Source organism: Streptomyces sp. NPDC041122 (assembly GCF_055592445.1).
Genome location: NZ_JBVIYQ010000013.1, coordinates 1 through 54,796 on the forward strand (window position 1 = coordinate 1; position 54,796 = coordinate 54,796).

Consider the following 54,796-nt stretch of genomic DNA (forward strand, 5'->3'; position numbering starts at 1 on the left):
GGGGGACCCTGTGGGAGAGTAGGACGCCGCCGAACTCCTTTTAGTCGGGAAACCCCCGCACCTTATGGTGCGGGGGTTTTCTGCGTTCCAGGGACGTTTTCCGTCCCCGCCCGTCACGTCGGGCTCACCAATTTCGTGTCGTACGCCAGGATCACCGCCTGCACCCGGTCCCTCGCCCCCGTCTTGGCGAGGATGCGGCCCACGTGCGTCTTCACCGTGGATTCCGCGAGGTGGAGCCGGTCGGCGATCTCCGCGTTCGTCCAGCCCTGACCGATGACCGTCAGGATCTCCCGTTCGCGATGGGTGAGCGATGACAGGCGCGGGTGGTCCGCCGGCTCCGTCCGGGCGGAGCCGGGTGCCGGCAGCTGGTCCGCGTACGCGTCGAGGAGACGGCGGGTCAGGCTCGGAGCGACCACCGCGTCCCCGGACGCGACCGCGCGGATCCCGGACAGCAGGTCCTCGGGCAGCGCATCCTTGATGAGAAAGCCGGACGCCCCGGCCCGCAGTCCCGCGTAGGCGTACTCGTCGAGGTCGAACGTGGTCAGGATCAGCACGCGGGTACGGGAGCCCGACGCGACGATGCGGCGGGTCGCCTCGATGCCGTCGACGCCGGGCATGCGGATGTCCATCAGGACGACGTCCGGGTGGAGTTCGGCGGTCATGCGGACCGCCTCGCTGCCGTTGCCGGCCTCGCCCGCCACCGTCATGTCGTCCTGGCTCTCCAGGAGCATGCGGAAACCGAAGCGCTGCATGGGCTGGTCGTCGACGATGAGCACGGTCGTCACGGTGATTCGCTGTCCTTGGGGAGGTGGAGGCGGACCCGCCAGCCGCCCGGCGGGTCGGGGCGCGGCCCCGCGTCAAGTGTGCCGCCGTACAAGGCCGTTCGCTCGCGCATTCCGGTGAGGCCGCGTCCCGGAGGCCCCGCGGGGACTGTAGGTCTCGCACGTCCCGTACGGGAGTCGGGGGCGCCGCCCGTGCCCGTGTCCGTCACTTCGACCGTGACGCCGCCGTCCGCGTAGAAGACGTCGACGGCGGCCGTGGCGCCGGGGCCGCCGTGCTTCAGGGTGTTCGTCAGGGCTTCCTGCACCACGCGGTAGACGGTGAGTTGGCGGCCCGCTGCTACCGGGTCGGGGTGGCCGTGCACCGTGCTGCGGACCGGCAGGCCCGCCGCCCGTACGCCGTCGACGAGTTGGGCCAGGTCGGTCAGGGCCGGCTGGGGGGTCAGGTCGGCCGGCGCGGGGGCGTCGTCGCGCAGGACGTCCAGGAGGCGGCGGAGTTCGGCGAGGGCCTGGCGGCTCGTGGTGCCGATGGCGTCCAGGGCCTGCGCGGCGCGCTCGGGGGACTTGACGGCCGCGTACGCACCACCGTCCGCCAATCCCGTGATGACGGAGAGGTTGTGGCCGATGATGTCGTGCATCTCCCGGGCTATGCGCGTGCGTTCGGCGGCGGCGGCGAGGCGGGCCTGCTGGTCGCGTTCGACCTCGAGGCGGTGGGCGCGCTCCACGAGGGCCCGGGTGTGGTCCTGGCGCGAGCGCACTGCGATCCCCGCGAGCGTGACGACGAGGAAGGACCAGATCTGCGGGACGATCAGCTGGTCCCAGCTGTCGCGCGGATAGGCGAAGGCGCAGACCGCCATGGGCGGCACGGTCATCGCGGCCGCCGCGCCGAGGGTCCGCAGCGGCAGCCGCAGCGCGATGGTGAAGACCACGATGAACTGGATCAGCGCGGCCTGCAGCCAGGCGCCCGTCCAGTTGCTGGCCATGGTCGTCGCCGACATCACGGCGAGCGCGTACAGCGGATGGCGGCGACGCCACAGCAGCGGCACGGACAGGCCCAGGCTCATCACGACGATCGGCCCCCGCGCCACATCGGGGTCGGCCGCGGTGCTGCGCCAGCCGCCGGCGCCGTCGGTGAGGGCGGCGATGACGAAGAAGGACGTGACCAGGGCGTCCCAGACCAGTGGGTGACGGCGGTCGAAGGCGCGTACCCGCTGGGTGGAGCGCTGGAGGTGCCGGGTGAGGGGGTGGGGGCGGGGCGTCGTCACGGCCTCATCTTCGGGCATGGGCTCGTCGCGGGGGCCGGGCATGTGGCGTCGCCGGAGCCGGGCATGGTGGTGTCGCCGGGTTTGTGCGTGATGTCGTCGTGGGGCGGGGAGTGGTCATACGTCCCGCCGCCTGAGCAAGACGGCCGCCGCGGCGAGGATCGCGGCGGCCCAGAGGGTGAGGGCGATCAGGGCCGTGCCCGGCGCGACGGTGTTTTCCACCCGGGCGACGGAGCCCAGCGAACTCGCCGCCTGGGCCGGGAAATGCCGGATCACGCTGTCCACGGCGCCGAACGGCAGCATCGAAAGGACCTCGGGCAGGATCAGGACCGCGCCGACGAACGCGCCGATGGCGCCGGGCACGGAGCGCAGCAGCGCGCCGAGGCCGAGGGCGATGAGGCTGAGCAGGGTGATGGCCGCGGCGCTGGAGGTGAGGGCGCCGAGCACGCCGGAGTCCGTGAGTGACAGCGCCTTGTCGGTGTCCGCGAGCCAGATCTGGGCGGTGAGGAAGGTGACGACGTTCGTCACGAGGCACAGCGTGAAGGCGACCGCCGTGAAGACGCCGGCCTTCGCCCACAGCACGGGGAGCCGGGTCGGCACGGCTGAGAGGGACGCCCGGATCATGCCCGTCGAGTACTCGCCCGCGGTGACGAGGATGCCGAGGACGGCGAGGCAGATCTGGGAGAGCTGGGTGCCGAAGAGGGTGAAGACGACCGTGTCGATCTCGGCGTCGTCGCCGTCGTAGGTGGAACCCATGATGATGCCGACGGAGAGGACGAGGGCGGCTGCGGTGATCAGGGTGATCCAGGTGGAGCGGAGCGTCCACAGCTTGTGCCACTCGGAGCGGAGGACGCCCTTGGGGCTCAGCCGGTAGGCGGTGGGGGCGAGGTCGGGGGAGGTCGTCATGCGGTGGCTCCTTCCGACTCGTGACGGGCGGTGTGGGCGCCGGCACTGGTGGAGGCCGCGTAGTCGACCGAGTCCCGGGTGAGGTCCATGAAGGCCTGCTCCAACGAGGCGGTCTGCGGGGTGAGTTCGTACAGCGGGATCCCGTGGGCGGCGGCGGTGCGGCCGATGTGTCCGGCGTCCGTGCCGCGCACGTCGAGGACACCGGGGGCGTCGGCGCGGACGGTGACCCCGGGGCCCGCGAGCAGCTCGGTGAGCCGGGTCGCCTCCGGGGTGACGACCTTGACGGATCCGGTGCCCGACTCCCGTACGAACCGTTCGACGGTGGTGTCCTTGAGGAGCCGGCCGCGGCCGATGATGATCAGGTGGTCGGCGGTCAGCGCCATCTCGCTCATCAGGTGGGAGGAGACGAGGACGGTACGGCCCTCCGCCGCGAGGGACTTGAGGAGGTTGCGGATCCACAGGACGCCCTCGGGGTCGAGGCCGTTGACGGGCTCGTCGAGGATGATCGTGGCCGGGTCGCCGAGCAGGGCGGCCGCGATGCCCAGGCGCTGGCCCATGCCCAGCGAGAAGCCCTTGACCCGGCGGCGGGCGACCTCGTGGATGCCGGCGAGCTCCAGGACCGCGTCCACCCGGCTCCTCGGGATGGAGTGGGTGTGGGCGAGCGCCATCAGGTGGTGGTACGCGGAGCGGCCCGGGTGCAGGGAGCGGGCCTCCAGGAGGGCGCCCACCTCGTGCAGGGGCGCGGGGTGGGCCGCGTAGACGCGGCCGGCGACGGTGCCGCGGCCCCGGGTGGGCGCGTCGAGGCCGAGGAGCATCCGCATGGTGGTGGATTTGCCCGCGCCGTTGGGGCCGAGGAAGCCGGTGACGGCGCCGGGCAGTACCTCGAAACCGAGGTCGTCGACGACCGTTCTGGCGCCGTAGCGTTTGGTGAGTCCGTATGCGCTGATCATGTCGTCGATGGTGTCGCTCACGGGGGCGCGGATCGTCGGACCGGGGGCGGGACGTGCGGGCCGGGGGTAGTACCCGGGTACGACGCCGACCCTGAGACGAGCGGCCCCCTAGGTGAGCGGGCCCTGAGACGAGCGGAGCCCTGAGACGAGCGTTACGTTGCGTCGGCGCGGGCCGTCGCTGAGGATCTGGCCATGGATCATGAGTACGTCGTACGGGCCGTGCGCGCCGAGGAGTGGCCGCGGGTGCGGGAGCTGCGGCTGGCCGCGCTGCGGGATCCGGCGGCGCCGGTCGCCTTTCTGGAGACGTACGAGGAGGCCGCGGCGAAGCCGGACGCCTTCTGGCGGGAGCGGGCGGCGGGCGCGTCACAGGGGGAGGCCGTACGGCAGTTCGTGGCGGAGGAGCCGGGCGGCGTGTGGGTCGGCTCGGTGACCGTGTTGGTCGAGGAGGCCGGGGCGGACGACGTGTTCGGCGGGGTGATCGAGGGGCGGCAGGCACACCTCGTGGGGGTCTATGTGCGCCCGGAACACCGGGGCGCCGGCGCGACGGACGCGTTGTTCCGGACGGCGGTCGCGTGGGCGTGGTCCCTGGAGGGCCTGGAACGGGTGCGGTTGCACGTCCACGAGGGCAATTCGCGGGCCCAGGCGTTCTACCGGCGGTTCGGGTTCGAGCCCAGTGGAGTGGTCGTACCGGTGCCGGGCGATCCCTCGGCGCGGGAGTACGAGTGGGTGCTCGCGCGGGGGTGAGGAGGCGGGCCGGGGCGTCGGGGGAGCGGGTCGCGGCGTCGTGCGGCGGCCCCTCAGGGGAGGGGCAGCTCCGCGTTCGGCCAGCGGGCCCTGCCCTGTTCCCGTGACCGGAGCAGGGCCAGGGTCGGCAGGCCCCGGTCCGCGCCGGTGGCGAGCAGTTCGGGCAGCTGCGGCAGCGGGGCCACCGCGGCGGCGTCGTCCAGGACGAACGTCATTGGTGGGTCGAGCCGACCGGAGGATGACCGTTCGGCCATGCGCCGGCCGCGCTCGACCACGCTGGAGGCGAGTGCCGTCAGCAGAGGCATGGCACCCGGGCCCTGATGGGATCGGGGATCCTCGATCGCCTCACCCACCACAAAAAGCGTGCCCCCTTCATCGATGAAGGAATCCAGGGTGAGCGCATCAGTTCGGTTCGGCGTGCAGGATTCTCGTACGTGGACGGTGAAGAGCGCGGAGAGGGCGCGGGCGGTCAACTCCTGGGCGATGTCGCGCCGTTCCGGGTACGCGGTGAGGGCCGCCTCCAGCTCGCCCGCGGCGCCGGACGACGCCTTGGGGTGGGTACGGAGGATGCGTACGGCCTCTTGCACCTGGGTGCCCTGCGACCAGCGGTGCACCGACTTCACGGGCTTGTCGCCGACCGCGGCGGCGTGCAGGAAGCTGCGCAGCAGGAGCTGGGCCGTGTCGGCCACGGCCGAGTCCAGCTTCGCGGTGGGTCTTATCGGCGCGAGGAGGGCGGCGGCGCGCTGCTCGGCGGTCGCCGTGTCCTGGCAGCCGGTGGTGGGCGACCAGTGGAGGCGGGCCGGGGTGTCGCACAGGTGGGCGGGGTCGTAGAGGAGGACGGGGCCGAGCTTGGCGCGGGCGTCCTTCGTCTCGGCCCACAGGGTGGGGTCGGAGGTCAGGACGAGGGCGGCCCCCTCGGCGTCCTGGAGAGCCTCGACGGCACGGGGGCGGCGCGCCGCGGGGTTTCCCAGGACCAGGGGGCCTCCGTACGGGTGGGGCGGCTCCGGGGTGCTGTTCTCCGCGCCTCCGGCGCGGGGGCCTCCGGCCAGGTGGAGCGGCTCCGTGGTGCTGTTTTCCGCGCCTCCGGCGCGGGGCTCCCACCCGCCCGCCCTTTCGGCCTGGGTCTCCGTGCCTCCGGCACGCGTCGGCGGGACGGCGCCCTCGTACATCTCCGTGCCTCCGGCACGGGGTGGGTGGGCGGCGCCCTCGTACATCTCCGTGCCTCCGGCACGCGGCGGATGGACCCGGGCGTCACGTCCTCCCGTGCCCTCGGCCCCCTGGGCCCCCCGGGCCCTCCGTACCGCCCGCCACCGCGCCACCGTTCCCATCACGAAGATCGTCAGCACGGTCAGGATCAGGAGCTGGCCGATGAACAGGCCCCAGAACAGGCCGTATCCGGAGAGCTGGTCCGGTGGGGTGTCGGGCCAGGCGCCCGCTACGTCGTGCGGGCTGCCGGCCAAGTGGCGTACCGCCGGGGGCGTATGGCCGAAGGAGACCTTCTCCGGCCAGGCCCCCCGCGCGAGACGCCCCGCGAGGTTCGTGGCGGACCAGACGAGGACCGTCGCGCCGAGCAGGAACGCCAGGAAGCCGACCAACAGGCCGTCGGGGACGCCGCGTTGGGGCCGGGCGCCCCGGTCGCCGTAGCGGCCGGCGGGATCCGCCGGACCCCGCCCGTGCGGGGACCGTCCCCGCTCCCAGTCATCCCGCATGCTGCTCCATGTACGCCGCCCGCTTCTCGGCCTCCAGCTCGGCGGCCCGCATCGCGTCGTCGACCGGTACGTCCTCGCCGTGGTGGTCGGCGGACGACTCGGTCATGGCGCGGTCGGTGAAGACCAGGGGGCGTTCCGTCTCCGTGATGAGGTGTTTGACCACCTGGACGTTGCCGTTGACGTCCCAGACCGCGATGCCGGGGGTGAGGGTCGGGATGATCTCCACGGCCCAGCGGGGCAGGCCGAGCACCCGGCCCGTGGCCCGCGCCTCGTCCGCCTTCTGGGCGTAGATCGTCCTCGTGGACGCCATCTTCAGGATCGCCGCCGCCTCCTTGGCCGCCGCGCCGTCCACGACGTCGCTCAGGTGGTGGACCACCGCCACGAAGGACAGGCCGAGCCGGCGGCCGAACTTCAGCAGCCGCTGGAACAGCTGGGCGACGAAGGGGGAGTTGATGATGTGCCACGCCTCCTCCACCAGGAAGATGCGCTTCTTGCGGTCCGGGCGGATCCACGTGTGTTCGAGCCAGACGCCGACGATCGCCATCAGGATCGGCATCGCGATGGAGTTGCGGTCGATGTGCGAGAGGTCGAAGACGATGAGGGGCGCGTCGAGGTCGATGCCGACGGTGGTCGGGCCGTCGAACATGCCGCGCAGGTCACCGTCGACGAGCCGGTCGAGGACGAGGGCCACGTCCAGGCCCCAGGCCCGTACGTCGTCTATGGCGACGTTCATCGCCTCGGCCGACTCCGGCTCGGGGTGGCGCAGTTGCTCGACGATGTCGGTGAGGACCGGCTGGCGCTCCACGATCGTCTCGTTCACGTACGCGTGCGCGACCTTCAGCGCGAAGCCGGAGCGCTCGTCCAGGCCGTGCCCCATCGCGACCTCGATGATCGTGCGGAGCAGCGCGAGCTGGCCCGTCGTGGTGATCGCGGGGTCGAGCGGGTTGAGCCGGATGCCCATGTCCAGGGCGGCCGTCGGGTCGAGCCGGATGGGGGTTATCCCCAGCTCCTGGGCGATGAGGTTCCATTCGCCCACCCCGTCCTCGCCCTGTGCGTCGAGCACGACGACCTGCCGGTCCTTGAACCTCAACTGCCGCAGGACGTACGTCTTCTCCAGCGCCGACTTGCCGTTGCCGGACTCGCCGAGCACCAGCCAGTGCGGGGCCGGCAACTGCTGCCCGTACAGCTGGAACGGGTCGTAGATGTACCCCTTGCCGGAGTACACCTCACGCCCGATGATCACGCCCGAGTCGCCGAGGCCCGGCGCGGCCGTCGGGAGGTAGACCGCCTGGGCCTGCCCCGTCGACGTACGCACCGGAAGCCGGGTCGTCTCGACCTTCCCGAAGAGGAAGGCGGTGAAGGCGTCCGTGAGGATGGTCAGCGGATCCCGCATCTGGCAGCCTGCCTCTACGTCTAGCGTCGGATGCCGGTCGCGAACGGCAGCGTGTTGACGAAGGCCCTGTGGTGCTCGCGGTCGCACCACTCCAGCTTGAGATACGACTTGCCGGCGGAGGCGCGGATGGTGCGCTTGTCGCGCGCGAGCGCCTCCGGGGAACGGGACGAGACCGTGATGTAGCCGACCAGGTTGACGCCCGCCGCGCCGCTCGCCAGGTCCTCGCCGCGCTGGTCGAGGCGGGAGTGCGAGGCGATGTCGCGGGGGTCGACCGTGCGGTTCATCTTGGCCTGGCGGCTGGCCTCCGCCTCGTCGTTGGTCTTCTCGGTCAGCATCCGCTCGATGGCGACCTCGGTGGGTTCGAGGTCCATCGTCACGGCGACCGTCCTGATGACGTCCGGGGTGTGGACGAGCAGGGGGGCGAGGAAGTTGACGCCGACGGGCGTCATCGGCCACTCCTTCACCCACGCCGTGGCGTGGCACCACGGGGCGCGGGTGGAGGACTCGCGGGTCTTCGCCTGGAGGTAGGTGGGCTCCACGGCGTCGAGCTCGGCGGGCCAGGCGTTGCGCTTCGTCATCGCCTGGATGTGGTCGATGGGGTGGTCCGGGTCGTACATGGAGTGCACGAGCGAGGCGAGCCGGCCCTGGCCGAGCGGCTGGCGCACCCGGATGTCGGCCTCCTGCAGCCGCGAGCAGATGTCGGTCAGCTCGCGCGCCATGACGACGGCGAGACCGGCGTCCTTGTCGAGCTTCCTGCCGCCCGCCGGGCGGGCGGCGCGGGCCATCGCCTGCGCCTCGGCGGCCAGGTCGCGGGAGTAGTGCATGCAGGCGACGAGGTAGGCGCGGTGCTGCTCGCTGCTGGTCGACACCATCGACTGCAGCTGGTCGTAGGACTGCTGGAGCCAGGGCAGCGCCCGGTCGTCGCCGCGCTGGCTGACGTCCTTGGCGTGCGCGTCGGGGTCGGCGGGCAGCGTACGGGCGAGCATCTGCAGGCGGGTCACGAAGCCGTCGCCGTTCGCGACGTGCTTGAGCAGCGTCCCGAACCGGTCGACGAGCGCCTCCTGGTCCTCGCTGTCGCGCAGTCCGACGCCCGGTCCCTCGATCTCGATGGCGGCGGTGACGGTCCGCCGGTCGGCGTGCAGCAGCACGGCGATCTCGTCGGGACCGAACGGGGCGGCGAGCCAGCTGATGCGGCCGATGCCGGGCGGCGGCCCGACCTCGACCTCCCGCCCGTCGAGCCGGACGCCCGCCTCGGGGACGGCGGAGCGGTAGGCGGTGCCGCGCTTGAGGGAGCGCTTGTAGCTGCGGTTGATCTCGAACCACTTGTAGAACGTCCGGCCCTTGTACGGGACGTACACGGCCGCGATGGCGAGCATCGGCAGGCCCGACAGCAGGACGATGCGCAGCGAGAGGACGGGGACGAGCAGCCCGCACATCATGCCGAGGAACGCCCCCACGATGATCAGGGCGATCTCACCGGTCTCGCGGTTCTTGCCGACGATCGCGTTCGGCCGCGCGCGGCCGATCAGATATGTGCGGCGGGGCGCGACCGGCTGGGACACGTGGGACTGGGTCGTCAACGCCCTTCACCTCCCGTGCGGTTGGTACTGCTGTTGCGGGCACCGCCGCGGTTGCCCGCGTGCGGCGTGTCCGTCGCGCTGCTGCGCGGCGGGGGTGCGGCGGAGGGGACAGATCCGCCGCCGTTCGTCGAGCCGCGGCCCCCGGTGGGGCGGCTGCTGTGTGCGGCGACACCGGCGCCTGCGGTGTTGGCGGGACGCGCCTGGCCGGTGTTGCCGCCCTGGTTGCCGCCCGAGCTGCCGTTGCCCCGGGCGCTGTGGGTCTTGATGCCCTGGGAGACGAGGGAGGCGGGGGAGCTGATGACGGCGGCGGCCTTGTTCTCGGCGCCGCGCATGATGCGGTTGTTGCGGGAGCCCGCGATCTCGTCGCCGAAGCCGGGGACGAAGCGGTAGATCATGGCGCTCGCGAAGATGGCGAGCAGGATGATCGAGAGCCCGGAGACGACCGCGGAGAAGGCGTCGGGCCCGTCGTCGGCGGAGAGCGCGCCGGCGAGCCCGAGCACGATGACGATGATGGGTTTGACGAGGATGACCGCGATCATGATCCCCGCCCAGCGGCGGACGTGGGACCAGAGGTTCTTGTCGACGAGGCCGGCGTAGACGACGGTGCCGAGGAGCGCTCCTACGTAGAGGAGCGCGGCCCTGATGACCAGCTCCAGCCAGAGGATGCCGGCGGCGAGGATCGACACGAGCGAGACGACGATCAGCATGATCGGGCCGCCGCCGATGTCGTCACCCTTCTTGAGCGCACCCGAGAACGTCCCGAAGAACGTGTCCGTCTGACCGCCCGTCGCCTTCGCGATGACGTCGGTGACGCCGTCGGCCGCGGAGACGACGGTGTAGAGGATGAGGGGCGTGAAGGCGGAGGCGAGGACAGTGAGCCAGAGGAACCCGATGGCCTCGGACAGCGCGGTGGTGAGCGGCACGCCGCGGACCGCCCGCTTGGCGACCGCGAGCAGCCACAGGAGCAGCGTCAGGATGGTCGACGCGGCGAAGACGACGGCGTACTGCTGGAGGAACTTGGGGTTCGTGAAGTCGACGTTGGCGGTGTCCTTGACGGCGTCGGAGAGCTTGTCGACGGTCCAGGACGCGGCGTCGGCGCAGCCCTTTGCGAGGGAGCTGAGGGGGTCGAGGGAGTCGGGGAGGGGGTTGTCGGTGGGGTACTTGCCGTCCCCGCTGCTGCTGCCGCCGTTCTCGCCTTTTTCGCAGTACTTTTTGGCGGGGCCGTGGATGAGGTCACAGGAGTCGCTCCCGGGGTCCGGCGCCGCGAAGGCTCGCGTCGCGAGGAGGACTGCCGCGGTCTGCACGGCTGCGACGGTCGCGCTGAGGCGGATCACACGTCGGCTACCTGGCATAGGTGAACCCTCCGTATCCTCCGACCGCCTTCGCGATCTCGTCGGAGTTGGACGCGCGGTCATCGCCCGGGACTGGGGCGGGACCGTCCTTCTGGGAGTGAGTGACCGCCTTCCAGTCACCGTTGATCCACTCCAGCTTCATGGTGATGGTGAACCAACTGTTGGTGACCGGTTTGGTCGACTTCTCCCCGGCCAGCCCGAGCAGGCCGCTGCACCAGACCTCGACGGACGCCTTGCCGTCCGAGAACTCGGTGACCTTCGTGCCGATCGGGGTCGTACGAGAGACGAACTGGTAGCCCTTGGGGGTCGTACCGTCTTCGTTCAGCCCCACGTTCTTGAAGAACGGCGCGGTGTACGCCCGGTCGAGCTCCGCCTGGAACTTGGCGACGCTGGACGGGGCCATCACACTGTTGAGGATCGCGTTGCGCTTGGCCTTGTCGAACATCTCGGCGGAGCCGAGCGGCACGGCGAAGTTCGCCGCCGCGCTCTGGGCGCCCTGCTCGGTCTTGGCGAACCCCGCCGGGATCCCCCCGTTCTTCCCCCCCACCGGCTTCTCCCCGGAGGGCGCCGTCGAGGCCGCCTCCGGCTTCTTGCCGTCACCGTCCTCCGCAGAGGAATCGTCCCCGCCCCGGTTGGCGAACGCGATCGCCGCGATCAGGAGGACCACGACGCCCACGACCGTGACCAGGCTCCGCGAGGAGGTCCGCCCGCCGGAGCGGGAGGATCTGCGTACGCCGCCGTAGACGTCGTCGCCCGCCCCCTCCCCCTCGGGAAGCCGCGTCCGGGTCTCCCCGGAGCCACCGAAGAAGAGGCCGTCGTTCCGCTCGTCGTCGGGACTCATGCCGCGTACGCCCCCTCAACCTCTCGCTGAACCGTCACGCAGGACACGTATGACGGTAGCCGTGCTGGTTCCCGCGCGGGCGCGGTGTGGTGACTCGACATCAGGGAGTTGCAACCTCAGCCGGTGGGCACGACGGATGGGTGGGGGAGTGGGGACAGGGGAGTGGGGGACAAGGTGTGGGGACGTGGGAAGGGGACGTGGAAGGACGGGGCGCGGGGCGCGAACGGGGGACCGGTGCCCGCGCCCGGCCGTACTAGACCGCCATGCCGTAGACGATCGTGAAGAGCGTGCCGAGCGAGCCGATGATGAAGACGCCGGTCAGCCCGGCGATGATCAAGCCCTTGCCCTGCTCCGCGCTGAAGGTGTCGCGCAGCGCCGTCGCGCCGATGCGCTGCTTCGCGGCGCCCCAGATCGCGATGCCCAGACAGAGAAGGATCGCGATGGCCATCACGACCTCGATCATCACGCGTGCCTCGTTGCCCAGGCTCCCGAAGGGACCCCAGTCGGGGGCGATCCCGCCGATGATGGTGGTGATGTCGCCCTTTTCGGCTGCCATAAGCATGTGTAACTCACCGCCCCTAGTGGGTTGTTCTGCCACCTCTGCCTACCTCGGTACAGAGGACAGCTCATTCTCACCGACAATAGGGCCCGCGCATGTCGCCTTGGCGCCATTCGTTGGCTGACTTCGTGCGGTTCCGCGCACGCGGCCTCTGGTTACTCTGTGTATCACGCGGTACGACGCCGGGCAATGACGGCCCGGCGTGCCTCTGACCAGGTGTTAAGGCGGTGGCCGGCGCCGAGCCCCGCACCGCGGGACTCGGTGGCGCATCCGCGGTGGCACATATGTGGCATGACGGGCAGTCATGCCGTGGGTGAGGGTGTCCCGAAACGGACTGAACCCCTGTGGCCAGTGGTAGCTCTGGTCACAGGGGTCCGGGGCGGGGTCAGCTTCTGGACTCCGTCAGCCCGCGGGGGAGTCGCTCACCTTGGCGACCGGGCCGATGGACAGCTTGCCGCCGCTCGAACCGTCGCTCACCGGCATGGTGCCGGCGGGCCACGGGACGGTGACGGTCTTGGTCTCGTTCGGCGGGGTCACGAGGATCTTGGTGATGCGGATGCCGGAGCCGCCGCTGGTGTTCGCCGGGAACGTGATGTTGAAGGCCGCGGACCCCCCGTCCTTGAGGATGTCGGGGTGGGTCTGCTCGCCGCTGCGGTCCACGGACACGGTGTCGCCGGTGGCGGTCTTCAGGTCCACGCCGGCGTATCCGCTGATGGAGCAGTCGCGGCCGCCGCCGTTCTTGAACTGGACGGTGACGACGCCCTCGGCCTTGTCGGTGGAGTTGTCGACGGCGGACACCTCCAGCTCGTCGCTGCGGCAGATGTCGACCTTGCCGCCCTTGTTCGCACCGGTGCCGGCGACGGTGCCCTGTCCGCTGTCGTTGCCGCCGCTTCCGGTGCCGCCGTTGCCGCCCTTCTGGCCGGACGTGCCGCCGGCGGAGTCCTGGCCGGAGGAGCCGCCCGTGCCGCCGCTGCTGTTCGCCGGGACGCCGGCGGAGCCCCCGGAGGCCGCGTCCGAGCTGCCGTTGTCGTCACCGTTGCAGGCGGTCAGGCCGAGCGTGCCGATGAGGGCGAGGCCGGCGAGCAGGGTCTTGGTGGCGTGGGCGTGCAGCTTCATGACGATCCCCGTGAGTGAGTGAGTGAGTGAGTGTGAGTAGGTGGGTGGGTGGCCGCCGTGTTGTCCGGCCTGGTCAACAGCGAAGCCGGTGCGGTCCGGGTGGGGCAAGGATCGCCGGGGATCAGGAACGCTGGAACGGCCAAAGGGGCTCTGAGCTGGGGAAATGGGCTCTGCCTGGGATGGCCTCGTGGGACGCGGTGTCGGTCAGCGACCGGTTTCCGGTGTCCCGTACCAGCGCCACTCCGTGCGGCGGGGGTGGCCCGGCAGGTCGCTGCGGCCCGTTGCCCAGAGCAGGGTCGGCCACGGGTCCGTGTCCGTCGGGGCGTCCGGGAAGAGGCGGGTCAGGACGCGGGCGCAGAGGTCGGCGGGCGGGGTCCAGGCGTCGGGGGTGCCGAGGCCGGTCACGATGTCGTACGTGTGGACCAGGATCTCCACGACGGCCATCGCGGCGAAGCCCGCGGGGTCGGAGGCGCCCCAGCCGTGCGGGGCGCGGGTCGTGGGGGGCGTGGCCGTGACCGTGTCGGCGAGCAGGGTGGCGCCGGACTCGACGGCGTGGAACAGGGCGTCGACGTCGGCGGTCGGGGCGCGGTGGCTCGGGGGCGTGGCGTTCGGGTCCAGCTGTGCGGCGTATCCGTGGAGGTCGTCCGCGAGGTGGGCGAGGGTTTCCTGGCAGTCCCAGTCGAGGGGGCCGGCTGGGGCGTGCCAGGCCGCGTCCGCGGTGGCGGCTGTGCGGAGTACGGGGAGGGCGAGGCGGACGGAGCGGCCGATGTCCGCGGCGGTGATGCCGCCGCCGTCCACGAAGTGGTCGAACTCGCCTGCCTGTACGCCCAGTACGAAGGCGTCCCACTTCTTGCGGGTCGTCGTGACGACGTTGTCCGGGTCGCTGGTCTCGCGGAGGTAGACGGCGTCGGGGTCGCCGTCATCCGTGCCGAAGGCGATCTCGATCCAGGGGCCGGGGCCCTGCTCGTCCTCGGGGGCGGCGCGGGTCCAGTCGAGGTCGGCGGGGATGCGGGGGCGGGGCGACTCGGTCATGGTCGGGGTTCTCCGGAGGCGGGTGCGGGGGCGTGGGCGGCTGCGCGGGTGCGGGGGCGTGCGTCTGCGCCTGGGGTTCGTTTGTGGGTGCGGGGCCGCGGGGGTATGTGCGTACTCGCCATCCCTGCGGCGCTGCCTCGCGGACAATGTTGCTAGAGCGGGCTCGGTGCTCCGTGCGCACATACCCCCGCGTCCCCTCCCGTCTCGTACGCGCCTGCGGGCCGCTTGGCGGTGCGGAGCAGGGCCGCGAAGGCTTGGGGGGTGGTGGTGAGTATCGCGCCGGTGGGGTCGGCGCTCTCGGTGAGTCTGACCGTGCCGGTCGCCGTCGTCGCGATGTGCACGCAGGAGTTTCCCTGTGCGCAGTAGGACGACTTCTGCCACGTGGGCTCGGGCATCGCGGTGCTCCTCTACAGGTCCTGGATGATGGCGTGGACGAACGCGCGGGACTTGTCGGGCGGGAGGGCTGTCGCTTCCATGCGGTCCAGCAGGACCCGGTACTTGGCGAGTTGCGCCTCGGCGTCGAGGAACACCGGGCCGTGTGACTGGTCCAGGTTGACCGTGTCCAGCTGTGGGACGGGCCCCGTGGCGTAGTAGATCGACTGCCCCGCGCCGGGGAACGTGCCTGCGGTGAAGGGGATGACGTGGAGGCTGATGTGCTCGCGCTCGCTCATGTCGAGGACATGCTCGAGTTGGGCCCGTGTCACGGCGGCTCCGCCGAACCGCATGCGCAGGGCGGCTTCGTGGATCACGGCCTGGTGCGGTGTCGGCGTTTCGCGGAAGAGGACGGCCTGCCGCTTGACGCGGTACGAGATCCGGTGCTCGATGTCCGGTGGTGACAGGGCGGGGACGTCCTGGCGGAAAATCTCGCGGGCGTAGTCCGTGGTCTGGAAGAGGCCCGGAATGTGTACGGTCACGGCGGTGCGCAGCAGCGTGGCGTGGTGCTCGACCTCCGCCAGGTCCAGCAGCGCGGCCGGAAGCATGTCGCGATAGTCCTCCCACCAGCCGCGCGTGCGCTCACCTGTCATGTCGGCCAGTGCGTCGATGAGGTCCGTGTCGGAGCAGTCGTAGTGGCAGGCCAGCGTGCGTACACGGGTAGCACTCACACCGAGTCGGCCCGACTCCATGTTGCTGATCTGGTTCTGTTTGACGCCCAGGAGTTTCCCGGCGTCCGTGGACGTCAGGCCCGCACGTTCACGGAGCTTGCGCAGCTCGCTGCCCAGCCGGAGTTGACGTCCCGTCGGGTTGCTTCTCACGGACGTGCTCGCCTTCCCTGCGTTCCATCACTCACATGAGTGGTTGTGCAGCCCTTAATCGATTTTCGATTAAGGGCTTAACCCGGCTCCGTTACCTTACGAGTGGGGCCTCCACCCAGAAGAACCCCGCTCGACGGAGCGGCAACGTCACTGGGGCATACCCGGCAACTCCCCCTCCACGACCGAGACTTCCATGAACGCAACCGTATCGCCGCCCTGGACCTACACCCTCCGACTTCCCCACGATCCCCGCGCCCCACGAATCGCCCGTGCCACCCTCCGGGCCGTCCTGGAGGCGTACGGGCTGGGGGAGCTCACGCCCGCCGCCGAACTCCTCGCCGGGGAACTGCTCAACAACGCGCACTGCCACACCGACGGGCCCTACGCCCTGCGGCTCCGTTCCTCCTCCCGTTCCTCCTCCCCGGAAGGGGTCCGCGTCGCCGTGTGGGACTCGGACCCACAAGTTCCGCCCGGGTTCGAGTCCCGGCGCGGGGGCGGCCCTCCGCCGTCGGGGTCGGCGGAGGGCGGGCGGGGGCTGCACCTCGTGCGGGCCTGCGCCGACCGGTATGGGGCCCAGCTCGGTGCGGGCGCCGGGAAGTTGATGTGGGCCGAGGTCACGCCCGCCTCCCCGTGGCGGAGCGCCTAGTCGCGTTCGGCGCGTTCCGCGCGGCGTGGGCCGACCGTGGCGGAGGCCACCGCGCCCGTCAGCCACAGCGTCGCCGCCACGGCCGCCGCCGGCGTGCTGTCGGAGGCGTGCAGGGACCAGGCCCAGGGCTCGGGGGAGTTGTCGCTGCCCACCCCCAGCAGCAGCGTGGGGCCGAACATCGCCAGGGGCGGCAACCACGACAGGCCGCTGCCGAGGAGAGCCGCGCCGAGCATGGCCAGGCCCAGGTAGCCGACCGCGTTGCGGGCCGCCGACGCGTAGACCTCGGCCGTGGTGCCGGCCAGCAGGGGCAGGGCCGTCAGGCCCAGGGCCAGGGCGAGCAGCGCGACGACGTACAGGGCCCGGTGGCGGGGCATCGGCTGGGCCGCCGTGTGTTCCAGGTCCGCCATCGGGGAGAACAGCGTCGTGGCCAGGAGCACCGCGTGGGCGAGCGGCACGATCTCCGCCACCGGGACGCTGAAGTCGACCAGGTAGCGGAACTCCGGGACCGCCACCCGTTGGCCCGCGAAGGCCGTCGCCGCCAGGGCGACGAGCAGGGCCGCGCCCGCCGCGCGGGGCAGGCCTCGGCAGCGTACGAACGCACCCACCGGGCTACTGCCGATCGCCGTCGTCGTGGTCCGGGCGCTCAACGGGGGAGCTCCGGCACCGGCTCGCAGGCGCGGATCGACCGGGCCGCGGCCTCGATCCAGGCGTCCTGCTTCGGGCGCGGGGCGCCGGTGATCCGTTCCAGGGCGTGGCCGAACTTCTCGCCGTAGTACTCGCCGGGCGCGCCGACGCGGGAGCGTACGGCCGCCTCGAAGAGGAACGTGTCGGGGTAGCCGCCCGCCGACTTCAGCAGGTGCGGCTCGCACTTCGGTGACCTGGGTTGCGGGAGCGCCGCCGCGAACATCGCGTCCGTCAGGTCCGCCTGGCTCTCCGCCGGTGTCATCAGGGGGAGTTCGGCGGTGGCTCCGGGCGGGCGGGTGAGACCGTCGGCGTAGAAGGCGCGGTTGAGGCCGGACAGGGTGCCGAGGCCGGCGTCGACGGTCCGTACCGCCGCGCGGGCCTGCGGCAGCAGGTGGCGGTCGTCGGGCCACAGGCACACCTTGGTGCGGCCGCTGCCGGTGCAGAGCGGCTGTGCGGGCTGCTCCTTGCGCACCGCCCAGTACGAGTCGGGCGCCGGCGTGCGGAACGCCACGAGCGTGCCGCCCGCCACCAGCGCGACCACCGCGAGCGCGCCGACGGCGAGGGGGTGGGGCGTGAGCGCGGCGCGGCGCCCCAGCGCGGGGAGCGCGGTCAGGGCCAGGCCGAACGCCAGGCACCAGGCGGCGGCGACCAGCATGCGGGTGGTGTTGGGCTCGAACTCCGAGCTCCAGAACTCGTCTATCGCCGGGAACAGCTTGTCCAGCGGGGTGTCGGGCACGAACGCGGCGAGGACGAAGAGGCCGTACCAGAAGACCCCCGCGAAGGGCGCGACCGCGCGCGAGGGGAGGGCCGAGCCGACGGCGACGCCCACGGCGATCTCCAGGCCCATCATCGCGGCGCCGAGCAGCAGCGGCGTCCAGGCGGGTGCGGTGACGTCGCTGACCCCGGCGGTACGGGAGAAGGCGACGGCGGTCAGTACGGCGTACGCGATCAGGGACCACAGCCATACCGCGAGCCACAGCAGCAGCGCCTGCGACCAGCCGCCGCGGGCCGCGGTGTCCGCCCAGGACCGGGTGCGGTGCCGGAAGGCGCGGCCCGCGCCCCACGCGGCCGCGGCGCTCATCACCGAACCCATCACGATCACCGAGAAGAGCTGGACCTGGAGGCTGGTCTGGGTCCACCAGCCGATCCAGTCGCTCTCGCCGGGACTCTCGGCGGTGAAGTAGTACACGCCGACGGCTCCCATGAGCGCGGCGGCCCACTTGGCCTCGCCGCGGCGCATCTCGGTCAGCAGGACGCGCATCAGCCCGCCACCGCTTCCGCGCCGGCCAGGTGCAGGTAGCCGGCTTCCACGGCGGCTCCGTCGACCTCGGGGTCGGCACCAGCGCCGTCGGCCGCGGCGCCGGCCGGCAGGGCGCACAGATCGGCGACCGTCCCGGTGAAGCGGACCGTGCCCTCCAGGAGGACGGCGACCCGGTCGCACACGTGGGCCACGTCCTCGGCGAGGTGCGTGCTCATCACCACCGCGCACCGGTCGCCCAACTCCTGGATGAGGGACCGGAATCCGACCCGTTGGGCCGGGTCGAGGCCGACCGTCGGCTCGTCGAGGAGGACCAGGGAGGGCTCGTTGACCATGGCCTGGGCGATGCCGACGCGGCGCAGCATGCCGCCCGACAGGGCGCCCATCCTGCTGCCGGCGTGCTTCTCCATCTGCACCAGGCGCAACGCCTCGACCGCCCGCTCGCGGCGCCGGGCCGCCGGCACCTTGCGCAGCCAGGCCGCGTACTCGGTGAACTCCAGGACGGTGAAGCGGGGATAGAACCCGAAGGACTGCGGCAGCATCCCGATCCGCTGCCGCAACCGCCGTACGCGCGCCCGCCCGGGGTTCTCCTCGCCGAGGAGGGTGATCGCGCCGGCCCGGGGGGCGCGCGCCGTGCTCAGGAGGGACAACAGGGTGCTTTTTCCGGCCCCGTTGGGGCCCAGCAGCCCGGTGACCCCGGCCGGGAAGGAGAGGGAGACGTCGTCGAGGGCGGTCGTCCGGCCGTACCGGACGGTGACGCCCGCGACCGCCGCGACCGGCCGTGAGGCGTCGTGGGAGGGGGTGGTGCCGAGGGGTGTGTTCACCTGAGTCCTCAGTCCAGGGGCTCCCGGTGCCTGGGCCGGAGTCCGCTGCCAGTTCTGGGCGTTCACGTGGAACCACGACCGGACGGGCGTGGCGGTCCGGCCGGTCGGCGATCACGCTATGCGAATCGGGGGTGCGTGCGCCGGGGCATCGCCGGGGTGTGCCGATGATCACGGCGGCGATGGACGGTCCCGATGTTCTCCGCTCGGTCCACCCCCTCGTCGTACCGGGCCTCTACACTGAGCGCCGGTGGGCTACCGGCGGGTGAGGGGTGGTTGACGGTGCGTAAGGCGTGGTTGGTCGCGTCCGCCGGGATCGGTGGTGCCCTCAGTTTCATCGCGCTGCTCGTCGTCGGGACGTACATGGCCGCGGGGAGCCTCGCGGGCGGGTCGGGGGGCGAGACCGTCGGACTGGCCAAGGGGGCCGTGCCGGCGACGTACCAGCCGATCGTGCAGAAGTGGGGCAACCTCTGCAAGGCGATCAACCCCGCGCTGCTCGCCGCCCAGCTCTACCAGGAGAGCGGCTTCAACCCGCGCGCCAAGAGCCCCGCGCAGGCGCTGGGGATAGCGCAGTTCATCCCGGGCACCTGGGCCGCGCACGGCGTCGACGGCGACGGCGACGGAGACCGGGACATCTGGGACCCGCAGGACGCCATCCCGTCCGCCGCCTCGTACGACTGCAAGCTCGCCGGATACGTGAAGGACGCCCCGGGCAACCCGACCAAGAACATGCTCGCCGCGTACAACGCGGGCGCCTACGCCGTCATCAAGTACGGCGGCGTGCCGCCCTACAACGAGACGCAGAACTACGTGAAGACCATCACCGACCTGTCGAAGAGCTTCGCGCGGCCGGTCGGCCGGGTCGCGCCCTCGCAGCAGGCCGCCGCGGCCATCTACTACGCGCAGAAGAAGCTCGGCACCCCCTACCTCTGGGGCGGCAACGGCACCGCCGACCAGAACGGCCGCTTCGACTGCTCCGGCCTCACCCTCGCCGCCTACCGCTCCGTCGACATCACCCTGCCGCGCGTCGCCAACGACCAGTACAACGCGGGCCCGCACCCCAAGCGGGCCGAACTCCTCCCCGGCGACCTGGTGTTCTTCTCCGACGACCTGACCAACTCGCGGGCCATCCGGCACGTCGGGATCTACGTCGGCGGGGGCTACATGATCAACGCCCCGCGGCCCGGCGCCGTGATCCGCTTCGACCCCGTCGACACCCCGGACTACTTCGGCGCGACCCGCGTCACCGCCGACGGGGCGAAGGCCTTGCCGGAGAAGCCGTCCGAGGTCTGAGCGCCCCGTGAGCGGGGGCGTGCGCGGGGCGTGAGGTGGCTTGAACTCTCCGTCAGAACATCCCTCTGAGCTGCGCCGATGAGTCTCTCTTCGGTAACGTCTCAGTGATCTTTCAGTGGAGAGTGGAACGTAGGCGGGGTACGGGGCGTTCCCTGGACTGGACCGACCACGGGGGTTGATGGGACGGGTGCACAGAAAGGTGCGCCCATGGGCTAGGAGACAAGGGGCCGCAGCGCCATGGCTGGACTCGATGAATCCGGGTCGAACCCCGACGTCAGCCTGCTCTACGACATCAACGGCCTGGCGAAGGACGCCCCGTCCTGGCTCGATCGCGCCATGGCCTTCGTCGGGGAGTACGGCCTGCTGCTCGCCCTGGTGCTGCTCGTGGTGTGGTGCTGGTGGGGCCAGCGCCGGCGGGCGAGCCTCGACGACGCCGCGTCCTCCGTCGCCGCCGTCGTGTGGGCGCCGCTCGCCGCCGGGATCGCCGTCCTGGTCAACATCCCCATACGCGGCTTCGTGGAGCGGCCCCGCCCCTTCCGCGACCACCCGAACCTCGAACTCCTGGTGGGCGGCAAGAACGACTACTCGTTCGTGAGCGACCACGCGACGCTCGCCATGGCCGTCGGCGCCGGACTCTTCGTCGCCCACCGCAAGTTCGGGCTCGTCGGCCTCGGCCTCGCCGCCCTGGAGGGCTTCTGCCGGGTCTTCATGGGCGTGCACTACCCGACGGACGTCGTCGGCGGCTTCGCGCTCGGCACCGCCGTCGCCCTGCTCCTCTCGCCGCTCGCCATGGCGCTGCTCACGCCGCTCGCCAAGGCGGTCGGGCGGACCCGGCGCGCGGGATGGCTGGTGTGGGACCGCACAGTCGCCCCCGTCGCCGCGCCGCTGACCGGGACGGCGTCCCCGGCCCCGGCGCGGGCCGCCGCCGACCCGGACGAGCGGGACCTCGCAGCCTGACCCGCGCGAGCGGGCGCGGCCCCGCCTACAGCGCCTGCGGGAAGTCGAAGAACCGCCCCGGGTCGTACTGCTTCTTCAGCTTCTTCAACCGCGGCGCCGCGTCCCCGTAGTACGCCTCGCGCCAGTTCGTCAGCGTCGCGTCCGTGTAGTTCTGGTACGCCGCTCCCGACGCGTACCGCCCCATCGCCCCATGGGCCTTTTTCAGCCAGGCCTGTGCGGGCTTGCCGGAGGTCCCCGCCCGCCACGACGCGATGTACTGGGCCAGCATCCGCGAGCGGCGGTGCACGAAGGCCGTCGCCGTCGGGTCGACGCGGTTGATCGCGCCGCCCAGCGCGGTCAGCGCGATGCTGCCGCCGCTCGCCCCCGTCACGTTCTCGATCTGCGACAGCAGCGCGCGGATGCCCGCCGCCGACAGGGAACGGTCGAAGAAGTCCGAGGCGGCCGCGTACGTCTCGCGCTTGAGGGCGCCCGTCGTGGTCCGACCCGGCGTCGTGCCGGGCAGGTGGCACTGGGCGTCCGAGGCGAAGGACGAGCAGCCCGCGTACACCTCCATCGACTCCTCGTACGTGCGCCGCTTCAGGGAGACGCTGCGCGCCGGTGCGCCGATCCGGTCGGCGAGACGGTCCACGGCGTTCTGCAGCTCGCCGTAGGTGCCGAGCGAGAAGCACGCCACGGAGACGGTGGGCGTGCCGCCGGGGGTGTTGGCCAGGTGCAGGGAGGACCAGATCTCGTCGGGCTGGTCGGGCCCCCACTGCTGCCACGCCTTGACGACGGCGGCCGCCTTCGACCAGGGCCAGGTCATGTACGCGGAGACGCCCTGGGGCGCGGCGTGCGTACGGTACGTCAGCTCGGTCACCACGCCGAAGTTGCCGTTGCCCGCGCCGCGCAGCGCCCAGAACAGGTCCTTGTTCTCGGACCTGGAGGCGGTGAGCTGCTTGCCGTGCGCCGTGATCAGCGTGGCGGAGGTGAGGCTGTCGCAGGTCAGGCCGTACGCCCGGGAGACCACGCCGTGGCCGCCGCCGAGGGTGAGCCCGGAGATGCCGACGGTCGGGCAGGAGCCCGCGGGGATGGTGACGCCCTTCGCCGCGAGGGAGCGGTAGACGTCGATGAGCTTGGCGCCGCCACCTATGGTGGCCGTGCTCCCGCTCGCCCGTATCCCGCTCAGCTTCGACACGTCGATGACCAGGCGGCCGGTGCCGGAGGACCAACCCGCGTAACTGTGGCCGCCGTTGCGGATCGCGACCGGGGTGTGGTGGGCGCGGGCGTACGCGAAGGCGCTGCGGATGTCCTCGGGGTGCGCGACATAGGCGACGGCGGTGGGCTTCAGGTCGTCGTAGCGCGTGTTGTAGAGCTGGCGGGCCGCCGCCCACTTGGCCTCGCCGGGCTGGACGAGGGTGCCGTCCAGGTCGCGGGCGAGCGCCTTGAGGGTGGCGGGCGACGAGGCCGCGGCGCTGGCGGTCCTGAGGGCGGTGCCGCCGCTGCTGCCGGTGCTCCGTGACGCGGTGCCGGTCGCGGTCGCGGCGCCGCTCGCGCCGGAACCGCCGCCGGTGCAGCCCGCGACCGTGGCGGCCGCGAGTGTGGCCGCCGTTGTGCCGATGAACGTCCGTCGTTCCATGACGCGCCTCCCGTTGCTTCCCGGAGAACGAGACGGCGTGCGGCGGGCGGGGGTTCCATGCGGGTCCGGCGGCGGCGCTTCCTCAGGGGGTTTCCTCGTGGGCGGTCGCGTCGGTACGGGCCTTGCTGCGGGCCCGCCGGGCAGGGCCGCGCCAGCCGCAGCTGCAGTGGGCGGTGACGAACCGGCCCTTCTCGACCGTCGTCGTGCGGTGGGATACGGGGTCTTGCTGATCGGCCACCCGGCCACCGTACCGAGCCCGGGTGAACGCCCGTCGACGGTCGCGGTACGGGGGCGGGCGGCGTGACGGGTCCATGCACCGGTCGTTATCCGGGAGACGGGGGAACAGCCACGACAGGCGCGGGACGCTTGGGGGTAGGCAGGCGATGGTGCAACGGCACAGGCGCACGGGTGCGGCGGACGCCGTGGTCGTCGCCGCGGTCACGGCGGTGGGCCTGATGGCCGTCGCCACCGGGTGTTCGGAGCCCGGTGCCGCCGCGGACGGCAGGGGTGCCGTCGACCCCGGCGACGTGGTGCGGAAGTCCGCCGACTCGCTGGTACGGGCGGGCAGTTCGAAGGCCAGCACGTCGATGGAGATGGCCAGCGGCGGTACGCGCGTCACCATCCGCGGCACCGGTGTCTACGACTTCGGACGGCAGCTCGGGTGGTTCGAGGTGGTGCTGCCGCGCGATCCCGCGGGCAAGGACGAGCACCGGCCCATCACCGAGCTGATGACCGGCGGCGCGCTCTACATGAAGAACCGCGGGGCCGGGGTGCCGGCCGACAAGTGGGTACGGATCGAGACACGTTCGCTCTCCGACGGCAACCTCGTCACCGGCGGCGCCACGGACCCCCTCGCGGCGGCGGAACTGCTGCGCGGGGCGCGGAAGGTGGGGTTCGTGGGGGAGGAGCGGGTCGGTGGGGCGGAGGTACGGCACTACCGCGGCGTCGCCGACCTGCGTACCGCGGCGCGGGCCGCCTCCGCTGGTCAGCGCGGTGCGCTCGGTGCGGCGGCGGCGAAAGGGTTCAGCAAGGGGAGCGTCCCCTTCGACGTCTACCTCGACGACCGGGGGCGGGTAAGGAAGCTGCGCCAGCGGTTCGCCGTGTCCGACGTGAACGTGGCGTCGACCACGCTGCTCTACGACTTCGGGGCGGACGTGACGGTACGACTTCCGGCCGAGAAGGACATCTTCGCCGGGAAGATTGCCGAGCAGTAGTCGCGTACGGCTGGTGGAAATGGTCCGTCTGTGCCATGCGCGGTACGGAGGGGGCTCTCTACCCTGGAAGTCGGTCGGTATCGGCAGGAAGAGGTGATGAACGTGGCTCCGGTGCGTGGTGGCACGGCGGTTCAGGACCACGTCGCCCTCGCCGAGATCGAACTCTGCGGGGAGCTCATCATCGCGGCGAGTGCGGCGGCGGAGCGGTTGAGCTTCGACCGCATCGACGAGGTCCTGAGGGTCACGGATCTCCGTGACCCGGGCGGTGCGGGGGCTCCGGATGCGGGTAGGGCTCCGGGCCCGGCGTGAGGGTTCTCCGCCCTGGCGCGGGCGGGTGGCGTCCCTGTCCGCCGCTCCGCGGCGATGCGTCCCATCCCACCCACCCGTTCACCCCGCACCGTCCTGCCGGGGAAGGGCGCCCGCCTCGCGGGCCGGGGGGCAAGGTTCTTGCTTCGGCCTCGTGCCGGCGGTGGCGTCCCTGTCCGCCGCTCCGCGGCGACGCGTCCCACCCACCCACCCACCCGTTCACCCCGCACCGTCCTGCTGGCTAAGGGCGTGCGTGGGCGTGCGCCCTCGCGGGCGCGGGGAAGGTTGTTCCTTCGCCCGGGTGCTGGTGGTCGGCGCACCGGTCCGTCGCTTTGCGGCGACGCATCCCACGCGCCCACCCGTTCATCCCGCCCCGCCGGAGAGGGCGGGTGGGTGGGGAAGAGCCCGCGCAGCGGGCACGCGGCAACGCGAGCGACGCGGGGTGAGGTGTCCCGCAGGGCCAGCGACTGGACGGCGGATCCCACTGCGTTCTGAGGGCCTCACTCCGCGCCGCGGGAGAGGGCGGGTGGGTGGGGGAGAGCCCGCGCAGCGGGCACGCGGCAACGCGAGCGACGCAGGATGAGGTGTCCCACAGGGCAGCCGTCCGGACGACGGATCCCACCCCGCCCCGAGCGCCCCACCCCGCCCCGCAGGGGCCCCACCCCGCCCCGCAGGGGCACCTCCCCGGCCCAGGAGTGGGCGGTTCCCCCCGAGCGGGCAGCGATCACGTGCGGAGCATCCGCGCAATCGCCTTCGTCGCCTCTTCCACCTTCGCGTCGATCTCCGTACCGCCCTTGACCGCCGCGTCGGCCACGCAGTGCCGCAGGTGCTCCTCCAGGAGCTGCAGCGCGAAGGACTGCAGCGCCTTCGTGCTCGCCGAGACCTGCGTGAGTATGTCGATGCAGTAGACGTCCTCCTCGACCATGCGCTGCAGGCCGCGGATCTGCCCCTCGATGCGCCGCAGGCGCTTGAGGTGTTCGTCCTTCTGCTTGTGGTACCCGTGCACCCCACGGTCGTGGTCGGTGGTGGGCGCCTCGGCCGCACCACCCGTCCCGGCGCCGGCCGCACCCGCAACCGCACCCGTGCCGGGCACGGCCGCGTCGGCCGCCTCGGTGGTCGTCATCGCGTCCTCCTCCTGGTGCTGCTGCGGGGCTTCCCCTCGGGCGTACCCGCATTTGTGCAGATCCATATACCCCTGGTGGGTATATGTTAGCCGATTTCTCGGGGGGTGTGCTGATCACTGTGCCTGATGGGCGACACTGGGGGGCGGCCGGTTAGCCGTGGCCGGATGATGCGCCTAGCATCAGCCTGACCGCATCCAAAGCACCCCGAGGACCCCACGTGCGCTTTCGTCTGACCCCCAGGGAGACGAGCTTCTACGACATGTTCGCCGCATCCGCGGACAACATCGTCACGGGCTCGAAGCTCCTCATGGAACTGCTCGGAGCGGACTCTTCCGCACGGGCCGAGATCGCAGAGCGGATGCGGGCCGCGGAACACGCGGGAGACGACGCCACGCATGCGATCTTCCACCAGCTGAACTCCTCCTTCATCACGCCGTTCGACCGCGAGGACATCTACAACCTCGCCTCGTCCCTCGACGACATCATGGACTTCATGGAGGAGGCCGTCGACCTGGTCGTCCTGTACCAGGTCGAGGAGCTCCCCAAGGGCGTCGAGCAGCAGATCGAGGTCCTCGCGCGGGCCGCCGAGCTCACCGCGGAGGCCATGCCCAACCTGCGGACGATGTCGAACCTCACCGAGTACTGGATCGAGGTCAACCGTCTGGAGAACCAGGCCGACCAGATCCACCGCAAGCTCCTGGCGCAGCTCTTCAACGGCAAGTACGACGCCATGGAAGTGCTGAAGCTGAAGCAGATCGTGGATGTGCTGGAAGAGGCCGCCGACGCCTTCGAGCACGTGGCGAACACTGTGGAGACCATCGCGGTCAAGGAGTCCTGAGACACCGCCATGGACACCTTTGCCTTGATCGTGACCATCGGCGTCGCGCTCGGATTCACTTATACGAACGGCTTCCACGACTCCGCGAACGCCATCGCCACGTCCGTCTCCACGCGTGCCCTGACGCCCCGCGCGGCGCTCGCCATGGCCGCGGTGATGAACCTGGCCGGTGCCTTCCTCGGCAGCGGCGTCGCCAAGACCGTCAGTGAGGGGATCATCGAGACCCCGCACGGCAACAAGGGGATGTGGATCCTCTTCGCGGCGCTCATCGGCGCCATCGTGTGGAACCTCATCACCTGGTACTTCGGACTGCCCTCGTCCTCCTCGCACGCGCTGTTCGGCGGCATGGTCGGGGCGGCGCTGGCCGGCGGGATCGGGGTCATCTGGTCCGGGGTCGTCGACAAGATCGTCATCCCGATGTTCCTGTCGCCGGTGGTCGGCCTCGTCGCCGGCTATCTGGTGATGTGCGCGATCATGTGGATGTTCCGCAAGTCCAACCCGCACAAGGCCAAGCGCGGCTTCCGCATCGCGCAGACCGTCTCCGCGGCCGGCATGGCGCTCGGGCACGGCCTCCAGGACGCCCAGAAGACGATGGGCATCGTGGTGATGGCCCTGGTCATCTCCGATGTGCAGGACGCCGACGCGCCCATCCCGATCTGGGTCAAGATCGCCTGTGCGCTGATGCTCTCGCTCGGTACGTACGCGGGCGGCTGGCGCATCATGCGTACCCTCGGCCGCAAGATCATCGAGCTGGACCCGCCGCAGGGCTTCGCCGCCGAGACGACCGGCGCGGGCATCATGTTCACCACGGCCTTCATGTTCCACGCGCCGATCTCCACCACCCACGTCATCACCTCCGCGATCATGGGTGTGGGCGCGACGAAGCGGGTCAACGCCGTGCGGTGGGGCGTCGCCAAGAACATCATCCTGGGCTGGTTCATCACCATGCCGGCGGCCGCGATCGTCGCCGCCCTCAGCTTCTGGCTCGTGAATCTCGCGTTCCTGTAGGACCAGGACGCAGGACCAGGACGCGCCCGCGGACACGCGGTCCGTACCACGGAAAGGCCCGCCCCCCGGGAGCCAGGGGGCGGGCCTTCCTTGTTGCCCCTGCGGTGGCACCGCCATGCAGCACCGCAAGGAGTCGGGGTGCGGCTCAGCCGAAGCGGCCCGAGATGTAGTCCTCGGTCGCCTGCACCGAGGGGTTGGAGAAGATCCGCTCCGTCTCGTCGATCTCGACGAGCTTGCCGGGCTGGCCGACGGCGGCGAGGTTGAAGAAGGCCGTACGGTCCGAGACGCGTGCCGCCTGCTGCATGTTGTGCGTCACGATGACGATCGTGAAGCGCTCCTTCAGCTCACCGATGAGGTCCTCGACGGCGAGCGTCGAGATCGGGTCGAGCGCCGAGCAGGGCTCGTCCATGAGGAGCACGTCGGGCTCGACCGCGATGGCCCGAGCGATGCACAACCGCTGCTGCTGGCCGCCGGAGAGGCCCGAGCCGGGCTTGTTGAGGCGGTCCTTGACCTCGTTCCAGAGGTTCGCGCCCTTGAGGGACTTCTCGACGACGTCGGCGAGCTCGCTCTTCTTGTACGAGCCGTTCAGCCGCAGGCCCGCCGCGACGTTGTCGAAGATCGACATCGTGGGGAACGGGTTGGGGCGCTGGAAGACCATGCCGACCGTGCGGCGCACCGCCACCGGGTCCACGCCGGTGCCGTACAGGTCCTCGTCGTCCAGGAGCACCTTGCCCTCCACGCGCCCGCCGGAGGTGACCTCGTGCATCCGGTTCAGGGTGCGCAGGAACGTGGACTTGCCGCAGCCGGACGGGCCGATGAAGGCCGTCACGGAGCGGGGCTCCACGGTCATCGATATGTCGTCGATCGCCTTGTGGGAACCGTAGTAGGCGGTCAGGCCCGATACGTCGATTCGCTTGGCCATAAGGATCACTGCTTCTTTCCGAGTGGCCGCTCAGCGGCCCGTCTTGGGGGCCTTCCAGCGGGCTACACCGCGGGCCGCCAGGTTGAGGATCATGATGAAGGCGATGAGGGTGAGGGCCGCCGCCCAGGCCCGGTCGTACGCCGCGTCGTTGCCCGCCGCGTACTGCTGGTAGATGTACAGCGGCAGCGAAGCCTGCGAACCCTCGAAGGGGTTCGTGTTGATCAGGGGGTTCACCCAGACCAGGAGCAGGACCGGCGCGGTCTCGCCGGCGATGCGGGCCACCGCGAGCATGACGCCCGTGGTGATGCCGCCGACCGCGGTGGGCAGCACGACCTTGAGGATGGTCCGCCACTTCGGTACGCCGAGGGCGAGCGAGGCCTCGCGCAGCTCGTTCGGCACGAGCTTGAGCATCTCCTCGGTGGAGCGCACGACGACCGGCATCATCAGGATGGCGAGCGCCATCGCGCCGGCCCAGCCGGAGAAGTCGAAGCCGAGGATCAGGATCCAGAAGCTGAGGACGAACAGGCCCGCGACGATCGACGGGATGCCGGTCATGACGTCCACGAAGAACGTGACGACCTTGGAGAGCTTCCCGCGCCCGTACTCCACCAGGTAGACCGCGGTGAGCAGGCCGATCGGCACGGCGATCACGGAGGCCAGGAGCACCTGCTCCAGGGTGCCGATGAGCGCGTGGTAGACACCGCCGCCCACCTCGTCGTCGGCGACGACGCCCATAGAGTGGGTGAGGAAGTAGACGTCGAAGACCTTGATGCCGCGCTGCACGGTCTCGTAGATCAGCGAGGCCAGCGGGACGACGGCCAGCAGGAACATGACCCAGACCAGCGAGGTGGCGAGGCGGTCCTTGGCCTGCCGGACGCCCTCGACGGTGACGGCGAGGACGTACGAGCCGGCGATGAAGAGGAGCGCGGCGATCAGGCCCCACTGGATGCGGCTGTCCAGGCCCGCGCCGGCGCCGACGGCGACCGCGACGGCGGCCGAGCCGAGCGCGACGGCCGCCGGGGACCAGCGCGGGAGGCTGGCCGCCCGGAGCGTCGAGGGGCGCTTGGCGAGCGGGTCGGACGGGGTGGGTGTCGTGGTGGTCATGCGTTGGCCCCCGAGTACTCCTTGCGGCGCGCGATGATCAGGCGGGCCGCGCCGTTGACCAGCAGCGTGATGAGGAACAGGATCAGGCCGGAGGCGATGAGCGCGTCCTGGCCGTAGGAGCTGGCCTCGTTGAACTTGCTGGCGATGTTCTGCGCGAAGGTGCCGCCGCCGTAGTCGAGCACGGAGGCCTGGATCACGAAGGTCGGGGAGAGCACGGTGGCGACGGCGATCGTCTCGCCGAGCGCGCGGCCGAGGCCCAGCATCGAGGCGGAGATGATCCCGGAGCGGCCGAAGGGCAGCACCGACATCCGGACGACCTCCCAGCGGGTGGCGCCGAGGGCCAGCGCGGCCTCCTCGTGCGCCTTCGGGACCTGCAGGAAGACCTCGCGGCTCACATTGGTGATGATCGGCAGGATCATGATCGCGAGGAGGATTCCGACGGTCATCAGGGAGCGCGGGGCGCCGCCCTGGTACTCGAAGACGCCGGTCCAGCCGAGGTAGTCGTCGAGCCAGCTGTAGAGGCCGGTGAGGTTGGGGGCGACGACGAGCGCGCCCCACAGGCCGTACACGATCGAGGGCACGGCGGCCAGCAGGTCGATCACGTAGGCGATGGGGGCCGCCAGGCTGCGCGGCGCGTAGTGCGAGATGAACAGCGCGATGCCGATGGCGACGGGGACCGCGATCACGAGGGCGATCAGCGAGCTCACCACGGTGCCGAAGACCAGGACGGCGATGCCGAAGTACGGCTTGCCGCCGGTGGAGGCACCGGCCGGGTCCCATTCGAAGGTGGTGAGGAAGTTGCCCGTGTTGTCGGCGAGGGCGAGGGCCGTGCGGTACGTGAGGAACGCGGCGATGGCGGCCATGATCACGAGGAGCGCGATGCCGGAGCCGCGGGAGAGGCCGAGGAAGATCCGGTCGCCGGGGCGGGTGGCGCCGCGGGCGGCGGCCTTGTTCACCGGGAGCGCCGGCCCGGCGTCGTCCACGGGGGGAGGTGCGGTCGTGTTGCTGGGTATGTCCATGGGGTTCTCCGGTCTGCGGAGGCGCCGTGCGCGGGGGCAGGCGCTCCGTGGCGGCGGTGCACCGGACGGTGCGGCCGGCCCGTCGTCGTATTCGGGGCCGGCCGCACTCGGTTCAGCTAGCTCAGGCCCGCGACGGTGGAGCGGACCTTGGTGATGATCTCGGCCGGGATCGGCGCGTAGTCGTTGTCCTTGAGGACGTTCTGGCCGTCCTCGCTGGCGATGTAGGTCAGGAAGGACTTGGTGGCGGCGAGCGTCTCGGGCTTGTTGCCCTTCTCGCAGACGACCTCGTACGTGACCAGGGTGATCGGGTAGGCGCCCTCGGCGGTCGGCTTGTAGTTCAGCTCGAGCGCGAGGTCCTTGCCCTTGCCCTTGATCTTCGCCTCGGCGATGGCCTTGGAGGCGTTGTCGACGGTGGCCTTCACCGGCTCCTTGGCGTCCGTCTTCACGTCGACGGTCTTGATGCCCTCACCGGCGTAGGAGAGCTCGAAGTAGGAGATGGCGCCCGGGGTCTGCTTGACCTGGCCCGCGACACCCGCGGAGCCGTTGGCGGACTGGCCGCCCTTGGGCTCCCACGACTTGCCCGGCTCGTACGGCCAGGCGTCGGGGGCGGCGCCCTTCAGGTACTTGGTGAAGTTGTCCGTGGTGCCGGACTCGTCGGAGCGGTGGAACGCCTGGATCTTGGTGCTGGGGAGCTTGGCGTCGGGGTTGAGCTTCTTGATCGCCTTGTCGTTCCAGGCCTTGATCTTGTTGTTGAAGATGTCGCCGAGGGTCTTGGCGTCCAGGGTCAGGCTGTCGACGCCGGGGACGTTGAAGCCGATGGCGATCGGGCCGCCCACCATGGGCAGGTCGATGGCCTGGCTGCCCTTGCAGACCTTCTTCGACTTCTCGATCTCCTCGGGCTTCAGCGCCGAGTCGGAACCGGCGAACGCGGTCTGGCCCTGCGTGAACGCGGTGATGCCAGCGCCCGAACCCGTCGGGTTGTAGTTCAGCTGCACGTCCTTGCAGTTGGTCGTGTAGACCTTCCGCCAGGCGTCGACCGCGTTCTTCTGCGCGGACGAACCCGACGCCGCGAGCTGGCCCTTGGCGTCGTCGCACTTGATGTTCGCGTTGGCGTTCGTCTCCTTGCCGCCACCGCCCGAGCTCGTGTCGTCGGAGCCGCACGCCGTGAGGGCCAGGGCGCCGGAGACGGCGAGGGCGCCGAGGGAGAGGGCGCGGAGCCGGTTCTTGCGCTGAAGCTTCACTTCGGGTCTTCCTTCCGGGAGCCGCCGACCCTTGCTGGCGGCGTGCGAGGTCTTGCGCGATGTGGTCCCACGAGGGGTCCCACGTCGTCTTGTAAGGCCGAAATTAGGCAGGACAGGTGAAGCGGCCGATGGGCATGAGTGAACGGAGGGTGAACCTCGGCGGTCGGCCTGGTTAGGCGATCCGCTACGAAAAGTAGCGGTTCTGCTACAAGCAGTCATGGAGGCTGGCAGGGCGTGACGGGGGCCCGGTCGTCAGGCGGTACGGGGGCGGGTCCGGCCGGCAGCCGTCAGTGATCGTCCGCGGTGGTGCGGCGGAGCGCCGCGAGCAGTTCGCCGACGAGGTCCGCGTCGCGGGGCCGGGTCAGGGCGCGGCGGGCCGCTTCCGGCGCGAGCCAACGCAGGTGCGACACCTCGTCGTTGGGGATGAAGGCGCCGCCGACCGCCTCGGCGGCCCAGTAGCGCACCTCCTTGGGGTTGCCCCGGGCGTCCCGGTAGCGCGCGGTGGACAGCTCCGCGCCGAGCTCGCACCGCATCCCGGTCTCCTCCAGGACCTCCCGCACGGCCGCGTCGGCGGCCGGCTCGGCGTGCTTGAGCTTGCCCTTCGGGTGGGACCAGTCCGCCCACTTGGGGCGGTGCACCAGGGCGAGTTCGATGCCGTCCGCGACGTCGGGCGCGGGGCGCCACAGGACGCAGCCGGCCGCGAGGACGGTGCGCCCGTCTCCGGTGGTGCGCCCCTCTCCGGCGTGCGTCACCGGACCCTCACCTCCTCGTGCGGCCACGCCTGTTGGAAGGCGAAACGTGCCGCCTCCACATCGTGGCGCTGATCGGCGTGCAGCACACCCAGGGCGTACGCCGTGGCGGGCGCGATCCGCGGGGTGCGCGCCGCCTGGGCCGCCGCGGCCGCCGCGGACGCCGCCTCGCGGTGGACGTTCAGGGCGCGGCTCGCGTCCAGCACGCGGGGCTGCGGGGGCGCGTGGCCGAGGACGACCTCCTGGGCGTACCGGTGCAGGCGCAGCAGGGAGCGGACCTTCAGCCAGGGCGCGTCCTGCGCGTCGGGGGCCGCGTCCGCGCCGAGGCCGTGGGCGAGGGCGCCGGCGTTGTAGGGGTGGCCCGCCTGGCCGAGCGGCAGCGCGCCGACGGCCTCGGCGAGGGCGGCCTCGGCCGCGGCGGCCAGGTGCCGCAGGTCGTGGCCGGCGGCGCCGCGCACGGGGACCTCGCTGGCCAGGACGGCGACGCTGTCCGCCACCGCGTGGAAGCGGGAGGAGCCGAGGGCCTGCAGGGCGGCGGAGTGGGCCCGTGTCCTCGCGAGGGTGAGCTGGCGCTCCAGGAGGGCGGCGGCCTTGGCCGCGCCCACCGCGAGACCGCGGGTCGTGGCGCCCGCGGCGGGACCGCGCGGGGCGGCGCCCCGGCTGCTCCCCCTCGCGCCCGCGGCGGGCCCTCCTGGCCCCGGCACCGTGGCTGTGACCCGCGGCCATCCGTTCCGCCCCGCGGAGGCGGCGGAGGCGGTCGCGGGCGCTGACGCGGCGAGGGCCGCCGTACGCGACCCCGCGCCAGTACCCCCGCCCGTACCGGCACCGGTCCCGGTACCAGTACCCGCACCGGCACCGGCACCCGCACCGGAAGGCTCCGGCGTGCCCGACAGCCGGTGCAGCGCCCCCAAGAGCCGCTCCAGGCGCGTCGCGTACTGGTGCTCCTGCGCCAACGTGCCGGACAGCCACGCCAGTTCGGGCCGCAGCGCCGAGGACCACTCCGCGTCCAGGAGCGGGGCGAACGTGTGCAGGGTGCCGCCGATGCGGCGGGCCGCGCGGCGCAGCGAGCGGGCGGCCGCCGAGGACTCCTCGGCGCCCTGCGTGTCCGCCGACGACTCGCGGTGCAGCCGCAGCGAGCGCAGGAACTCGGTCGCCTGCGCCTGTAGATAGACCGTGAGGGCCTCACCCGCGGAACCCGCGCCGGCCCCCGCCTCCGCGCCGGCTCCCGCGGCCGTACCCGTACCGACCCCCGTACCCGTGCCCATTCCCGCGCCCGTCCCCGTACTCGTCATCTCACGGTGTTGCTGTGCCACGCCGGCGCCTCCGGGCGTCTATGAGCATCTCCTGTACGTTCCGCAGGGGCCGGCCCTCCGGATCCACCGAGTGGCGGGTCCAGTTGCCGTCCGCGCCCAGGTGCCAGGAGGCGGTGGTGTCCGACATGCCGGTCTCCAGGAGCCGGCCGAGGGCCGCCCGGTGCGCCGGGTCCTGGACCCTGACCAGCGCCTCGATGCGGCGGTCGAGATTGCGGTGCATCATGTCGGCGCTGCCGATCCACACCTCGGGCTCGCCCCCGTTGCCGAAGGCGAAGACGCGGGAGTGCTCCAGGAAGCGGCCGAGGACGGAGCGCACCCGGATGTTCTCCGAGAGCCCCTCGACGCCGGGGCGCACCGCGCAGATGCCGCGCACCCACACGTCCACTTCGACGCCCGCCTGCGACGCCCGGTACAGCGCGTCGATGACGGCCTCGTCGACCATCGAGTTGACCTTGATGCGGACGTAGGCGGGGCGGCCCGCCCGGTGGTGCTGGATCTCCTTGTCGACGCGGGAGACGAGTCCGTCGCGCAGCGACTTGGGGGCCACGAGCAGCCGGCGGTAGGTCTCCCTGCGGGAGTACCCGGAGAGCCGGTTGAAGAGGTCGGAGAGGTCCGCGCCGACCTCCGCGTTGGAGGTGAGCAGGCCGAGGTCCTCGTACAGGCGGGCGGTCTTGGGGTGGTAGTTGCCGGTGCCGACGTGCGAGTAGCGGACCAGGGCCTCGCCCTCCTGGCGTACGACGAGGGAGAGCTTGCAGTGCGTCTTCAGGCCGACGAGGCCGTAGACGACGTGGCAGCCCGCCTCCTCCAGCTTCCGCGCCCACTTGATGTTGGCCTGCTCGTCGAAGCGGGCCTTGATCTCCACGAGGACGAGGACCTGCTTGCCGGACTCGGCGGCGTCGATCAGCGCGTCCACTATCGGGGAGTCGCCGGAGGTGCGGTACAGCGTCTGCTTGATGGCGAGGACGTCCGGGTCGGACGCGGCCTGCTCCAGGAACGCCTGCACGGACGTGGAGAACGAGTCGTACGGGTGGTGCAGGAGTACGTCGCGTTCGTGAAGGGCCGCGAATATGTCGGGGGCGGTCGCCGACTCGACCTCGGCGAGGTCGCGGTGGGTGCCGGCCACGAACTTGGGGTACTTCAGCTCCGGCCGGTCCAGTTTGGCGATGCTGAAGAGGCCGGTGAGGTCGAGCGGTCCGGGCAGCGGGTAGACCTCGGCCTCGCTGATCTTCAGCTCGCGCACCAGCAGGCTCAGCACGTTCGGCGCGATGGACTCCTCGACCTCCAGGCGCACCGGCGGCCCGAAACGGCGCCGCATGAGCTCCTTCTCCAGGGCCTGGAGCAGGTTCTCCGCGTCGTCCTCCTCGACCTCCAGGTCCTCGTTCCTGGTGAGCCGGAACATGTGGTGCTCCTGGATCTCCATGCCCGGGAAGAGCTCCTGGAGGTGCGCGGGCGCGGCGATGACGTCCTCGATCGGGACGTACCGCTGCGGGGACGCCTCCAGGAAGCGGGAGAGCAGCGGCGGAACCTTCACGCGTGCGAAGTGCTGATGTCCGGAGACCGGGTTGCGGACCACCACGGCGAGGTTCAGCGAGAGCCCCGAGATGTAGGGGAAGGGGTGCGCGGGATCCACGGCCAGCGGGGTCAGCACGGGGAAGATCTGCTGCCGGAACAGCGTGAAGAGCCGGGACTGCTCCTTCTCGGTCAGCTCGTGCCAGCGCACCAGGTGGATGCCCTCGTCGCCGAGGCCGGGCGCGACGTCGTCCTGGTAGCAGGCGGCGTGCCGGGCCATGAGCTCGCGGGAGCGGTTCCAGATGAGCTCCAGGACCTCACGGGGTTGCAGGCCGGAGGCCGAACGGGTGGCGACGCCGGTCGCGATGCGCCGCTTGAGGCCGGCCACGCGGACCATGAAGAACTCGTCCAGGTTCGAGGCGAAGATCGCCAGGAAGTTCGCGCGTTCCAGGAGCGGGGTGTGCGGGTCCTCGGCGAGTTCGAGCACCCGCTCGTTGAAGGCGAGCCAGCTGCGCTCCCGGTCCAGGAACCGCCCCTGGGGCAGCTCGGCGCCGTCGTGCCCGATCTGGGCGTCCTCGTCGTACGGGTCGAGGTCGGCGTCGATGTCCGGGTCGAGGTCGGAGACGGTGGCGGCGATGGTGGCCGGGCGGTGCGCGGCGATGGAACCCACGGAAGGCTGGGCGTGCTGAGTGCTCAGGCGGCCCGCAGGGCCCCCGCCGAGGGCGGTGGTGGGAGACGTGTGGGCCGGTCCCTGCGTGTTCTGCTGGCTCATACGACCATTCTTCCGCGCGGACACGACGACGGGCGCGTCGGAGAGCGCGGGAGCGAGACGGAGCTCGTCGTTCTCCGGGGCGGGGTCGGGCACGGACGGCTGCATTCAGCGAGCGTCGCAAGCCTGTCTGAATCAGTGGTTACGGCGACATGACGTGCGGGACATCGGCCGAAGACCCCCGGGCGTCCTGGGCGCGGGGGTCTGCGGCCGATCGTAGGGTTCCGGCCCGATGAGCGTACGGTTCCGGCCGCGGCGGCCTACGCTCAGGCCGCGCGCCGGCGCACGAGGCGGAAGGCGGCGTGGACGGCGGCGGCCGCGAGGACGAGCACGATGCCGGTCTCCACCAGCTGGAGCGGCCAGAAGTGCGACGGGGGGTGGAACTCGGCGTAGCGGCCGGTGACTTGGTAGTCGGCGAAACACCGCTCGGGATCGGGTCCCCAGCACAGCGATTCGGGCAGCCGCCCCCCGTCGGCGGTGAGCAGGCTCCAGTCCACCTCGTAGGAGAAGGGCGGAACCGTGATCCGGCTGCCCATGGCCCAGCTGCCGCTCTCGGTCGGCCACAGGTGGGGCCTGAGCAGCGGCAGCGCGACGGCGGCCGCCGCGGTGACGGCCACGGCGGCGCCGATCGCGGGCACCGTGCGGCGCAGCAGAAGCCCGGCGAGCGCGCCGACGGCGACGCCGAGCAGGGCGTACGCGAGGGCGACCGGGCCGACCGAGCCGTACATCGCCCGCTCGTACCAGGGGGCCCTGCTGTACGCGTGCTCCGGCCCGCTCGTCCAGGCCCAGCGCTGGACGGCGACGAGCAGGGTCGTCCCGACGGCCACGAGCACGGCGCAGGCGACGAGGCGGTCGGCGAGCCAGCGGACCGGGGTGACCGACTGGGTCCAGCCCAGCTTGTACGTGCCGGTCTCCAGCTCCCGGCCGATGAGCGGCCCCGCGACGAAGGCCCCGATCAGACAGGGCAGCGCGAGCAGGCCCATGCCCAGGTAGTCGAGGTTCCGGTCGAACTGCCGCTCGGTGTCGAGGTAGCCGCGGACCGAGTCGCCGCACTCCTTCGTGGTGTGCGGGATCGAGCAGTCGGACGCGGCGAAGACGTCGGCCGCGTGGGCGACCCACAGCCGGTCGGCGGTCAGTGCCGCCGCGGCGAGCGCGAACAGGGCGACCGCGATCCACAGGGCCGTGCGGTGCTGGCGCAGGACCGCACGGCAGGGCCCGGGCAGGGCGAAGGCGGCGCGGCGGCGGCGCGCCTCGGCGGGTGCGGACGCGGGTCCGGGTGTGGGTGCCGGGGTGGGCGTCAGGGTGGTCACGCGGTCACCGCCGGGGCGGCCGGGGTGGTGCTCGGCGTCAGCAGCGGCGCGGTGTCCGGGGTGCGCAGATGGGCGAGCAACAGCTCCTCCAGGGAAGGTTCTTGGACGTCCCAGTCGTCGCCGACCGGGCCCTCGGGTCGGATCAGGGCCGACAGGCCGCGTCCGGTGGGCCGGGACTCGACGACGGTGTGCGGGTGCAGCCGGTCGGCGGGGCCGGGCCCGGTGACCAGGCGGTGCGCGCCGATCAGGTCGTCGATGCCGCCGCCGAGGAGGACGCGCCCCGCGGCGACGAGCAGCAAGTGGTCGCAGGATTCGGCGAGTTCGCCGACGATGTGCGAGGACATCACGACCGTGGTGCCGTGCTCGGCGGCCTCGGCCATCAGCGTGCCCATGAGCTGGTGCCGGGCGAGGGGGTCGAGGTCGGCCATCGGCTCGTCCAGGAGCAGCAGTTCGGCGCGTTTGCCGAGGGCGAGGGCGAGCGCGACGCGGGTGCGCTGGCCGCCGGAGAGGGTGCGGACGCGGGCGCCCGGGTCGAGGCCGCCGTCGCCCACGACGCGTTCGGCGACGGCGGCGTCCCAGCGCCCCGGGTTGAGCTCGGCGCCCAGCCGCAGGGTCGCCGCGACGGTCAACTGCGGGTGGAGCGGCTTGTCCTGGGCCACGTACGCGACCCGGGGGCGGGCCTCGGCGGGGTCGGCGCCGAGGACGGTGAGGGCGCCGGCGGTGGGCCGGTCGAGGCCCGCGGCGAGCGCGAGCAGGGTCGACTTGCCGGCGCCGTTCGGTCCGACGACCGCGCAGACGCGGCCGGCGGGCAGCCGGAACGAGCAGTCGTCCAGGGCGGTCCGGCGCCGGCTCCCGCGCCGTCCGTAGTGCTTGGCCAGCGCGGTCGCCTCGATGGCGGTGTCGGTCACGCGGGGTCCCCCTTCGTCGATGTGGTCACCGGTGCGAACTGCTCCTCCAGTACGGCGGTGAAGAGCGCCGCGACGTCGTCCCGCTCCAGGCCGGACCGCCGGGCCCGCGCGGTCCACTCCACGAGCTCGCCCCGCAGCGGTGAGTCGGCCGGTGCGTGGCCGAGCGTCCGGCGCACGAAGGTGCCGAGGCCGCGCCGGGCCTCGACGAGGCCCTCCCGCTCCAGCTCGCGGTAGGCCTTCAGCACCGTGTTCGGGTTGATGGCGGTGGCCTCGACCACCTCGCGGGCCGTGGGCAACTTGTCGCCGGGCTCCAACAGGCCCAGGCGCAGGGCCTGTTGGGTCTGCTGGACGATCTGGAGGTAGGTGGCGACGCCGCTGCGCCGGTCGATCCTGTACTCGAGCACTGCCCTTCCACCACCCTTTCACTAATTGAGTAGTGAAAGGGTGGTGGAAGGGTGGGGGTGAGGTCAAGAGGGCGGTTCGAAGTGGGAGTGGGTGATCTTGTACCGTCTGGCGCGCAAGCTTGACGTGAACACGCATGCGTGCAGAACAAGGGCACGCGGGACGAGCCCGACATGGAGGTCGTCGACTGCGGCGACGCCGCGGCGAAGTACAAGGTCGCGAGCAAGTTCGAGGCCGAGTGCGAGCCGGGACGGACGCGTTACACGCAGACGCGGCGGGGGCGTGAGCAGTTCTCCATGTGCCTGACGGCGAACGAGGCGAAGTAGCGGAGCCGCCGGTGCGGTGAGCGGTTAAGTACGTGCGGGCGAAGGGCACGGTGTTCCTGGAACGGACACCGCGCCCTTCGGTCGGACTGTGCGGATCCGCGGATCTGCGGATCCGCCGGTCTGGTCGTCGGTCTCAGGACTCGGTGCGGTACATCAGGACTCGGTGCGGTACATCAGGTCCGTCTCGTGGGTGACGAAGCCGAGCCGCTCGTAGACGCTGACGGCCGCCTTGTTGTCCGCGTCCACGTACAGCATCGCGGTGGGCAGGCCGGCCCGCGCGAGGTGGCGCAGGCCGGTCGTGGTGAGGGCCTTGCCGAGGCCGCCGCCCTGCGCGCCGGGCCGCACCCCGACCACGTACACCTCGCCGAGACGCTCCTGCGCGTGCACCTTGGTCCAGTGGAAGCCGACCAGTTCGCCGTCCTTCTCCGCGAGGAAGAAGCCGGCCGGGTCGAACCACGGCTCCGCCTTGCGGTCGTCCAGGTCGCGCTGGGTGAGGGAGCCCTGTTCGGGGTGGTGGGCGAAGGCCGCGGCGTTCACCGCGAGCCAGGCGTCGTCGTCCTGGCCGGGGACGAAGGTACGGAGGGTGACGCCCTCGGGCAGGACCGGGTCGGGCAGGTCCAGGTCGGCCAACGAGCGCCGCATCTGGCGCAGTTCGCGGAAGAGGGCGAGGCCGAGGACCTGGGCGAGGTGCCGGGCGGCGGAGTGTCCGCCGTGCGCCCAGATGCGCAGGCGGCGGCCGGACTCGGCGAGCAGCGCCGCGCCGAGCGCCCGGCCGTGCCCGTGGCCGCGGCGCGCGGGGAGCACGACGAGTTCGGCGGCGGGTGCCTCTACGGGGTCGGTGTCCTCCAACTGCGCGTAGCCGACGAGGTCGTCGCCGACGCTGAGCAGCAGATGCCGGACGCCTTCGCGGGCGCCGCCGCGCAGTCGCAGCCGCCCCTGCTCGGACACCGCCTGCTGCCCGTCCGTACGGGCGGCCTCGGCGAGCAGCGCGAGTACGGCGTCGGCCTGGGCGGGGGAGAGGGCGGCGAGGGTGTCGATCGTCCGGAGGGGGGCGGGGGAGGCGGCCTCGGCGGGGTGGTCGTCAGTCATAACTCCCGAGCGTATTCGGGCGGGGGCGCCTTTGGGGGTGGGGGCATCGCGCTGCGCGCTCGCGTCCTCAATCGCCGGACGGGCTTGCGAGCCGCTCGCGGGGCTCGCACTCTTGCCTGCCCTGCGGCCCGGTGGGTGGTGCATCGCGCTCCGCGCTCGTCCTCTATCGCCGGACGGGCTGAGGAACCCCATCCGCCCCGCCCTGCTCCCGTCTGTCTGCCGGAGGAACCGGCTCCCGAACGCCGGACGTGCTTGCGAGCCCCCCCGCCCTGCTCCCGTCTGCGCGCCAGAGAATCCAGCCCCCAGACGCCTCGCGGGGCGGATGACTCGGGTGGGTGGGTGGGGAATAGCCCGCGGAGCGGGCACGGGGGGCGTGTACGTGCCGGTTCAGGTGGTGCGGGGGCGGGCGGGTGGGTGGGGAGAAGCCCGCGCAGCGGGCACGCGGTCCGTGGACGTGCCGGTCCAAGAGGCTCCGTCCCCGTCCCCGCGCCGTGCCGGTCCAAGAGGCCCCCGTCCCCGCCCCCACCCGCAGGCCCCCTCACGGAAACCAGGATGTGACCCACAACCCACTGTCGGCCTACGCGCGTTGACCCTAGGCTTCCCGACGGCCCCACTTCACGCCCACGACCTCCGGGGGAACTCGTGTCCGGCAGAACAGCAAAGCACCGAAGGCCCAGGCGCCGAGCCACCCGCGTCCTCGCCGTGGCGGCGGGCCTCGCCACCGCCGGTGCGATGGCCGCCGCACTGCCCGCCGGCGCGGGGCAGGACCACGCGGGACAGGACCACAAGGCGCAGGCCCACAAGGCGCAGGCCCACAAAACCCGGGACCACAAGGCGCAGGCCCACGGACCCCACGGCACAAGCGCCGCCGCAACCCCCCGCACGGTCGACGTCCAACTGCTCTCCTTCAACGACTTCCACGGCAACCTGCAGCCCCCCGCCGGTTCCTCGGGCCAGGTCACGGAGAAGCAGCCCGACGGCACCGAGAAGAAGATCGACGCCGGCGGCGTCGAATACCTCGCCACGTCGCTGCGCACCGCGCGCAAGAGCCACCCCTACACCGTCACCGCGGCCGCCGGCGACCTCATCGGCGCCAGCCCGCTGCTCTCCGGGCTCTTCCACGACGAGCCCACCGTCGAGGCGATGAACAAGCTCGGCCTGGACGTCACCAGCGTCGGCAACCACGAGTTCGACGAGGGTGCCAAGGAGCTGGGCCGCGTCCAGAACGGCGGCTGCCACCCCAAGGACGGCTGCTTCGAGAAGGACAAGCACGGCAAGGGCAAGAAGTTCAGGGGCGCCGACTACCCGTACCTCACCGCCAACGTCACCGACGAGAAGACCGGCAAGCCCCTCCTCAAGCCCTACTGGGTGTGGAAGCACAAGGGCGTGAAGATCGGCTTCATCGGGGTCACCCTGGAGGGCACCCCGGACATCGTCTCCGCCGACGGCGTCAAGGGGCTGAAGTTCCACGACGAGATCGAGACCGTCAACAAGTACGCGAAGGTCCTCGACAAGCAGGGCGTGAAGTCCATCGTCACCCTCATTCACGAGGGCGGCGTCCCGGCGAGCCAGGCGTACAACTACGACTGCGACTCCCCGGCCGCGGGCGGCGGCATATCCGGGCCGATCACCGACATCGCCAAGGGCATCACGCCCAAGGTCGACGCCCTCGTCACCGGGCACACCCACAACGCGTACGTCTGCACGATCCCCGACCCGGCCGGCAAGCCCCGCATGGTGACCTCGGCGTCGTCCTTCGGGAAGCTCTACACGGACACCACGCTCACGTACGACCGCAAGACCAAGGACATCGTGCGGACCGGCGTGCGGTCCGCGAACCACGTGGTCAGCCGCGAGCAGGCCAAGGCCCCGGACATGACCTCGCTCATCGCCCGCTGGGACAAGCTCGCCGCACCGGTCGCCGACAAGCCCGTCGGCTACATCTCGGCGGACATCCCCGGCCGCGGCGCCACCACCCCCGAGTCCCCGCTCGGCGACCTCATCGCCGACGCACAGCTCGCGCACGCCACGTCCCTCGACCCCGAAGCCGATCTCGCCCTGATGAACCCGGGCGGCATCCGCGCCGACCTCGTCCACAGGGCGAGCGGCAAGGAGGGCGACGGCGTCGTCACCTATGGCGAGGCGTTCACCGTGCAGCCGTTCAGCAACACGGTCAATCTGGTGGACCTGACCGGCGCGCAGCTCATCACCGGGCTGAAGCAGCAGGTCAGCGGGGCCAATCAGGCCTCGCCGAAGATCCTTCAGGTCTCGGCCGGGCTGACGTACACGCTGGACATGACCAAGACCGGCGCGGACCGCGTCGTCGCCGGCACCGTCGAGCTGAACGGCAAGGCCATCGACCCGGCGGCCACCTACCGCGTCGCGATGAACTCCTTCCTCGCGGGCGGCGGCGACGGCTTCGCGGAGCTCGGCAAGGGCACGAAGCCGCTGGTCGGCAGCGACGACCTGAAGGCCTTGAGCGACTACATGACCGCCAACTCCTCGGCGGACGAGCCGATCGCGCCGCCCAAGGCGGACCGGATCACGGTCGTGAAGTAGCGGATGTCACTCGGGTTGCCGTGCGGTGGCCCTGAGCTGGCCCCCAGTCGACCTGGGCAGGAAAACACCGCGTTAAAAGAAGGGGCGGAAACCGGGCGTTACCGGGTGTAAGGCTTGGGGTGGGGTGTGAACGTATGGTGAGATCACTTGATGCGTTCCCCCCACCGCATAGCCCCGCGTCCTGCGAATGCCCCGCTCACCGACCGCATCGAAAGCATCGACGGCTCCCACGGCTCCCACGGCTCCCGCGACTCGGACGGCTCCGACCGCCGCGCCGACCGCTCGACGGACACCGCCGAACTGCCCGCCGCCACGTACACCAACCCGTACGAGGAGCTGGCCGCGCTCGCGCCGAACCCGCTGGAGGAGTTCCTCCACGAGGAGAAGGACGCCCCGGAGGCGGAGGCCCCCTGGACGCCGCCGAACCACCGCCGCGGCAGCCGTCGCAACCGCGGGCGCGGCCGTCGGCGCACCCGCTTCGCCGGGCTGCCGATCGCCGTGAAGGCCCTGGTCGCCGTGCTGGTGGCCGCCGCGTTCCTCACCCTCGGCGACCGCTGGGCGCTGCTCTACGCCGAGCACAAGGCCGCGGAGAAGCTCAAGGACCAGATGCACCTGAGCGCGGCCCCCGAGGTCGACATCGGGGGGTTCCCCTTCCTCACCCAGGTCCTCGACAAGCGCGTCGACCAGGTGAAGGTGACCGTCCCTGACGTCGCCGCCGACCGGGTCTCGCTGGCCAAGGTCTCCGCGACCGGCACGGACGTCACGATCAACGGCGACGGGCCCACCTCGATCACCGGCGCGAACATCGGCCGCATGCAGGGCGAGGTGCTGCTCTCCTTCGACGACCTCAACCGCGAACTGGGCGCCTCCCAGGTCACGTTCACCGGCCGCGGCCACGACCAGGTGCTCGCCCGCGGCACGCTGCCCGTAGCGGGTCACGACCTGAAGGTGCGCGCCGACGCCCGCATCCAGCGCAACGGCGACCGCGGCATCTCCACCGACATCGGCGGCATGCGCCTGCAACTCGGCGACCTCGCGACCTACCGCCCCGGTACGCGCGAGAAGGAGGGCCTGCACCTGTCGCAGAAGTCCGCCGACCGCGTGGCGAAGGAGACGGCCAAGGCGAAGGCGCTGCTCTCCGTGCCGTCCATCGTCGAGCGGCTCGGGGTGCCGCGGAAGGCGGTCCGCGGCGCCATGAAGAGCGACACGAAGCTCAACGAGCTCACCGGCTCGGCGAAGTTCGTGAACGACGTGATGGGCCTGAACCTCATCGACGTCGCGATGGGCCACCCCGAACTCCTCAGGAAGCTCGGCCTCGACCCGGCCCTCCTGGACGGCCTCTCCCAGCTCACCCGCCCCGTCCTCGCCGACCGCCTGACCCTCGCCTTCCAGCTGCCGAAGCTGCCGGGCGACGGGACGATGGCGCTGCGGGACGTGCAGGTCGAGAAGGAAGGCATCCGGGTACGCATCGAGGGCTCGGGCATCGGCCTCGGGGGCTGAGCGGTCGTGCCGCGCCGGTGTCGTCAGACGGTCTCCGAGCGGTATCCGGGAGCCAGCTCCCGCTCGGCCAGACCGTAGTAGTGCCGGAAGTTGTAGATCAGCGGACGCCAGGCGGCGGGGTCGACGTACTGCGTGCCGGGGACCATGACGGCCGCGGCGGCGTGGACGTGGACCACGGCGCACTCCACGGCCCGGAACTCGCCCCGGGGCCCGACCGGCGTGACGCTCCGCACGGTGGCCTCCAGCTGGAGCGGGCACTCGGCGACCCGCGGCGGCCCGACCGCCACCGAGTCCTCGGGGTGCAGACCGGCGGCGGCGAACTTGTCCGGCTCGTGGCGGAACAGCCCGCGCTTGGCCTCCGGCACCGGGAACGCGCCGGTGAGCGGGGCGAGCCGCTCCACCGCGGGCCACAGGTCGGGCGAGGGCAGATTGATGACCAGCTCCGGCCGGTCCGCGAGATTGGCGCCGGTGCGGCCCCCGGAACCGAGCCCCAGCACGATGGTGTGACCGAGCGCCCAGAGGGACGAGACGGGCGCGAGATTCGCCGTGCCGTCGGGGTTCGTGGTGGTCAGCAGGGCGACGGGGGTGCCGAAGTAGAGGATCTTGGGGGATACGGAGAGGTGGTCCGCGGCGGTGCCGGGTGCCGCCGGGATCGTGGCGTTGTCCATGTCGGGAACGCTAGGGTCCGGACGCTTCGGCGCCCGCCGAAGCGTCGGGTGCGTCGGGCGCCCGGCACGGTGCCGGGCCGGGGGCTCACGGAGCCGCCGGCGCCTCGGGCGGTGGCGTGGGAGCCCCCGGCAGCCGGACGGACGCCTCCGTGCCGCCGCCGTCCGGTGCCCGCAGCGTCACCTCGCCGCCGCACTGCTGCACCGTGCGCGCCACGATCGACAGGCCGAGGCCCGAGCCCGGCAGGGAGCGGGCGGACGGGGAGCGCCAGAAGCGGTCGAAGACGTGCGGGAGTTCGTCGGCGGGGATGCCGGGGCCGTGGTCCCGTACCGTCAGACGGCCGCGGTCGAGGGTGACCTCCACCGTGCCGCGCGGCGGGCTGAACTTCACCGCGTTGTCCAGGATGTTGACGATCGCCCGCTCCATCGCGGGCGGCTCCGCGCGTACGTACCAGGGCGCGAGCTCCGCGGTGATCGTCAGCTCGGGGCCGCGCAGCCGCGCTCGCTCGATGGCGGCCCTGGTGAGCTCGTGCAGGGCGATCACCTGGATCTTGCCGCTGCCGTCCTCCGCGCCGGGGCGGGACAGCTCCTGCAGGTCGCCGATGAGCGCGGCCAGTTCGGTCATCTGCGCGGTGACGGAGGCGAGCAGGGCCTTGCGGTCCTCGGGCGGGATGGCCCGGCCCGTCTCCTCGCTGCGGGCCAGGAGCTCGATGTTGGTGCGCAGCGAGGTGAGCGGCGTCCGCAGCTCGTGGCCCGCGTCGGCGATCAGCTGCTGCTGGAGGTCGCGCGAGGACGCCAGCGAGGCGGTCATCGAGTTGAAGGACTCCGACAGACGGGCGATCTCGTCGTCGCCCTCGACCGGGATGCGCAGGCTCAAGTCCTCGGTACGGGCGACGTGTTCGACGGCGGCGGTCAGCTGGTCGACCGGGCGGAGCCCGGTGCGGGCCACCCAGAGCCCGGCGGCGCCGGCGCCGAGGACGCCGATGCCGGCGACGAAGACGAGGATCAGGGCGAGGTTGTCGAGGGTGTCGTCCACCTCGCTGAGCGGCCGCGCCACGGAGACGGCGAGCGGCAGCTGGGGGTACTCCTCCAACGGGTAGGTGTAGACCCGGTACTTCTCGCCGTCGGCCGCCGTCGTGTTGTGGTAGGTCGCCGTCCGGTTCCGGCCGGCCACGGCGATGTCCGCGGCGGTCACCGCGATCGACTGACGGCCCCAGGTGACGCAGTTCGTGCCGTTCTTGGCGACGACCTGGATCGTCTGGTTGTAGAGGTCGGGCCGCTCGCGGTCGGGGAGCGCCCGCAGACACCGTGCGCCACGCCCCGCCGCGTCGATGTCGATCTGCTGCACGACCTCCTCCGGCTTGGGCCGGTTGGAGGCCAGCGCGTCGTCCAGGGAGTTCATCAGCGCACCGCGCACCACGAACCAGCAGGTCACCGCCGCCGCCGCCACCGCCACCGCGACCGCCGTCGCCACCAGGAGGGCCAGCCGGGACCGCAGCGGCAGTCCGTGGAAGCGCCGGACGAGCCCGCTCATTCGCCGCCCCGCAGCACGTACCCCACGCCCCGCACCGTGTGCACCAGACGCGGTTCGCCGCCCGCCTCCGTCTTGCGGCGCAGATACATCACGTACACGTCCAGGGAGTTGGACGACGGCTCGAAGTCGAAGCCCCACACCGCCTTGAGGATCTGCTCGCGGGTGAGGACCTGGCGCGGGTGGGCGAGGAACATCTCCAGGAGCGTGAACTCCGTGCGGGTCAGCTCCACCGTCCGCGGGCCCCGGGTCACCTCGCGGGTGGCCAGGTCCATCCGCAGGTCGGCGAAGGCGAGGACGTCGCCGTCGGCGGCCTGGCCGGCCGGCGCGTACGAACTGCGGCGCAGCAGCGCCCTGATGCGGGCGAACAGCTCGTCGAGCTCGAAGGGCTTGACCAGGTAGTCGTCGGCGCCCGCGTCGAGTCCGGTGACGCGGTCGCCGACGGTGTCGCGCGCGGTCAGCATCAGGATCGGCGTGGTCGACCCGGTGGCGCGGAGCCTGCGCGCGGCGGTGAGGCCGTCCATGCGGGGCATCTGGATGTCGAGGACGACGAGGTCGGGCCGGTACGCCGCGGCCCTCTCCAGCGCGTCGGCGCCGTCGACGGCGACCTCCGTGCCGTACCCCTCGAAGGCGAGGCTGCGGCGCAGCGCCTCGCGCACGGCGGGTTCGTCGTCCACGATCAGGATGCGCTGCTGCTCGCGGTCACCGGTGCGGTCGCCTTCGGCGGGGCTCATGGGCTTCGGACTTCCTCGGGTACGGGGTGGGCGGGGCCGGTATCAGCCTCGCACGCGGGCCCGGGACGCGCGGCGCGCGCCCGCGCGAGAGGCGCTGCTGCCGCCCGTCGCCACCTCGGGCGCGCGGCCCGCCTGCGCGCCGTGCAGCCCCCGCGCGACGTCCAGCGGGAGGCCGAGCCCGGCCGGGCCGGTGCCGGGCCTGCCCCAGCCGACGGTGACGGCCAGGGCGTGCCGGACGCGGTGGACGGTGACGCCGGTGAGACCGGTGAACGGGGTGGTGGCGGGCATGGCGGCCTCCGGTGCGAAAGGAGTGGGGCGGGGGGAGGGGATCAGGTCGTGGAGCCGGACCGCAGCTTGGCGAGGTCGGCCTTGACCGTGTCGATCGGGATGGCGAAGCCGAGGCCGACGCTGCCGGACGCGGCCTCGCCGGTGTCCTGGCTCCCCGACGTACTGGGCGAGTACATCGCCGAGTTGATGCCGATGATGTTGCCGTTCATGTCGATCAGCGCACCGCCGGAGTTGCCGGGGTTGAGCGAGGCGTCGGTCTGCAGCGCCTTGTACGTGGTCTTCGACGAGCCGGTGTCGCCGTTGAACTGCTGGCCGCCGAACTCGAACGGCCACTCGCCGCGCGGGCTCTGCTGCTGCTCCTGGCCGTCGCCCGTGGACACCGTGACGTCGCGTTCGAGCGCGGAGACGATGCCGCTGGTGACCGTGCCGGTGAGGCCCTCGGGGGAGCCGATGGCGACGACCTGGTCGCCGACCTTCACGTTGGCGGAGTTGCCGAAGGTCGCGGGCTTCAGGCCGGACGCGTCCTTCAGCCGGATGAGCGCCAGGTCCTTCTTGCTGTCGGTGCCGACGACCTCGGCCCCGTACGTCCTGCCGTCGTCCGTCCGCACCTTGATCGAGGTGGCGCCCGCGACGACGTGGTTGTTGGTGACGATCTCGCCGTCGCTCTTGGTGATCACACCGGAGCCGGTCGACTTGCCCTGCCCCGTCGACGCGCTGATCTCGACGATGCTGGGGCTGACCGCCTCGGCGACCCCGGAGACGGTGCCCCTCTTGCTGGTCGGCACCACGTCCGTGCTGGTCGCGGAGGAGCCGCCGCCCTGGTCGGTGAGCGTCTGCACGGCGTAGGCGGTGCCGCCGCCGACCGCGGCCGCCGCGATGGCGACGGCGGCGAGCAGGGCCATGGGCCCCTTCGCCCGGCGCCGCTGCGGGGCGGACCCGGGACCGGGCCCCTGCGGGGCTTCCGGCGCATGAGCGGGCGGGGGCGGGTACGCACCGTGCGGGTACGCGCCCTGCGTACCGCCGTGGTGCACAGGCGCTGACGACTGCTGCTGGGGGTACTCGCCGCTGTGGCGGAAGCTCTCGGTCATGAACATGAGCGTGGCGGGCGTACATGAGAGCTGCCTGAGTACGTCCTGAGAAGCCCGGCAGAAGTGCGTATGCCCGATATAAAGCCGGGCCGCGGAGCCCGGTGTCGTACGCGTGGGGCGGTTACGCGCACCCGCAGGACTGCCGCACGACCAGCCGGGACGGGAACAGCTTCAGCCGCTCCCGGCGCGATCCCGCGACCCGCAGACCGTCGTCGAGGACCAGGTCGACCGCGGCGCGCGCCATCGCGGGCCGGTCCGAGGCCACCGTCGTCATCGGCGGATCCGTGAGGCCCGCCTCCTTGACGTCGTCGAAGCCGGCGACGGCGAGCCCGCCCGGCACGTCGATGCGCAGCTCGCGCGCCGCCCGCAGGATGCCGATGGCCTGGTCGTCCGTCGAGCAGAAGATCGCGGTGGGCCGGTCGGGCCCGGCGAGCAGCTCCAGGCCCACCTGGTACGCGTCGTAGCGGTTGTACGGCGCCTCGAAGAGACGGCCCTCGACCGACAGGCCGGCCTCCCGCATCGCCCGCCGCCAGCCCTCGACGTGGTCGGAGACGGGGTCGCCGACGGTCGGGGTCTCGGCGGTGCCGCCGAGGCAGGCGACGTACGCGTGGCCGTGCTCCAGGAGGTGGCGGGTGGCGAGCTGCGCGCCGCCGAGGTCGTCCGTGACGACGGCGACGTCGTCGATGGCCTCGGGCCGCTCGTGCAGCAGGACCACGCGCGCGTCCCACGCGTCGATCTCCGCGGCGGCCTGGTCGGTCAGGCCGTGGCTGACGAGGATCAGGCCGGAGACCCGCATGCCGAGGAAGGCCCGCAGATAGTGCGTCTCGCGCTCTTCCACGTAGTCGGTGTTGCCGACCAGGACCATCTTTCCGCGCTCGGACGCCGCCTGTTCGACGGCGTGCGTCATCTCCGCGAAGAACGGCTGACGCGCGTCCGGCACGATCATGCCTATGAGGTCCGTGCGCCGCGAGGCCATGGCCTGGGCAACACGGTCGGGCCGGTAGCCCAGCTCCTTGATCGCTGCGAGTACCCGCTCGCGCGTGGCCGGGGCGACCGGCCTGGGTCCGTTGTTGATGACGTAACTGACGACCGCGGTCGAAGTACCCGCAAGTCTTGCCACGTCATCCCGAGTCACCTTGGCCACGCGCGGAGTCTACGCGGATGGAACTAGCGCTGGGCAGGGCGTACGGCAGCTTCCTTCGCGGGGGGCCCCGCACCGCGCGAGACGCCCGTCGTCCCCCTGCCGCCGTTCCCCGCGGCCCGGGACGCCGCCGCCTTCGCCTTCTCCTCCTCGGCCGCGCGTTCGACCTTCTCCGGCACGACGAACCGGTATCCGACATTGCGGACGGTGCCGATCAGCGACTCGTGTTCGACGCCGAGCTTCGCCCGCAGCCGCCGCACGTGCACGTCGACCGTGCGCGTACCGCCGAAGTAGTCGTAGCCCCACACCTCCTGGAGCAGCTGGGCGCGGGTGAAGACCCGCCCCGGGTGCTGCGCCAGGTACTTGAGCAGTTCGAACTCCTTGAAGGTGAGGTCGAGGACCCGGCCCTTCAGCTTCGCGCTGTACGTCGCCTCGTCCACGGACAGATCGCCGTTGCGGATCTCCATGGGGGAGTCGTCGGAGGTGATCTGCTGGCGGCCCATCGCGAGCCGCAGCCGCGCCTCGACCTCGGCGGGTCCCGCCGTGTCGAGGAGCACGTCGTCGATGCCCCAGTCCGCGGTGACGGCCGCGAGGCCGCCCTCCGTGACGACCAGGACCAGCGGACAGCCGGGCCCGGTGGAGCGCAGCAGCTGGCAGAGGCTGCGCACCTGCGGCAGATCGCGGCGGCCGTCGACGAGGATGACGTCGGCGCCGGGGGTGTCGACGAGTGCGGGCCCCTCCGCCGGGGCGACGCGCACATGGTGAAGGAGCAGGCCGAGAGCGGGGAGCACCTCCGTCGACGGCTGGAGGGCGTTGGTCAGGAGCAGCAGCGAACTCACCGCCGACCACCTGCCCGGGTCGTCGTACTGTCGTGCACGTTTCGCTCGCCCATAACGTCTGGTTCCTCCTCGGTCCCTGCGAGGACGTTTACGGCACTGCTTCGCTTTCAGCTTCGTACGTTTCCCCGGTCCGCGCCCGGGGCCGGAAAGCACGAAAGGACCCGGGGGCTGCGCTGCCCGGATCCTCTGCCCAGCACAATAGCCCACATGAGTTCCGGTCCGGCAGGTCATTCGGCGCGATCTTCTGTGCCGCCGCTCACTCGGGGTGGGGGTGGCGTTCAGCGGCGCGCCACCCTCCGTACACAGGACGGGGTGGCCATCGAGGCCGCCCTGGACCCCGGGCCCGACCCCGCGGGCGAGGTCGCGATCGTCGTCGCGCACGGCTTCACGGGCGGTCTGGCCCGGCCCCACGTGCGCCGCATCGCGGGCGTCCTCGCCCAGCGTGCGGCCGTGGTCACCTTCTCGTTCCGGGGCCACGGGCGCTCCGGCGGGCACTCCACGGTCGGCGACCGCGAGGTGCTCGACCTGGCGGCGGCCGTCGCCTGGGCCCGCTCGCTCGGGTACGCCCGGGTGGTGACCGTGGGTTTCTCCATGGGCGGCTCGGTGGTGCTGCGGCACGCCGCGTTGCACAGGGGGCGCACGGAAGCGCGGACCGACGCGGTGGTCGCGGTGAGCGCCCCCGCGCGGTGGTACTACCGGGGAACGGCGCCGATGCGGCGGCTGCACTGGGTGGTGACGCGGCCCGCGGGCCGCGCGGTCGGCCGGTTCGGACTCCGCACCAGAATCCACCCGCACGAGTGGGACCCCGTGCCCCTTTCGCCCGTCGAGTCCGTTCCGCTCATCGCCCCGACCCCGCTGCTCGTCGTGCACGGCGACCGGGACCCGTACTTCCCCGTCGACCACCCGCAGATGCTGGCCGCCGCCGCGGAGGGCGGGGCCGAGCTCTGGCTGGAGGAGGGCATGGGGCACGCCGAGCACGCCGCCTCCGACGAGCTCGTCGGACGGATCGCCGCGTGGGCCACGGCATCATGGACGTCGGCAACCGCCGACTGAAAGGGGAGTCGCATGGTGAACGGCACCATTCGTTACTGGGCCGCTGCCAAGGCGGCCGCGGGCGTCGCCGAGGAGCCGTACGCGGCGGCGACGCTGGCCGACGCGCTGGACGCCGCCCGTGAGCGGCACCCCGGCGAACTCGTCCGGGTCCTCAAGCGCTGCTCCTTCCTGGTCGACGGCGACCCCGTCGGGACCCGCGGGCATGAGACCGTACGGCTGGCCGAGGGCGGCACGGTCGAGGTGCTCCCGCCGTTCGCAGGAGGATGAGCGCCATGTCCAATCAGCCCTACGAGGGGTACGACGGGTACGAGCCGTATCCGCGGCAGCAGGGGTATCCCGAGCAGCAGCAGTACTACGGGGAGCAGCCGCAGTACCCGGAGCAGCAGCAGTACCCGGACCAGCAGCAGTACCCGGACCCGCAGCAGTACGGGAGCCAGCAGTATCCGGACCCGCGGTACACCGACCCGCAGGCGTACCCGCAGCAGCCGCAGCACCCCCAGCAGCCGCAGCACCCCCAGCAGCCCCAGCAGCCGCAGCACCCCCAGCCGCCGTACTACGCCGAGCCGCAGCAGCGGTACGCCCAGGACCAGTACACCCAGCAGTGGGAGGGGCAGACCTGGGAGACGCAGGTGCAGCCGCCCGCCGCCGTGGACGTGACGGAGACGGCGTACCTGCCCTCGCAGGGCGCGAACGCCGCGTACGGAGAACAGCAGCCACAGCCGCAGCCGGAGCCCGCCGCCGGGCCGGCCGCCGCCGGTGACGACACCACGTACGGCCCCGCCACCACCACCGGCAACCCCCGCATCACCGACGCCCAGCGGGCCCGCGCCGAAGGGCGGTCGCCGATCATAGAGCCCGGCATGCAGCCCGCCGCGCTGACCGCGCTGCTCGGACTGCTCCTTGCCGCGGGCGCCGCCGTCGGCTCGTACGCGCTGCTCGTGCCGCTGGTGCTGCTGCAGGCCGTGACCGCCGCCGGCTGGTTCCGGCTCAACGGGATGTGGCCGGCCCGGCAGGGCATCGCGCTCGCCTTCCTCGGCGGGGCCGTCGCCGACGGCGCGCTGCTGGCCGCCGGCAAGGAGAACGCGCCCGCCGCCATCCTCGGCACCCTCGGCGTGTGGGTGCTGTTCGTGCTGGTCCTGCAGTTGCGCAGCCACGCGGGCGCGGACGAGCGGATGTACGGGCTGATGGCCACCGTCGCCTCGTCGGCACTCGCGATCGTCGCCACCGGGCACCTCGCGGCCGCCGGTGACGCGGTCACCGTGGGCGGCGTCGCGGTCGCCGTCGCGATCCTCGCCCGCGCGCTGCCGCTGCCCACGCCCGCCTCCGTGGTCGTGGCGCTCCTCGCCGCGGCCGGCGCGGGGGTCGCCGTCGGCGGCATGACGGACTACGGCAGCAAGGGCGCGCTGCTCGGCCTCGGCGCCGGGGTGTGCGCGCTGATCGGTCACCGCGTCGCCAGTTACGACTACCCGTCCCGCTTCGTGCACATGACGGCGGGCGTCGCGCTGCCCCTCGCGGCCGCCGCCCCGGCCGTCTACGTGCTGGGCCGCGTCATCGGCTGAGCCGATCGTCACAGCTGATCGACAGGTCCCCGGCCGAGCCCTTCGGCCGGGGACCCGTCCTTTAGGCTCGCCGGAACGACTGTCGACTCGGGGGACAAGGTGGGGGAACGCCGGACATGAGCAAGCGCGCCGTACGAATACTTCTGATCGTCGTGGTCGTCCTCGGAGGGCTTTTCGTGGCGGCCGACCGGCTCGCCGTGAACTTCGCCGAGGACGAGGCGGCGGAGAAGATGCGGACCAGCGAGGGGCTGAGCGAGACGCCCGACGTCTCCATCAAGGGCTTCCCCTTCCTCACCCAGGTCGCGGGCGGTGAGCTCGACGACGTGGAGGTCGGCATCAAGAACTACGACGCGAAGTCCGGGTCCGACTCCATCCGCATCGCCGACCTCACCGCCCACATGAAGGGCGTGAAGTTCTCCGGCGACTACAGCTCGGCGACGGCCGCCACCGCCACCGGCACCGCGCGCGTCTCCTACGACGAGCTGCTGAAGGCGAGCAAGTCCGAGCCGGTCGAGCTGCCGCTGGGCGCCACCGGCAAGGTCGTCGGCCTCTCCGACGGCGGCAACGGCAAGATCAAGGTCGAGGTCGAGGTCAGCAAGGGCGGCGCGAAGCTCCCGAAGCCCGTCCACGTGCTCAGTTCGGTGCGGGTCGAGGGCGACGACATCCGGGTGCACGCCGACCGGATCCCGAAGAACCTCGACGTCCTCGGCGTCTCCATCCCGCTGCCCGAGGGCATGGTCCGCGGCGTCACCGACTTCAACCAGAAGATCGACGACCTGCCGGCCGGCATCAAGCTGCAGAAGGTGGAGGCGGCACCGGACGGCGTGGACATGTCCGTGACCGGCACCGACGTGAAGCTCGCGGGCTGACGCGGACGGCCCGCCGCCTCCCGCGCCGGGCCCGCGTCCGAGGGGCGAGACGGGGTGGTCCGGCGGGCGGATGCGGCCGGTGCCGCCCCGGGCCCGGAGCGCCGCCGGGGCGGCTCCGGAGTTCAACGAATCCCGCATCGTGGACGATCCCGTCTCACCATGCGGAGCACCGGTGACACAGCCGCCTTTCCGTCCCTACGATCGGACACATGCGACGACAGGCGGATCTCACGAAGCGGCGGGCAGTCGACCTGTGCCGCGTCGCCGCCATGCTCTGTCGCACCTTCTAGCGAGGGCCTCACCCCTCGTTTCCCCCGGGCCTGTCCGACGCCCATCCGGCAGGCCGCCCCCGCGCCGCCGTACGTACGCCACCCGTGCCTCCCCGCACCGCCGGCCCGTACCGGGCGCCCCCTCGTGCACCGCAGCACGCCCGCACCGCACCGCCGTAACTGCCCCGGAGGAGAAGAACATGAGCCGCAGCGACGTCCTGGTAGACGCCGACTGGGTCGAGGCCCACATCGAGGACCCGAAGGTCGTCATCGTCGAGGTCGACGAGGACACCTCCGCGTACGACAAGAACCACATCAAGAACGCGATCCGGATCGACTGGACCAAGGACCTCCAGGACCCGGTCCGCCGTGACTTCATCGACCAGGAGGGCTTCGAGAAGCTCCTCTCGGCGAAGGGCATCGCGAACGACTCCACCGTCGTCCTCTACGGCGGCAACAACAACTGGTTCGCCTCGTACGCCTTCTGGTACTTCAAGCTCTACGGCCACCAGGACGTGAAGCTCCTCGACGGCGGCCGCAAGAAGTGGGAGCTCGACTCCCGCGACCTGGTCGACGGCGCCGAGGTCCCCAGCCGCCCCGCCACCGCGTACAAGGCCAAGGCGCAGGACACCTCGATCCGCGCCTTCCGCGACGACGTCGTGGCGGCCATCGGCGCGAAGAACCTGGTCGACGTGCGCTCGCCCGACGAGTTCAGCGGCAAGCTGCTCGCCCCGGCCCACCTCCCGCAGGAGCAGTCGCAGCGCCCCGGCCACGTGCCGAGCGCCCGCAACATCCCGTGG

General features: G+C 71.9%; 55 protein-coding genes (1 of these 55 cut by a window edge). 17 read left to right on the plus strand and 38 right to left on the minus strand.

The window, feature by feature from the left end:
* Positions 1-113 precede the first annotated feature (113 nt).
* From ACZ6B8_RS36010 to ACZ6B8_RS36025, 4 genes are all read right to left on the minus strand, one after another.
* Entirely contained in the window at positions 114-785 is a 672-nt protein-coding gene (locus ACZ6B8_RS36010) for a response regulator (RefSeq protein ID WP_471609971.1), read from the minus strand.
* On the minus strand, positions 782-2,062 hold the full coding sequence (locus ACZ6B8_RS36015; RefSeq protein WP_471609972.1) for a sensor histidine kinase: 1,281 nt from the start codon (positions 2,060-2,062) through the stop codon (positions 782-784). The genes ACZ6B8_RS36010 and ACZ6B8_RS36015 overlap by 4 nt, the downstream gene beginning before the upstream one ends.
* A gap of 96 nt (positions 2,063-2,158) precedes the next feature.
* Complete coding sequence (locus tag ACZ6B8_RS36020) at positions 2,159-2,947, minus strand: ABC transporter permease (protein WP_471609973.1); 789 nt, start codon at positions 2,945-2,947, stop codon at positions 2,159-2,161.
* Positions 2,944-3,897 (minus strand): ATP-binding cassette domain-containing protein, encoded by a 954-nt coding sequence (locus ACZ6B8_RS36025; RefSeq protein ID WP_471610095.1) that lies wholly within the window; start codon positions 3,895-3,897, stop codon positions 2,944-2,946. The genes ACZ6B8_RS36020 and ACZ6B8_RS36025 overlap by 4 nt, the downstream gene beginning before the upstream one ends.
* Before the next feature lie 192 nt (positions 3,898-4,089).
* On the opposite strand from ACZ6B8_RS36025, the gene ACZ6B8_RS36030 reads away from it, so the two are divergent.
* Positions 4,090-4,641, plus strand: coding sequence for a GNAT family N-acetyltransferase (locus tag ACZ6B8_RS36030; protein ID WP_471609974.1), 552 nt, complete (start codon positions 4,090-4,092; stop codon positions 4,639-4,641).
* A gap of 53 nt (positions 4,642-4,694) precedes the next feature.
* Here ACZ6B8_RS36030 and ACZ6B8_RS36035 read toward each other — a convergent pair whose 3' ends face one another.
* The 10 genes from ACZ6B8_RS36035 to ACZ6B8_RS36080 all read right to left on the minus strand — a co-directional run bounded on the left by ACZ6B8_RS36035 (position 4,695) and on the right by ACZ6B8_RS36080 (position 15,476).
* Positions 4,695-6,350: a TraM recognition domain-containing protein gene (locus tag ACZ6B8_RS36035; protein WP_471609975.1), complete on the minus strand. Its 1,656-nt coding sequence runs from the start codon at positions 6,348-6,350 to the stop codon at positions 4,695-4,697.
* Positions 6,340-7,743 (minus strand): ATP-binding protein, encoded by a 1,404-nt coding sequence (locus tag ACZ6B8_RS36040; RefSeq protein ID WP_471088296.1) that lies wholly within the window; start codon positions 7,741-7,743, stop codon positions 6,340-6,342. The genes ACZ6B8_RS36035 and ACZ6B8_RS36040 overlap by 11 nt, the downstream gene beginning before the upstream one ends.
* Before the next feature lie 20 nt (positions 7,744-7,763).
* Positions 7,764-9,323, minus strand: coding sequence for an SCO6880 family protein (locus ACZ6B8_RS36045; protein ID WP_471088294.1), 1,560 nt, complete (start codon positions 9,321-9,323; stop codon positions 7,764-7,766).
* Entirely contained in the window at positions 9,320-10,675 is a 1,356-nt protein-coding gene (locus ACZ6B8_RS36050; protein WP_471609976.1) for a hypothetical protein, read from the minus strand. Before ACZ6B8_RS36050 ends, ACZ6B8_RS36045 begins: the two co-directional genes overlap by 4 nt.
* Complete coding sequence (locus ACZ6B8_RS36055) at positions 10,665-11,516, minus strand: DUF8175 domain-containg protein (RefSeq protein ID WP_471609977.1); 852 nt, start codon at positions 11,514-11,516, stop codon at positions 10,665-10,667. The genes ACZ6B8_RS36050 and ACZ6B8_RS36055 overlap by 11 nt, the downstream gene beginning before the upstream one ends.
* Before the next feature lie 253 nt (positions 11,517-11,769).
* Positions 11,770-12,078, minus strand: a complete 309-nt coding sequence (locus ACZ6B8_RS36060; protein ID WP_055570172.1) for a hypothetical protein — start codon at positions 12,076-12,078, stop codon at positions 11,770-11,772.
* A 399-nt stretch (positions 12,079-12,477) separates the two neighbouring features.
* Complete coding sequence (locus ACZ6B8_RS36065) at positions 12,478-13,191, minus strand: DUF4232 domain-containing protein (RefSeq protein WP_471609978.1); 714 nt, start codon at positions 13,189-13,191, stop codon at positions 12,478-12,480.
* A 204-nt stretch (positions 13,192-13,395) separates the two neighbouring features.
* Entirely contained in the window at positions 13,396-14,223 is an 828-nt protein-coding gene (locus tag ACZ6B8_RS36070; protein ID WP_471609979.1) for a maleylpyruvate isomerase N-terminal domain-containing protein, read from the minus strand.
* 152 nt (positions 14,224-14,375) lie between these two features.
* Complete coding sequence (locus tag ACZ6B8_RS36075; RefSeq protein WP_471609980.1) at positions 14,376-14,618, minus strand: DUF397 domain-containing protein; 243 nt, start codon at positions 14,616-14,618, stop codon at positions 14,376-14,378.
* Between the two features lie 12 nt (positions 14,619-14,630).
* Positions 14,631-15,476, minus strand: coding sequence for a helix-turn-helix domain-containing protein (locus ACZ6B8_RS36080; RefSeq protein ID WP_471609981.1), 846 nt, complete (start codon positions 15,474-15,476; stop codon positions 14,631-14,633).
* Positions 15,477-15,669: 193 nt separating this feature from the next.
* On the opposite strand from ACZ6B8_RS36080, the gene ACZ6B8_RS36085 reads away from it, so the two are divergent.
* Positions 15,670-16,122: an ATP-binding protein gene (locus ACZ6B8_RS36085; RefSeq protein WP_471609982.1), complete on the plus strand. Its 453-nt coding sequence runs from the start codon at positions 15,670-15,672 to the stop codon at positions 16,120-16,122.
* Here the strand turns inward: ACZ6B8_RS36085 and ACZ6B8_RS36090 are convergent.
* The 3 genes from ACZ6B8_RS36090 to ACZ6B8_RS36100 are packed head-to-tail and all read right to left on the minus strand — an operon-like array spanning position 16,119 to position 18,888.
* The gene (locus ACZ6B8_RS36090) at positions 16,119-16,769 is read right to left on the minus strand and encodes a hypothetical protein (protein ID WP_471609983.1); all 651 of its coding nucleotides are present in this window, start codon (positions 16,767-16,769) and stop codon (positions 16,119-16,121) included. The two genes, ACZ6B8_RS36085 and ACZ6B8_RS36090, sit on opposite strands and share 4 nt — an antisense overlap.
* Positions 16,766-18,067 carry a hypothetical protein gene (locus ACZ6B8_RS36095; RefSeq protein WP_471088276.1) on the minus strand — a complete coding sequence of 434 codons (1,302 nt, stop codon included), beginning with the start codon at positions 18,065-18,067 and terminating at the stop codon, positions 16,766-16,768. The genes ACZ6B8_RS36090 and ACZ6B8_RS36095 overlap by 4 nt, the downstream gene beginning before the upstream one ends.
* On the minus strand, positions 18,067-18,888 hold the full coding sequence (locus ACZ6B8_RS36100; RefSeq protein ID WP_471609984.1) for an ATP-binding cassette domain-containing protein: 822 nt from the start codon (positions 18,886-18,888) through the stop codon (positions 18,067-18,069). Before ACZ6B8_RS36100 ends, ACZ6B8_RS36095 begins: the two co-directional genes overlap by 1 nt.
* Positions 18,889-19,161: 273 nt before the next feature.
* On the opposite strand from ACZ6B8_RS36100, the gene ACZ6B8_RS36105 reads away from it, so the two are divergent.
* Positions 19,162-20,178: a bifunctional lytic transglycosylase/C40 family peptidase gene (locus ACZ6B8_RS36105; RefSeq protein ID WP_471088272.1), complete on the plus strand. Its 1,017-nt coding sequence runs from the start codon at positions 19,162-19,164 to the stop codon at positions 20,176-20,178.
* Positions 20,179-20,415: 237 nt separating this feature from the next.
* Positions 20,416-21,135 (plus strand): phosphatase PAP2 family protein, encoded by a 720-nt coding sequence (locus ACZ6B8_RS36110; protein ID WP_471088270.1) that lies wholly within the window; start codon positions 20,416-20,418, stop codon positions 21,133-21,135.
* A gap of 25 nt (positions 21,136-21,160) precedes the next feature.
* On the opposite strand, the gene ACZ6B8_RS36115 is transcribed toward ACZ6B8_RS36110, so the two are convergent.
* Entirely contained in the window at positions 21,161-22,750 is a 1,590-nt protein-coding gene (locus ACZ6B8_RS36115; RefSeq protein ID WP_471609985.1) for an FAD-binding oxidoreductase, read from the minus strand.
* A gap of 82 nt (positions 22,751-22,832) precedes the next feature.
* Complete coding sequence (locus ACZ6B8_RS36120; RefSeq protein ID WP_471088266.1) at positions 22,833-22,988, minus strand: hypothetical protein; 156 nt, start codon at positions 22,986-22,988, stop codon at positions 22,833-22,835.
* Positions 22,989-23,133: 145 nt separating this feature from the next.
* On the opposite strand from ACZ6B8_RS36120, the gene ACZ6B8_RS36125 reads away from it, so the two are divergent.
* Together ACZ6B8_RS36125 and ACZ6B8_RS36130 are read left to right on the plus strand one after the other, a co-directional pair.
* Positions 23,134-23,964 carry an SCO4651 family lipoprotein gene (locus tag ACZ6B8_RS36125; protein ID WP_471088264.1) on the plus strand — a complete coding sequence of 277 codons (831 nt, stop codon included), beginning with the start codon at positions 23,134-23,136 and terminating at the stop codon, positions 23,962-23,964.
* A gap of 96 nt (positions 23,965-24,060) precedes the next feature.
* Positions 24,061-24,273, plus strand: a complete 213-nt coding sequence (locus tag ACZ6B8_RS36130; RefSeq protein ID WP_471088262.1) for a hypothetical protein — start codon at positions 24,061-24,063, stop codon at positions 24,271-24,273.
* A gap of 721 nt (positions 24,274-24,994) precedes the next feature.
* On the opposite strand, the gene ACZ6B8_RS36135 is transcribed toward ACZ6B8_RS36130, so the two are convergent.
* Complete coding sequence (locus ACZ6B8_RS36135) at positions 24,995-25,393, minus strand: metal-sensitive transcriptional regulator (protein ID WP_471088260.1); 399 nt, start codon at positions 25,391-25,393, stop codon at positions 24,995-24,997.
* Positions 25,394-25,611: 218 nt separating this feature from the next.
* Here ACZ6B8_RS36135 and ACZ6B8_RS36140 point away from each other — a divergent pair, with 218 nt between their 5' ends.
* A complete protein-coding gene (locus tag ACZ6B8_RS36140) occupies positions 25,612-26,232 on the plus strand; it encodes a DUF47 domain-containing protein (RefSeq protein ID WP_324767024.1) in 621 nt (206 codons plus the stop codon).
* A 9-nt stretch (positions 26,233-26,241) separates the two neighbouring features.
* A complete protein-coding gene (locus ACZ6B8_RS36145) occupies positions 26,242-27,240 on the plus strand; it encodes an inorganic phosphate transporter (RefSeq protein ID WP_471088258.1) in 999 nt (332 codons plus the stop codon).
* A gap of 145 nt (positions 27,241-27,385) precedes the next feature.
* On the opposite strand, the gene pstB is transcribed toward ACZ6B8_RS36145, so the two are convergent.
* The 10 genes from pstB to ACZ6B8_RS36195 all read right to left on the minus strand — a co-directional run bounded on the left by pstB (position 27,386) and on the right by ACZ6B8_RS36195 (position 38,488).
* The gene (gene pstB, locus ACZ6B8_RS36150; protein ID WP_471088256.1) at positions 27,386-28,162 is read right to left on the minus strand and encodes a phosphate ABC transporter ATP-binding protein PstB; all 777 of its coding nucleotides are present in this window, start codon (positions 28,160-28,162) and stop codon (positions 27,386-27,388) included.
* Positions 28,163-28,192: 30 nt separating this feature from the next.
* Positions 28,193-29,266, minus strand: a complete 1,074-nt coding sequence (gene pstA, locus ACZ6B8_RS36155) for a phosphate ABC transporter permease PstA (protein ID WP_471088254.1) — start codon at positions 29,264-29,266, stop codon at positions 28,193-28,195.
* A complete protein-coding gene (gene pstC, locus ACZ6B8_RS36160) occupies positions 29,263-30,285 on the minus strand; it encodes a phosphate ABC transporter permease subunit PstC (protein ID WP_471088252.1) in 1,023 nt (340 codons plus the stop codon). The genes pstA and pstC overlap by 4 nt, the downstream gene beginning before the upstream one ends.
* A gap of 116 nt (positions 30,286-30,401) precedes the next feature.
* On the minus strand, positions 30,402-31,526 hold the full coding sequence (gene pstS / locus ACZ6B8_RS36165; RefSeq protein WP_471088250.1) for a phosphate ABC transporter substrate-binding protein PstS: 1,125 nt from the start codon (positions 31,524-31,526) through the stop codon (positions 30,402-30,404).
* 287 nt (positions 31,527-31,813) lie between these two features.
* Positions 31,814-32,278, minus strand: coding sequence for an NUDIX hydrolase (locus ACZ6B8_RS36170; protein WP_471609986.1), 465 nt, complete (start codon positions 32,276-32,278; stop codon positions 31,814-31,816).
* Entirely contained in the window at positions 32,275-33,588 is a 1,314-nt protein-coding gene (locus ACZ6B8_RS36175; RefSeq protein WP_471609987.1) for a CHAD domain-containing protein, read from the minus strand. The genes ACZ6B8_RS36170 and ACZ6B8_RS36175 overlap by 4 nt, the downstream gene beginning before the upstream one ends.
* On the minus strand, positions 33,569-35,974 hold the full coding sequence (locus tag ACZ6B8_RS36180; protein ID WP_471088244.1) for an RNA degradosome polyphosphate kinase: 2,406 nt from the start codon (positions 35,972-35,974) through the stop codon (positions 33,569-33,571). The genes ACZ6B8_RS36175 and ACZ6B8_RS36180 overlap by 20 nt, the downstream gene beginning before the upstream one ends.
* Positions 35,975-36,132: 158 nt before the next feature.
* Positions 36,133-37,176, minus strand: coding sequence for a hypothetical protein (locus ACZ6B8_RS36185; RefSeq protein ID WP_471609988.1), 1,044 nt, complete (start codon positions 37,174-37,176; stop codon positions 36,133-36,135).
* Complete coding sequence (locus tag ACZ6B8_RS36190; protein ID WP_471609989.1) at positions 37,173-38,084, minus strand: ABC transporter ATP-binding protein; 912 nt, start codon at positions 38,082-38,084, stop codon at positions 37,173-37,175. Before ACZ6B8_RS36190 ends, ACZ6B8_RS36185 begins: the two co-directional genes overlap by 4 nt.
* On the minus strand, positions 38,081-38,488 hold the full coding sequence (locus ACZ6B8_RS36195; protein WP_471088238.1) for a GntR family transcriptional regulator: 408 nt from the start codon (positions 38,486-38,488) through the stop codon (positions 38,081-38,083). Before ACZ6B8_RS36195 ends, ACZ6B8_RS36190 begins: the two co-directional genes overlap by 4 nt.
* A 138-nt stretch (positions 38,489-38,626) precedes the next feature.
* Between ACZ6B8_RS36195 and ACZ6B8_RS36200 the strand changes: the two genes are divergently transcribed.
* Positions 38,627-38,812, plus strand: coding sequence for an LppU/SCO3897 family protein (locus ACZ6B8_RS36200; RefSeq protein ID WP_471609990.1), 186 nt, complete (start codon positions 38,627-38,629; stop codon positions 38,810-38,812).
* Positions 38,813-38,965: 153 nt separating this feature from the next.
* Here ACZ6B8_RS36200 and mshD read toward each other — a convergent pair whose 3' ends face one another.
* Positions 38,966-39,901 (minus strand): mycothiol synthase, encoded by a 936-nt coding sequence (gene mshD, locus ACZ6B8_RS36205; RefSeq protein WP_471609991.1) that lies wholly within the window; start codon positions 39,899-39,901, stop codon positions 38,966-38,968.
* A 642-nt stretch (positions 39,902-40,543) separates the two neighbouring features.
* Between mshD and ACZ6B8_RS36210 the strand changes: the two genes are divergently transcribed.
* Complete coding sequence (locus ACZ6B8_RS36210; protein WP_471609992.1) at positions 40,544-42,460, plus strand: bifunctional metallophosphatase/5'-nucleotidase; 1,917 nt, start codon at positions 40,544-40,546, stop codon at positions 42,458-42,460.
* 150 nt (positions 42,461-42,610) lie between these two features.
* Complete coding sequence (locus tag ACZ6B8_RS36215; RefSeq protein WP_471609993.1) at positions 42,611-43,960, plus strand: LmeA family phospholipid-binding protein; 1,350 nt, start codon at positions 42,611-42,613, stop codon at positions 43,958-43,960.
* 23 nt (positions 43,961-43,983) lie between these two features.
* Here ACZ6B8_RS36215 and ACZ6B8_RS36220 read toward each other — a convergent pair whose 3' ends face one another.
* The 7 genes from ACZ6B8_RS36220 to ACZ6B8_RS36250 form a co-directional block, all read right to left on the minus strand.
* Positions 43,984-44,628, minus strand: coding sequence for a flavin reductase family protein (locus tag ACZ6B8_RS36220; protein ID WP_471609994.1), 645 nt, complete (start codon positions 44,626-44,628; stop codon positions 43,984-43,986).
* Between the two features lie 85 nt (positions 44,629-44,713).
* Positions 44,714-46,159 carry a HAMP domain-containing sensor histidine kinase gene (locus ACZ6B8_RS36225; RefSeq protein ID WP_471609995.1) on the minus strand — a complete coding sequence of 482 codons (1,446 nt, stop codon included), beginning with the start codon at positions 46,157-46,159 and terminating at the stop codon, positions 44,714-44,716.
* Positions 46,156-46,890, minus strand: coding sequence for a response regulator transcription factor (locus ACZ6B8_RS36230; RefSeq protein ID WP_471609996.1), 735 nt, complete (start codon positions 46,888-46,890; stop codon positions 46,156-46,158). Before ACZ6B8_RS36230 ends, ACZ6B8_RS36225 begins: the two co-directional genes overlap by 4 nt.
* Before the next feature lie 42 nt (positions 46,891-46,932).
* Positions 46,933-47,178 carry a hypothetical protein gene (locus tag ACZ6B8_RS36235; protein WP_471609997.1) on the minus strand — a complete coding sequence of 82 codons (246 nt, stop codon included), beginning with the start codon at positions 47,176-47,178 and terminating at the stop codon, positions 46,933-46,935.
* A 41-nt stretch (positions 47,179-47,219) separates the two neighbouring features.
* The gene (locus ACZ6B8_RS36240; RefSeq protein ID WP_471609998.1) at positions 47,220-48,266 is read right to left on the minus strand and encodes a S1C family serine protease; all 1,047 of its coding nucleotides are present in this window, start codon (positions 48,264-48,266) and stop codon (positions 47,220-47,222) included.
* Positions 48,267-48,387: 121 nt separating this feature from the next.
* Positions 48,388-49,410 carry a LacI family DNA-binding transcriptional regulator gene (locus tag ACZ6B8_RS36245; protein ID WP_471088218.1) on the minus strand — a complete coding sequence of 341 codons (1,023 nt, stop codon included), beginning with the start codon at positions 49,408-49,410 and terminating at the stop codon, positions 48,388-48,390.
* Positions 49,411-49,433: 23 nt separating this feature from the next.
* Positions 49,434-50,246 carry a response regulator transcription factor gene (locus tag ACZ6B8_RS36250; RefSeq protein ID WP_471609999.1) on the minus strand — a complete coding sequence of 271 codons (813 nt, stop codon included), beginning with the start codon at positions 50,244-50,246 and terminating at the stop codon, positions 49,434-49,436.
* A 207-nt stretch (positions 50,247-50,453) separates the two neighbouring features.
* On the opposite strand from ACZ6B8_RS36250, the gene ACZ6B8_RS36255 reads away from it, so the two are divergent.
* The 6 genes from ACZ6B8_RS36255 to ACZ6B8_RS36280 form a co-directional block, all read left to right on the plus strand.
* A complete protein-coding gene (locus ACZ6B8_RS36255; RefSeq protein WP_471610000.1) occupies positions 50,454-51,299 on the plus strand; it encodes an alpha/beta hydrolase in 846 nt (281 codons plus the stop codon).
* A gap of 12 nt (positions 51,300-51,311) precedes the next feature.
* The gene (locus ACZ6B8_RS36260) at positions 51,312-51,566 is read left to right on the plus strand and encodes a MoaD/ThiS family protein (RefSeq protein ID WP_471088212.1); all 255 of its coding nucleotides are present in this window, start codon (positions 51,312-51,314) and stop codon (positions 51,564-51,566) included.
* A 5-nt stretch (positions 51,567-51,571) separates the two neighbouring features.
* On the plus strand, positions 51,572-52,858 hold the full coding sequence (locus ACZ6B8_RS36265) for a hypothetical protein (RefSeq protein WP_471610001.1): 1,287 nt from the start codon (positions 51,572-51,574) through the stop codon (positions 52,856-52,858).
* 116 nt (positions 52,859-52,974) lie between these two features.
* Positions 52,975-53,727: an LmeA family phospholipid-binding protein gene (locus tag ACZ6B8_RS36270; RefSeq protein WP_471088208.1), complete on the plus strand. Its 753-nt coding sequence runs from the start codon at positions 52,975-52,977 to the stop codon at positions 53,725-53,727.
* Positions 53,728-53,936: 209 nt separating this feature from the next.
* Positions 53,937-54,017 carry a putative leader peptide gene (locus tag ACZ6B8_RS36275; RefSeq protein ID WP_353963671.1) on the plus strand — a complete coding sequence of 27 codons (81 nt, stop codon included), beginning with the start codon at positions 53,937-53,939 and terminating at the stop codon, positions 54,015-54,017.
* A gap of 179 nt (positions 54,018-54,196) precedes the next feature.
* A protein-coding gene (locus ACZ6B8_RS36280; protein ID WP_471610002.1) for a sulfurtransferase crosses the window boundary here: on the plus strand, positions 54,197-54,796 show its 5' portion. 246 nt of this gene lie beyond the right edge of the window; 600 of the gene's 846 nt are visible here — the first part of the coding sequence; it begins with the start codon at positions 54,197-54,199; its stop codon lies off the right edge, out of view.

What these genes read in the sequence shown, in the direction of transcription:
- ACZ6B8_RS36145 (WP_471088258.1), top strand. Translation starts at nt 26,242, where the DNA reads ATGGACACCTTTGCCTTGATCGTGACCATCGGCGTCGCGCTCGGATTC.
- ACZ6B8_RS36040 (WP_471088296.1), bottom strand. Translation starts at nt 7,743, where the DNA reads ATGCGGGATCCGCTGACCATCCTCACGGACGCCTTCACCGCCTTCCTC.
- ACZ6B8_RS36125 (WP_471088264.1), top strand. Translation starts at nt 23,134, where the DNA reads ATGGTGCAACGGCACAGGCGCACGGGTGCGGCGGACGCCGTGGTCGTC.
- ACZ6B8_RS36275 (WP_353963671.1), top strand. Translation starts at nt 53,937, where the DNA reads ATGCGACGACAGGCGGATCTCACGAAGCGGCGGGCAGTCGACCTGTGC.
- ACZ6B8_RS36260 (WP_471088212.1), top strand. Translation starts at nt 51,312, where the DNA reads ATGGTGAACGGCACCATTCGTTACTGGGCCGCTGCCAAGGCGGCCGCG.
- ACZ6B8_RS36075 (WP_471609980.1), bottom strand. Translation starts at nt 14,618, where the DNA reads ATGCCCGAGCCCACGTGGCAGAAGTCGTCCTACTGCGCACAGGGAAAC.
- ACZ6B8_RS36035 (WP_471609975.1), bottom strand. Translation starts at nt 6,350, where the DNA reads ATGCGGGATGACTGGGAGCGGGGACGGTCCCCGCACGGGCGGGGTCCG.
- ACZ6B8_RS36020 (WP_471609973.1), bottom strand. Translation starts at nt 2,947, where the DNA reads ATGACGACCTCCCCCGACCTCGCCCCCACCGCCTACCGGCTGAGCCCC.
- ACZ6B8_RS36070 (WP_471609979.1), bottom strand. Translation starts at nt 14,223, where the DNA reads ATGACCGAGTCGCCCCGCCCCCGCATCCCCGCCGACCTCGACTGGACC.
- ACZ6B8_RS36055 (WP_471609977.1), bottom strand. Translation starts at nt 11,516, where the DNA reads ATGAGTCCCGACGACGAGCGGAACGACGGCCTCTTCTTCGGTGGCTCC.
- ACZ6B8_RS36235 (WP_471609997.1), bottom strand. Translation starts at nt 47,178, where the DNA reads ATGCCCGCCACCACCCCGTTCACCGGTCTCACCGGCGTCACCGTCCAC.
- ACZ6B8_RS36110 (WP_471088270.1), top strand. Translation starts at nt 20,416, where the DNA reads ATGGCTGGACTCGATGAATCCGGGTCGAACCCCGACGTCAGCCTGCTC.
- mshD (WP_471609991.1), bottom strand. Translation starts at nt 39,901, where the DNA reads ATGACTGACGACCACCCCGCCGAGGCCGCCTCCCCCGCCCCCCTCCGG.
- ACZ6B8_RS36030 (WP_471609974.1), top strand. Translation starts at nt 4,090, where the DNA reads ATGGATCATGAGTACGTCGTACGGGCCGTGCGCGCCGAGGAGTGGCCG.
- ACZ6B8_RS36130 (WP_471088262.1), top strand. Translation starts at nt 24,061, where the DNA reads ATGAACGTGGCTCCGGTGCGTGGTGGCACGGCGGTTCAGGACCACGTC.
- ACZ6B8_RS36225 (WP_471609995.1), bottom strand. Translation starts at nt 46,159, where the DNA reads ATGAGCGGGCTCGTCCGGCGCTTCCACGGACTGCCGCTGCGGTCCCGG.
- ACZ6B8_RS36060 (WP_055570172.1), bottom strand. Translation starts at nt 12,078, where the DNA reads ATGCTTATGGCAGCCGAAAAGGGCGACATCACCACCATCATCGGCGGG.
- ACZ6B8_RS36085 (WP_471609982.1), top strand. Translation starts at nt 15,670, where the DNA reads ATGAACGCAACCGTATCGCCGCCCTGGACCTACACCCTCCGACTTCCC.
- pstA (WP_471088254.1), bottom strand. Translation starts at nt 29,266, where the DNA reads ATGACCACCACGACACCCACCCCGTCCGACCCGCTCGCCAAGCGCCCC.
- pstC (WP_471088252.1), bottom strand. Translation starts at nt 30,285, where the DNA reads ATGGACATACCCAGCAACACGACCGCACCTCCCCCCGTGGACGACGCC.
- ACZ6B8_RS36255 (WP_471610000.1), top strand. Translation starts at nt 50,454, where the DNA reads ATGAGTTCCGGTCCGGCAGGTCATTCGGCGCGATCTTCTGTGCCGCCG.
- ACZ6B8_RS36015 (WP_471609972.1), bottom strand. Translation starts at nt 2,062, where the DNA reads ATGCCCGAAGATGAGGCCGTGACGACGCCCCGCCCCCACCCCCTCACC.
- ACZ6B8_RS36240 (WP_471609998.1), bottom strand. Translation starts at nt 48,266, where the DNA reads ATGACCGAGAGCTTCCGCCACAGCGGCGAGTACCCCCAGCAGCAGTCG.
- ACZ6B8_RS36135 (WP_471088260.1), bottom strand. Translation starts at nt 25,393, where the DNA reads ATGACGACCACCGAGGCGGCCGACGCGGCCGTGCCCGGCACGGGTGCG.
- ACZ6B8_RS36025 (WP_471610095.1), bottom strand. Translation starts at nt 3,897, where the DNA reads ATGATCAGCGCATACGGACTCACCAAACGCTACGGCGCCAGAACGGTC.
- ACZ6B8_RS36270 (WP_471088208.1), top strand. Translation starts at nt 52,975, where the DNA reads ATGAGCAAGCGCGCCGTACGAATACTTCTGATCGTCGTGGTCGTCCTC.
- ACZ6B8_RS36115 (WP_471609985.1), bottom strand. Translation starts at nt 22,750, where the DNA reads ATGGAACGACGGACGTTCATCGGCACAACGGCGGCCACACTCGCGGCC.
- ACZ6B8_RS36065 (WP_471609978.1), bottom strand. Translation starts at nt 13,191, where the DNA reads ATGAAGCTGCACGCCCACGCCACCAAGACCCTGCTCGCCGGCCTCGCC.
- pstB (WP_471088256.1), bottom strand. Translation starts at nt 28,162, where the DNA reads ATGGCCAAGCGAATCGACGTATCGGGCCTGACCGCCTACTACGGTTCC.
- ACZ6B8_RS36050 (WP_471609976.1), bottom strand. Translation starts at nt 10,675, where the DNA reads ATGCCAGGTAGCCGACGTGTGATCCGCCTCAGCGCGACCGTCGCAGCC.
- ACZ6B8_RS36220 (WP_471609994.1), bottom strand. Translation starts at nt 44,628, where the DNA reads ATGGACAACGCCACGATCCCGGCGGCACCCGGCACCGCCGCGGACCAC.
- ACZ6B8_RS36215 (WP_471609993.1), top strand. Translation starts at nt 42,611, where the DNA reads ATGCGTTCCCCCCACCGCATAGCCCCGCGTCCTGCGAATGCCCCGCTC.
- ACZ6B8_RS36095 (WP_471088276.1), bottom strand. Translation starts at nt 18,067, where the DNA reads ATGCGCGTCCTGCTGACCGAGATGCGCCGCGGCGAGGCCAAGTGGGCC.
- ACZ6B8_RS36265 (WP_471610001.1), top strand. Translation starts at nt 51,572, where the DNA reads ATGTCCAATCAGCCCTACGAGGGGTACGACGGGTACGAGCCGTATCCG.
- ACZ6B8_RS36180 (WP_471088244.1), bottom strand. Translation starts at nt 35,974, where the DNA reads ATGCAGCCGTCCGTGCCCGACCCCGCCCCGGAGAACGACGAGCTCCGT.
- ACZ6B8_RS36230 (WP_471609996.1), bottom strand. Translation starts at nt 46,890, where the DNA reads ATGAGCCCCGCCGAAGGCGACCGCACCGGTGACCGCGAGCAGCAGCGC.